52 protein-coding genes (2 of these 52 cut by a window edge) are annotated in these 57,289 nt (G+C 64.9%); 46 read left to right on the top strand and 6 right to left on the bottom strand.

The window, feature by feature from the left end; all coding sequences use genetic code 11:
• The 5 genes from parE to HG262_RS07740 form a co-directional block, all read left to right on the top strand.
• Window positions 1-1,094 carry the 3' portion of a DNA topoisomerase IV subunit B gene (gene parE / locus HG262_RS07760; protein WP_169270461.1) on the top strand. Its footprint begins 868 nt before the window's first position, so only the last 1,094 of its 1,962 coding nucleotides appear in the window; the start codon falls outside the window, past its left edge; its stop codon occupies window positions 1,092-1,094.
• Complete coding sequence (locus HG262_RS07755; protein ID WP_169270460.1) at window positions 1,094-1,690, top strand: YcxB family protein; 597 nt, start codon at window positions 1,094-1,096, stop codon at window positions 1,688-1,690. The genes parE and HG262_RS07755 overlap by 1 nt, the downstream gene beginning before the upstream one ends.
• Window positions 1,691-1,734: 44 nt before the next feature.
• Window positions 1,735-4,065, top strand: a complete 2,331-nt coding sequence (parC, locus tag HG262_RS07750) for a DNA topoisomerase IV subunit A (RefSeq protein ID WP_169270459.1) — start codon at window positions 1,735-1,737, stop codon at window positions 4,063-4,065.
• 143 nt (window positions 4,066-4,208) lie between these two features.
• Entirely contained in the window at window positions 4,209-4,853 is a 645-nt protein-coding gene (locus HG262_RS07745; RefSeq protein WP_169270458.1) for a TetR/AcrR family transcriptional regulator, read from the top strand.
• Window positions 4,850-6,070 (top strand): DUF418 domain-containing protein, encoded by a 1,221-nt coding sequence (locus tag HG262_RS07740; RefSeq protein WP_169270457.1) that lies wholly within the window; start codon window positions 4,850-4,852, stop codon window positions 6,068-6,070. The genes HG262_RS07745 and HG262_RS07740 overlap by 4 nt, the downstream gene beginning before the upstream one ends.
• Here the strand turns inward: HG262_RS07740 and HG262_RS07735 are convergent, their stop codons facing one another.
• The 4 genes from HG262_RS07735 to HG262_RS07720 form a co-directional block, all read right to left on the bottom strand.
• A complete protein-coding gene (locus tag HG262_RS07735; protein WP_169270456.1) occupies window positions 6,071-8,689 on the bottom strand; it encodes a TRAP transporter fused permease subunit in 2,619 nt (872 codons plus the stop codon). It lies immediately after the preceding gene.
• A gap of 85 nt (window positions 8,690-8,774) precedes the next feature.
• A complete protein-coding gene (locus HG262_RS07730; protein ID WP_169270455.1) occupies window positions 8,775-9,779 on the bottom strand; it encodes a TAXI family TRAP transporter solute-binding subunit in 1,005 nt (334 codons plus the stop codon).
• A 154-nt stretch (window positions 9,780-9,933) separates the two neighbouring features.
• Window positions 9,934-11,274 carry an aspartate aminotransferase family protein gene (locus HG262_RS07725; protein WP_169270454.1) on the bottom strand — a complete coding sequence of 447 codons (1,341 nt, stop codon included), beginning with the start codon at window positions 11,272-11,274 and terminating at the stop codon, window positions 9,934-9,936.
• A gap of 42 nt (window positions 11,275-11,316) precedes the next feature.
• A complete protein-coding gene (locus HG262_RS07720) occupies window positions 11,317-12,273 on the bottom strand; it encodes a MurR/RpiR family transcriptional regulator (protein ID WP_348984371.1) in 957 nt (318 codons plus the stop codon).
• A 241-nt stretch (window positions 12,274-12,514) separates the two neighbouring features.
• Between HG262_RS07720 and HG262_RS07715 the strand changes: the two genes are divergently transcribed.
• From HG262_RS07715 to HG262_RS07620, 20 genes are all read left to right on the top strand, one after another.
• Complete coding sequence (locus HG262_RS07715; RefSeq protein WP_169270490.1) at window positions 12,515-13,066, top strand: MarR family transcriptional regulator; 552 nt, start codon at window positions 12,515-12,517, stop codon at window positions 13,064-13,066.
• A complete protein-coding gene (gene ectA / locus HG262_RS07710; RefSeq protein WP_169270452.1) occupies window positions 13,063-13,623 on the top strand; it encodes a diaminobutyrate acetyltransferase in 561 nt (186 codons plus the stop codon). Before HG262_RS07715 ends, ectA begins: the two co-directional genes overlap by 4 nt.
• 125 nt (window positions 13,624-13,748) lie before the next feature.
• Window positions 13,749-15,056 carry a diaminobutyrate--2-oxoglutarate transaminase gene (gene ectB, locus HG262_RS07705; protein ID WP_105559999.1) on the top strand — a complete coding sequence of 436 codons (1,308 nt, stop codon included), beginning with the start codon at window positions 13,749-13,751 and terminating at the stop codon, window positions 15,054-15,056.
• Complete coding sequence (locus HG262_RS07700) at window positions 15,053-15,457, top strand: ectoine synthase (RefSeq protein WP_169270451.1); 405 nt, start codon at window positions 15,053-15,055, stop codon at window positions 15,455-15,457. Before ectB ends, HG262_RS07700 begins: the two co-directional genes overlap by 4 nt.
• Before the next feature lie 19 nt (window positions 15,458-15,476).
• Window positions 15,477-16,403, top strand: a complete 927-nt coding sequence (gene thpD / locus HG262_RS07695) for an ectoine hydroxylase (protein ID WP_169270450.1) — start codon at window positions 15,477-15,479, stop codon at window positions 16,401-16,403.
• Window positions 16,404-16,541: 138 nt separating this feature from the next.
• Window positions 16,542-17,414 (top strand): MOSC N-terminal beta barrel domain-containing protein, encoded by an 873-nt coding sequence (locus tag HG262_RS07690; protein ID WP_169270449.1) that lies wholly within the window; start codon window positions 16,542-16,544, stop codon window positions 17,412-17,414.
• A 178-nt stretch (window positions 17,415-17,592) separates the two neighbouring features.
• Complete coding sequence (panD, locus tag HG262_RS07685; protein WP_050446262.1) at window positions 17,593-17,961, top strand: aspartate 1-decarboxylase; 369 nt, start codon at window positions 17,593-17,595, stop codon at window positions 17,959-17,961.
• Between the two features lie 70 nt (window positions 17,962-18,031).
• Window positions 18,032-19,078 carry a CDP-6-deoxy-delta-3,4-glucoseen reductase gene (locus HG262_RS07680; protein ID WP_169270448.1) on the top strand — a complete coding sequence of 349 codons (1,047 nt, stop codon included), beginning with the start codon at window positions 18,032-18,034 and terminating at the stop codon, window positions 19,076-19,078.
• Between the two features lie 260 nt (window positions 19,079-19,338).
• On the top strand, window positions 19,339-20,595 hold the full coding sequence (locus HG262_RS07675) for a D-amino acid dehydrogenase (protein ID WP_169270447.1): 1,257 nt from the start codon (window positions 19,339-19,341) through the stop codon (window positions 20,593-20,595).
• 4 nt (window positions 20,596-20,599) lie between these two features.
• The gene (locus tag HG262_RS07670) at window positions 20,600-21,940 is read left to right on the top strand and encodes an extracellular solute-binding protein (protein WP_169270446.1); all 1,341 of its coding nucleotides are present in this window, start codon (window positions 20,600-20,602) and stop codon (window positions 21,938-21,940) included.
• A 212-nt stretch (window positions 21,941-22,152) separates the two neighbouring features.
• Complete coding sequence (locus HG262_RS07665) at window positions 22,153-23,022, top strand: TcpQ domain-containing protein (protein WP_169270445.1); 870 nt, start codon at window positions 22,153-22,155, stop codon at window positions 23,020-23,022.
• Window positions 23,019-24,608: a hypothetical protein gene (locus tag HG262_RS07660; RefSeq protein WP_169270444.1), complete on the top strand. Its 1,590-nt coding sequence runs from the start codon at window positions 23,019-23,021 to the stop codon at window positions 24,606-24,608. Before HG262_RS07665 ends, HG262_RS07660 begins: the two co-directional genes overlap by 4 nt.
• Before the next feature lie 9 nt (window positions 24,609-24,617).
• Window positions 24,618-25,937: a type 4b pilus protein PilO2 gene (locus tag HG262_RS07655; protein ID WP_169270443.1), complete on the top strand. Its 1,320-nt coding sequence runs from the start codon at window positions 24,618-24,620 to the stop codon at window positions 25,935-25,937.
• The gene (locus HG262_RS07650; RefSeq protein WP_169270442.1) at window positions 25,924-26,424 is read left to right on the top strand and encodes a hypothetical protein; all 501 of its coding nucleotides are present in this window, start codon (window positions 25,924-25,926) and stop codon (window positions 26,422-26,424) included. Before HG262_RS07655 ends, HG262_RS07650 begins: the two co-directional genes overlap by 14 nt.
• Window positions 26,421-28,142: an ATPase, T2SS/T4P/T4SS family gene (locus tag HG262_RS07645; RefSeq protein ID WP_169270441.1), complete on the top strand. Its 1,722-nt coding sequence runs from the start codon at window positions 26,421-26,423 to the stop codon at window positions 28,140-28,142. Before HG262_RS07650 ends, HG262_RS07645 begins: the two co-directional genes overlap by 4 nt.
• A complete protein-coding gene (locus HG262_RS07640; RefSeq protein WP_169270440.1) occupies window positions 28,139-29,230 on the top strand; it encodes a general secretion pathway protein in 1,092 nt (363 codons plus the stop codon). Before HG262_RS07645 ends, HG262_RS07640 begins: the two co-directional genes overlap by 4 nt.
• A 72-nt stretch (window positions 29,231-29,302) precedes the next feature.
• A complete protein-coding gene (locus tag HG262_RS07635) occupies window positions 29,303-29,920 on the top strand; it encodes a type 4 pilus major pilin (protein WP_169270489.1) in 618 nt (205 codons plus the stop codon).
• Between the two features lie 11 nt (window positions 29,921-29,931).
• Window positions 29,932-30,999: a prepilin gene (locus HG262_RS07630; RefSeq protein ID WP_248293277.1), complete on the top strand. Its 1,068-nt coding sequence runs from the start codon at window positions 29,932-29,934 to the stop codon at window positions 30,997-30,999.
• 79 nt (window positions 31,000-31,078) lie between these two features.
• Window positions 31,079-33,703: an alanine--tRNA ligase gene (gene alaS, locus HG262_RS07625; protein WP_169270439.1), complete on the top strand. Its 2,625-nt coding sequence runs from the start codon at window positions 31,079-31,081 to the stop codon at window positions 33,701-33,703.
• Window positions 33,703-33,972 carry a sulfurtransferase TusA family protein gene (locus HG262_RS07620; RefSeq protein WP_169270438.1) on the top strand — a complete coding sequence of 90 codons (270 nt, stop codon included), beginning with the start codon at window positions 33,703-33,705 and terminating at the stop codon, window positions 33,970-33,972. Before alaS ends, HG262_RS07620 begins: the two co-directional genes overlap by 1 nt.
• 89 nt (window positions 33,973-34,061) lie before the next feature.
• On the opposite strand, the gene HG262_RS07615 is transcribed toward HG262_RS07620, so the two are convergent.
• Window positions 34,062-34,643, bottom strand: a complete 582-nt coding sequence (locus HG262_RS07615) for a hypothetical protein (RefSeq protein ID WP_169270437.1) — start codon at window positions 34,641-34,643, stop codon at window positions 34,062-34,064.
• A gap of 443 nt (window positions 34,644-35,086) precedes the next feature.
• Between HG262_RS07615 and rpsP the strand changes: the two genes are divergently transcribed.
• The 8 genes from rpsP to HG262_RS07575 all read left to right on the top strand — a co-directional run bounded on the left by rpsP (window position 35,087) and on the right by HG262_RS07575 (window position 41,382).
• Entirely contained in the window at window positions 35,087-35,347 is a 261-nt protein-coding gene (rpsP, locus tag HG262_RS07610) for a 30S ribosomal protein S16 (RefSeq protein ID WP_006224007.1), read from the top strand.
• An 82-nt stretch (window positions 35,348-35,429) separates the two neighbouring features.
• Complete coding sequence (gene rimM, locus HG262_RS07605; protein WP_169270436.1) at window positions 35,430-36,047, top strand: ribosome maturation factor RimM; 618 nt, start codon at window positions 35,430-35,432, stop codon at window positions 36,045-36,047.
• Window positions 36,047-36,895, top strand: a complete 849-nt coding sequence (gene trmD, locus HG262_RS07600) for a tRNA (guanosine(37)-N1)-methyltransferase TrmD (protein ID WP_169270435.1) — start codon at window positions 36,047-36,049, stop codon at window positions 36,893-36,895. The genes rimM and trmD overlap by 1 nt, the downstream gene beginning before the upstream one ends.
• Before the next feature lie 107 nt (window positions 36,896-37,002).
• Complete coding sequence (locus HG262_RS07595; RefSeq protein ID WP_248293276.1) at window positions 37,003-37,719, top strand: helix-turn-helix domain-containing protein; 717 nt, start codon at window positions 37,003-37,005, stop codon at window positions 37,717-37,719.
• A 100-nt stretch (window positions 37,720-37,819) separates the two neighbouring features.
• Complete coding sequence (locus tag HG262_RS07590) at window positions 37,820-38,575, top strand: ABC transporter substrate-binding protein (protein WP_169270434.1); 756 nt, start codon at window positions 37,820-37,822, stop codon at window positions 38,573-38,575.
• A 123-nt stretch (window positions 38,576-38,698) separates the two neighbouring features.
• Window positions 38,699-39,352 carry an amino acid ABC transporter permease gene (locus HG262_RS07585; protein WP_169270486.1) on the top strand — a complete coding sequence of 218 codons (654 nt, stop codon included), beginning with the start codon at window positions 38,699-38,701 and terminating at the stop codon, window positions 39,350-39,352.
• Complete coding sequence (locus HG262_RS07580; RefSeq protein ID WP_006224000.1) at window positions 39,349-40,080, top strand: amino acid ABC transporter ATP-binding protein; 732 nt, start codon at window positions 39,349-39,351, stop codon at window positions 40,078-40,080. Before HG262_RS07585 ends, HG262_RS07580 begins: the two co-directional genes overlap by 4 nt.
• A gap of 12 nt (window positions 40,081-40,092) precedes the next feature.
• Window positions 40,093-41,382, top strand: coding sequence for an FAD-binding oxidoreductase (locus HG262_RS07575; protein WP_169270433.1), 1,290 nt, complete (start codon window positions 40,093-40,095; stop codon window positions 41,380-41,382).
• 83 nt (window positions 41,383-41,465) lie between these two features.
• Here the strand turns inward: HG262_RS07575 and HG262_RS07570 are convergent, their stop codons facing one another.
• The gene (locus tag HG262_RS07570; protein ID WP_169270432.1) at window positions 41,466-44,360 is read right to left on the bottom strand and encodes a valine--tRNA ligase; all 2,895 of its coding nucleotides are present in this window, start codon (window positions 44,358-44,360) and stop codon (window positions 41,466-41,468) included.
• Window positions 44,361-44,765: 405 nt separating this feature from the next.
• Here HG262_RS07570 and ndk point away from each other — a divergent pair, with 405 nt between their 5' ends.
• From ndk to hflC, 13 genes are all read left to right on the top strand, one after another.
• On the top strand, window positions 44,766-45,191 hold the full coding sequence (gene ndk / locus HG262_RS07565; protein WP_006223997.1) for a nucleoside-diphosphate kinase: 426 nt from the start codon (window positions 44,766-44,768) through the stop codon (window positions 45,189-45,191).
• A 44-nt stretch (window positions 45,192-45,235) separates the two neighbouring features.
• Window positions 45,236-46,390, top strand: a complete 1,155-nt coding sequence (gene rlmN / locus HG262_RS07560; protein WP_169270431.1) for a 23S rRNA (adenine(2503)-C(2))-methyltransferase RlmN — start codon at window positions 45,236-45,238, stop codon at window positions 46,388-46,390.
• The gene (locus tag HG262_RS07555) at window positions 46,387-46,881 is read left to right on the top strand and encodes a helix-turn-helix domain-containing protein (protein ID WP_169270430.1); all 495 of its coding nucleotides are present in this window, start codon (window positions 46,387-46,389) and stop codon (window positions 46,879-46,881) included. Before rlmN ends, HG262_RS07555 begins: the two co-directional genes overlap by 4 nt.
• Window positions 46,882-46,894: 13 nt before the next feature.
• Complete coding sequence (ispG, locus tag HG262_RS07550; protein WP_169270429.1) at window positions 46,895-48,181, top strand: flavodoxin-dependent (E)-4-hydroxy-3-methylbut-2-enyl-diphosphate synthase; 1,287 nt, start codon at window positions 46,895-46,897, stop codon at window positions 48,179-48,181.
• 55 nt (window positions 48,182-48,236) lie between these two features.
• Window positions 48,237-49,523: a histidine--tRNA ligase gene (gene hisS, locus HG262_RS07545; protein WP_211187002.1), complete on the top strand. Its 1,287-nt coding sequence runs from the start codon at window positions 48,237-48,239 to the stop codon at window positions 49,521-49,523.
• 3 nt (window positions 49,524-49,526) lie between these two features.
• Window positions 49,527-50,165, top strand: a complete 639-nt coding sequence (locus tag HG262_RS07540) for a tetratricopeptide repeat protein (RefSeq protein ID WP_169270427.1) — start codon at window positions 49,527-49,529, stop codon at window positions 50,163-50,165.
• 5 nt (window positions 50,166-50,170) lie between these two features.
• The gene (gene bamB / locus HG262_RS07535) at window positions 50,171-51,328 is read left to right on the top strand and encodes an outer membrane protein assembly factor BamB (protein ID WP_169270426.1); all 1,158 of its coding nucleotides are present in this window, start codon (window positions 50,171-50,173) and stop codon (window positions 51,326-51,328) included.
• Window positions 51,329-51,353: 25 nt separating this feature from the next.
• On the top strand, window positions 51,354-52,706 hold the full coding sequence (gene der, locus HG262_RS07530; RefSeq protein WP_169270425.1) for a ribosome biogenesis GTPase Der: 1,353 nt from the start codon (window positions 51,354-51,356) through the stop codon (window positions 52,704-52,706).
• A gap of 3 nt (window positions 52,707-52,709) precedes the next feature.
• A complete protein-coding gene (gene hisC, locus HG262_RS07525; protein WP_169270424.1) occupies window positions 52,710-53,783 on the top strand; it encodes a histidinol-phosphate transaminase in 1,074 nt (357 codons plus the stop codon).
• Window positions 53,784-53,941: 158 nt separating this feature from the next.
• A complete protein-coding gene (gene hfq, locus HG262_RS07520) occupies window positions 53,942-54,178 on the top strand; it encodes an RNA chaperone Hfq (RefSeq protein WP_006218585.1) in 237 nt (78 codons plus the stop codon).
• A gap of 84 nt (window positions 54,179-54,262) precedes the next feature.
• Window positions 54,263-55,369 (top strand): GTPase HflX, encoded by a 1,107-nt coding sequence (gene hflX, locus HG262_RS07515; RefSeq protein WP_169270423.1) that lies wholly within the window; start codon window positions 54,263-54,265, stop codon window positions 55,367-55,369.
• The gene (gene hflK / locus HG262_RS07510; protein WP_169270422.1) at window positions 55,335-56,639 is read left to right on the top strand and encodes an FtsH protease activity modulator HflK; all 1,305 of its coding nucleotides are present in this window, start codon (window positions 55,335-55,337) and stop codon (window positions 56,637-56,639) included. Before hflX ends, hflK begins: the two co-directional genes overlap by 35 nt.
• Before the next feature lie 18 nt (window positions 56,640-56,657).
• Window positions 56,658-57,289, top strand: the 5' portion of a protein-coding gene (hflC, locus tag HG262_RS07505) for a protease modulator HflC (RefSeq protein WP_169270421.1). The gene runs 271 nt beyond the window's last position; 632 of the gene's 903 nt are visible here — the first part of the coding sequence; it begins with the start codon at window positions 56,658-56,660; its stop codon lies off the right edge, out of view.

Here is a 57,289-nt window from a genome sequence, read left to right as displayed (position 1 = left end):
AATCCGGGCTGCGCGAAGGCCTTTTCGGGGCGGTGAAGGGCTTTGCCGAATTGCACAGCCTGCTGCCCAAGGGCGTGAAGCTGCTGCCCGAAGACGTGTTCGCGCGCGCCAGCTTCGTGCTGTCGGCAAAGGTGCTGGACCCGCAATTCCAGGGCCAGATCAAGGAACGCCTGAACAGCCGCGACGCTGTGCGCCTGGTGGGCGGTTTTTCCAAGAGCGCGCTGGACCTGTGGCTGCACAGCAATGTGGAATACGGCAAGAAGCTGGCCGAGCTGGCGATCCGCCAAGCGCAGGCGCGCCAGCGTTCCGCCCAGAAGGTTGAAAAGCGCAAGAGTTCGGGCGTGGCGGTATTGCCCGGCAAGCTGACCGATTGCGAATCCAGCGACGCGACCCGCACCGAAGTCTTCCTGGTCGAGGGCGACTCCGCGGGCGGTTCCGCCAAGATGGGCCGCGACAAGGAATTCCAGGCCATCCTGCCGCTGCGCGGCAAGGTGCTCAATTCCTGGGAAGTGGATCGCGACCGGCTCTTCGCCAACAATGAAATCCATGACATTTCGGTCGCCATCGGCGTGGATCCGCACGGCCCCGGCGATACGCCGGATCTGTCGGGCCTGCGTTACGGCCGCATCTGCATCCTGTCCGACGCCGACGTCGACGGTTCGCACATCCAGGTGCTGCTGTTGACCTTGTTCTACAAGCACTTCCCCAAGCTGGTCGAAGCCGGGAACGTGTATGTGGCCAAGCCTCCACTGTTCCGTCTGGACGTGCCGGCGCAGGGCAAGCGCCCGGCCCGCAAGATCTATTGCCTGGACGAAGGCGAGCTTGAAGCCGCGCAGGACAAGCTGCGCAAGGAAGGGGTGCGGGAAGGCGCCTGGTCGGTCAGCCGCTTCAAGGGCCTGGGCGAAATGAACCCGGAACAATTGTGGGAAACCACGATGAATCCGGACACGCGCCGCCTGCTGCCCGTGGGCTACGGCGATCAGACCCCCGAAGACACCACCCGCATGTTCGATATGCTGATGGGCAAGGGGGAATCTTCGCAACGCCGCGCCTGGATCGAAGAGAAGGGCAACCTGGCGGAGCTGGATATCTGATGACGTCCACCACGCCCGGGCAAGCCCGGATGACCGTCGACATGACGGCCGACGACTATGCGGAATTTGCGGCCTACGTGTACAAACGGCCTGAATTGCGGCGCCGCCGCTACCGGTCCCATCTGCGTTTCGCGGTCCTGATGATCGTGGCCTTGCTGGCCTACCTGATCTGGCAGACCTGGGACGGCAAGGGGCCGGACTGGGGACGGATATTGCCCGTGTACTTCGAGGGGCTGGCGGTGGGGCTGGGCATCCTGGCGCTGCTGGCGCTGGCGTACGAGTTCGCCCTGCCACCGCTGGTCAGGATGAATACGCGGCGGATGCTGAAAAAGCAGCCCGACGACCTGTTCCTGGGCCGGCATCAACTGGAATTCGGGCCCGAGGGCATCTTGGACACGACCACCAGCGCTTCCGGGCGCATGGAGTGGTCCGATATCCGCCGGGTCGAGGAAACCCCGCAGCATCTTTACGTCATCCTGGGCACCCTGCAGGGCGTGATCATTCCCAAGCGCGGCCAGGACGCCGCGACGTTGGCGGCGGTGCGCGCCCAGTTGCGCGCGCACGTCGCCGATACGCAGTTGGCGCCGTCCGCTTGAGGCGCATTGACGCCGTTTCGATGAATTTGTCTACCTGAACCATCATGACCGACAGCAATCAACCCGGCTTGTTCGACCCCACCCCGCCTGACGGCGATGGCGACGCCAACGCGGCCATCACGCTGGCGCGCTACGCCGAGCAGGCCTATCTGGACTATGCGGTTTCCGTCGTGCGGGGCCGCGCCTTGCCCGACGTGGGCGACGGGCAGAAACCCGTGCAGCGCCGCATCCTGTTCGCCATGCAGGCCATGGGGCTGGCCGCAGGCGCCAAGCCCGTGAAATCGGCACGCGTCGTGGGCGACGTGCTGGGTAAATACCACCCGCACGGCGACCAGGCCGCCTACGACGCCATGGTGCGCATGGCACAGGATTTTTCGCTGCGCTATCCGCTGATCGACGGCCAGGGCAACTTCGGTTCGCGCGACGGCGACAACGCCGCCGCGATGCGATACACCGAAGCCCGCCTGACGCCTATCGCCAAACTGCTGCTGGACGAGCTGGACGAGGGCACGGTGGACTTCGTGCCCAACTATGACGGCAGCCAGCAAGAGCCGCAGATGCTGCCGGCGCGCTTGCCCGTCATGCTGCTGAACGGCGCGTCGGGCATCGCGGTCGGCATGGCCACCGAAATCCCGTCGCACAACCTGCGTGAAGTGGCCCAGGCCTGCGTGGCGCTGATCAAGCACCCGCAATTGCCGGACGAAGAGCTGCACGCCATGATCCCCGGCCCCGACTTCGCCGGCGGTGGTCAGATCATTACGCCCGCCGCCGATATTGCGCAGATCTACCGCGCGGGCCGCGGTTCGCTGAAGGTGCGCGCGCGCTGGCAGTTCGAGGAAATGGCGCGCGGCCAATGGCAACTGGTGATCACTGAACTGCCGCCGGGCACGTCGGGCCAGAAGGTCCTGGAAGAGATCGAGGAAATCACCAACCCCAAGGTCAAGTCGGGCAAGAAGAGCCTGACGCCCGAGCAGACGCAGGCCAAGGCGGTCATGCTGAACCTGCTGGACGCGGTACGCGACGAATCCGGCAAGGACGCCGCCGTGCGCCTCGTCTTCGAACCGAAGACCTCGCGCGTGGATCGCGACGAATTCGTCAACACGCTGCTGGCGCAGACCAGCATGGAAAGCAGTTCGTCGATCAACCTGGTGTGCATCGGCACCGACGGCCGGCCGCGCCAGAAGGGCCTGCGCGACATCCTCGTCGAATGGGTGGCATTCCGCACCAACACGGTCGTGCGCCGCACGCGTTTCCGCCTGGACAAGGTCACCGACCGCATCCACGTGCTGGAAGGCCGCATGCTGGTCTACCTGAACGTGGACGAAGTCATCCAGACGATCCGCGAATCCGACGAGCCCCGCGCCGCGTTGATGGAGCGCTTCAAGCTGTCCGAGCGCCAGGCTGAAGACATCCTGGAAATGCGCTTGCGCCAGTTGGCCCGTCTTGAAGGCTTCAAGATCGAGCAAGAGCTGGCCGACAAGCGCAAGGATCAAGTGTCGCTGCAAGAGCTGCTGGACAATCCGGCGACGCTCAAGCGCCTGCTGATCAAGGAAATCGAGGCAGATGCCAAGCAATACGGCGATGACCGCCGCACCCTGATCGAAACGGCCGAGCGCGCCGTGCTGGAAACCAAGGTGCTGGACGAACCCGTCACGGTCGTCGTGTCGCAAAAGGGCTGGCTGCGCGCCCGGCAGGGCCATGGCCACGACGCCTCGCAATTTGGCTTCAAGCAGGGCGACGACCTGTACGGCGCCTTTGAATGCCGCACCACCGATACGCTGATCGCGATGGGCGACAACGGCCGGGTGTATTCCGTGCCGGTCGGGGGGCTGCCCTCGGCGCGCGGCGACGGCCAGCCGGTCACCACCATGATCGACCTGGAATCGGGCACGCGTATCGTCCATACCATCGCCGCGGCGCCGGATACGCGTTGGCTGCTGGCCACGCGCGGCGGCTACGGCTTTGCGGCCAAGCTGGCAGACATGGTCAGCCGCCAGCGCGCCGGCAAGCAGTTCATCACCCTGGAGGCGGGCGACGAGATGCTGCGCCCGGTGCCGCTGTTCGACGGCGCCACGCAGTTGGCGCTGCTGTCGGCCAAGGGCAAGTTCCTGGTCTTCGGCCTGGACGAGTGCAAATCCTTGTCGGGCGGCGGACGCGGCACGATCCTGATGGGCCTGGACGCCTCGGACAAATTGGAACAGACCGTGCCGATTGGCGCCCACGGCCTGCGTGCCACGGGCATCTACCGCAATAAGGTGACCGAGGACATCCTGGCCGGCGAGGCGCTGACCCCCTATGTGGGCAAACGCGCGCGCAAGGGCCGCCAACTGGATGTGCGCCCCAAGCAGCCGGTGTTGTCGCCCGTGCTGGGGTGAGGGCGCTTCGGAGCCGCAATCGGGTACTGCCCGATTGTGCAGCAGGGCAATAAGGGAAGGCGGGCCGAATGGCCCGCCTTTTTTCTTGACCGGATTCCATGGCCTGCTATTTAATAGATAGATCAATCAGTCTATTAATGGCCATGCGCAAAACCGACCCCATCAAACAGCAGGAACGCCGCCTCCACATCCTGGAGGCCGCGGCGCGCTGCTTTGCCGAAAACGGCTTCCACGCCACGTCCACCGCGCAGATTTGCAAGCAGGCGGCAATGAGCCCCGGCAACCTTTTCCATTACTACGCCAGCAAGGCCGACCTCATCGAGGCGCTGATCGCCTCCGACACCGACGAGATCCGGTCGCGGATGCGGGAGGCGGGCGCGGCGCCGGACGCAGGCCAAGCCCTGCGCGAGTGGGTCGACGGGCAACTGGCGCTGTATCAGGATCCGGCGTTTGTGCGTCTGGGCATGGAAGTGCTGGCCGAGGCGGTGCGCAATCCCCGAGTGCATGCGCTGGTGATGGCGAACGAGGCCGAGCGCAAGGCCGGCTTGCTGACGCTGCTGGAGACGGTCTGGAAAGGGCAGAATGCCCCACGGCCGTTGGCGCAGATGGCGGACGTACTGTTGCTGCTGCTGGACGGCGTCTACAGCCGGTCGGTGGTGGATCCCGCTTTTGGTGTCCAGGCTGCCGCCAGTTTGCTGGACCAGGCCCTGGAACGCAGCCTGCCGCCCGTCGCGACGCCGGCAAGCCCCGCGCCGCGCCGCAGCCAAGCCGCGAAGGGCCGCGCATGAGCGCCGCCCCTCAGTCCCATGCCGCCCCTCAACCCGCCAGCCGTCTGGCCCATGTGGACGCATTGCGCGGCTTTGCGCTCTTTGGCATCCTGATCGTGAATATCGGCGTGTTCTCGTCGCCGTTCTATGGCGCGGGTATCACCGACCCCGCCTATTCCAGTCCGTTGGACCTGGCCGTGCGCTGGGTGATCGCGTGGCTGTTCGAGACCAAGTTCTATCTGCTGTTCTCCTTCTTGTTCGGCTATAGCTTCACCCTGCAGATGTCGGCGGCCGAGCGCAGCCAGGCGGCCTTTGCGCCGCGCTTCCTGCGGCGGCTGGCCGGGCTGGCGATGCTGGGCGCGGCGCACGCAGTGCTGTTCTACCAAGGCGACATCTTGCTGACCTATTCGCTGCTGGGCCTGGGGCTGCTGCTTTGCCGCGGGATGGCGCCCCAGCGCGCGCTGCGCGTCGCGTTGTGGCTGATCGTGGTAGCTGCGTCAGTGTGGGCCATCCTGGGGTTCTTGAGTTTCCTGGACCCCGTGCCCGCTGGCTACCAGGCGCTATACAAGGCGGAAGCGCTGGCCTCCATCGAGGCCTACCGCGGCACCATCGGCACGACGATCGCGCAGCACATCAAGGAATTGACCGAGAGCGTCTGGTTCATGGTCCTGTTCGTGCAGGGGCCGTTCGTTTTTGCAATGTTCCTGGTTGGCTACGCGCTGGGCCGGCGCGAGGCGCTGGCGGATCCTTGGCGACAGCCGCGCGCGCTGGGGCTGCTGTGCGCCTTCGGGCTGCTGCCCGGATTGGCCGGGTCGGCGCTGTACGCCACCTCGGCGCTGCCGTTCGCCGGCGCTGCCTGGGAACTGCCCGGGCTGGCGGCGGACCTGCTGACCGCGCCGTTGCTCAGCATGTCGTACGCCGCCGCCTTCCTGCTGGCCCTGCGGACAAGAGCCCTTGGATTCGTCGGCGCGTGGTTGGCGCCGGCGGGCCGGATGGCGCTGACCAACTATCTGATGCAGTCCGTCGTTTGCGCCTTCCTGTTCACAGGCTGGGGCCTGCGGCTGTTCGCGTCGGTGTCGCCGCTGGCGGCCACTGGCATTGCGGTGGCCATCTTTGCGACACAGTTGCCGTTGTCCGCATGGTGGCTGCGGCGCCATGCCTATGGCCCGGTGGAGTGGTTCCTGCGCGCGCTGACCATCGGGGCGTTGCCGCCCTGGCGGCGGACGCGCGCGCAGTGATCAGGCTGAGCGCGCGCGCAGCCGCCCGACCGCGGCGCCGCCGTCCCGCCTGCCTTGCCACATCCACATGCCGGCCAGCAGCAGTAACGCGGGCAGGTAGACCCAATGGTCCGACCAGCGCTGCGGATTGGGCGCTTTGACTTCCAGCACGTCCCAGCCTTGTTCCCAACCCGAGCGCTGGGCGCGGCTGCCGAACCGCACGCCGCCGATCTGGGTCTGGCCGCCCAGGCTCATCAGCGTCACGCCGGCCTCGGCCAGGCGCTGGCGTCCGGCGCCCGACGCATCGGCGCCCGCCTCCAGCGCGGGCAAGGCGACGGCGACGGTCTTGGTGAGCTCATCGCCTTCCAGATTGATCCCCCGCAGCACCACGATCAGTCGGCCGTTGTCCGGCATGGCGGCGGCGATTGTCTGCATGTCGGCGGCGGGACGGCTTTCGTACTGCGGCGCGAGATGGTCCATGAACCAGTCGGGGCGGAACAGCATGAACGCCGCCAGCAGCAGCACGCCCACTTCAGCCCAGGTGCAGCGCGTACGGAACCACCGCATGGTGGCGGCGGCGAAGATCAGGGACGCCAACGTCGCGCCCGCCACGACCAGCGCCAGCTCCCATCCATAGTTGACGTCGATCAGCAGCAGGGCCGGGTTGAATACGAACATGAACGGCAGGATGGCGGTGCGCGCGGCGTACGTGACCCCCTGGATGCCGGTCTTGATCGGGTCTTCGCCCGATATCGCCGCCGCCGCGAACGTGGCCAGGCCCACGGGCGGCGTGATGTCGGCCATGATGCCGTAATAGAACACGAACATGTGCACGGCGATCAGCGGGATAACCAGGCCGTTCTGCGCGCCCAGTTCCACGACCACCGGCGCCATCAATGTCGCCATCAGGATGTAGTTCGCGGTCGTGGGCATGCCCAGGCCCAGGATCAGGCAGACCAGCGCGGTGAAGATCAGCATCAGCAGCACGTTGCCCATGGACACCAGTTCGACGAAGGCAGTCATGCGCAGGCCCAGGCCGGTCAGCGTGATGGCGCCCACGATCAGGCCAGCCGTGCCGCACGCGATGGCGATGCCGATCATGTTGCGCGCGCCGTCCTGCAGGCCGCCGATGGCGTCGCGCCAGCCCTGGCGCCATGCCGGGGCCGCGTCCTGCTTGCGGAACCAGGCGATCAATGGACGCTGCGTCACCATCTGGAACAGCATCGCCATCGCCGCCCAGAAAGCGGACAGGCCCGCGGACAGTTGTTCAACGCTCAGGCACCACACCAGGATGCCGATCGGAATCAGGAAATACAGCCCGGCGCGTACGGTGGGCCAGGGTAGCGGGCGCACGGGATGATGGACGTCGATGTCCTGCGGCAGGTCGGGATGCGCCGCGGCCACGCGCAACAGCCACAGGTAGAGCGCCGCCAGGATCGCCAGCAGGATCCAGATGGCCGCGGCACCCGCCACCGCCTGCACGCCGGTGCCGATCCAATAGGCCGCGCCCATCACCAGCAGCGTGCCGCTGATCCCCATGCCCCATCCCGCCAGCTTCTGCAGCGGCGTGCGCGGGGGCCCTGCGGCCATCATCGGCTGGATGCCCAGCTTCAGCGCTTCAAGGTGGACGATGTAGAACAGCGCGATATAGGAGATCGCCGCGGGCAGGATCGCGTGGCGGATGATGTCCGTGTAGGGGATGCCGACGTATTCGATCATCAGGAAGGCGGCCGCGCCCATGACGGGGGGCATGATCTGGCCATTGACGGATGACGCGGTCTCGATTGCGCCGGCCCGCACGCCGCCATAGCCGGCCTTCTTCATGAGGGGGATCGTGAAGATGCCGCCTGTGACCACGTTGGCCACCGACGAGGCGGATACCAGGCCGTTGACCGCCGAGGACACCACGGCCACTTTGGCCGGCCCGCCGCGCAGATGGCCCAACAGCGCGAACGAGACCTGCATCATGTAGTTGCCGGCGCCGCACTTGTCCAGCAGCGACCCGAGCAGCACGAAGATGAAAATGTAGGACACCGACACGCCCAGCGCGACACCATAAACGCCTTCGGTGGTCAGCCACATGTGCGACATCAGGCGTTCGAGCGACGCGCCTCGGTGCGCCAGCACGTCAGGCAGCCACGGGCCCGCCAACGCGTAGGCCACGAACACCAGGCCCAGCACGGTCATGGGCAGGCCGAGCGCGCGGCGCGTGACTTCGAGCAGCAGCATCAGGCCGATGACGGCGGTTGCGACATCCATCGGCGTGGGCTGCCCGGGGCGGCCAGCCAATTCGTTATAGAAGACATACAGGTAGCTGCCGCAAAAGCCGGCGGCCAGCGCCAGGATCCAGTCGTACCAGGGCATGCGGTCGCGCGCGGAGCGCTTGCTGGCCGGGTACGCCAGATAGCCCAGGAACATCGCGATGCCCAGATGCAGCGCGCGCGCCTCGGTGTCGTTGAAAATGCCCCAGTTGAACGAGAACGGCAGCGGCGAGGCGTACCAGAGTTGGAAGAAGGACCAGATCAGCGCGCCCGCAGCCAGCGTGGCGCCGGCGACGCCGCCCACGGTGCGGCCGCCGCGGTCGGCGTCGGCGACAAGCTGTTCCAGGTCCGGGGCCGGCGTGTGCGGCTCTTTTGTCATGAAATTCCCCTACGTGTCATGGCGCGCGCCGGCAGGGCGGCGCGCGTTGTGTCCTGGCGAGCGGCAAGCGCGCGCCGGCCGGGCTTTAGAGCAGGCCCTTTTCCTTGAAGTACTTCTCAGCTCCGGGATGCAGCGGCGCCGACAAGCCGTTCTTCACCATGTCCGCCGGCTTCAGGTTGGCGAACGCCGGATGCAGCTTCTTGAAGTCGTCGAAGTTGTCGAACACCGCCTTGACGACGGTGTAGACCGTGGCGTCTGGCACATCCGCGGACGTGACGAACGTGGCCGTGACGCCGTATGTCTTGGTTTCCGCAGGGTTGTTCGGATACAGTCCGGCCGGGATCGTGGCGTGGGCGTAGTAGGGGTACTTCTCGACCAGCTTGTCCACCGCCGGGCCGGTCAACGAGACCAGTTTGGCGCCGCAACTGGTGGTGGGGTCCTGGATGTTGGCCGACGGGTGGCCCACGCCATAGAAGAAGCCGTCGATCTTGCCGTCGCACACGGCGGAACCGTGCTCGTCGGGGCGCAGTTCCGAGGCCAGCGAAAAGTCTTTCATCGTCCAGCCCATCGTGGCCAGTAGTTCCTCCATCGACGCGCGCGTGCCCGAGCCCGGGTTGCCGACATTGAAGCGCTTGCCCTTCAGGTCCTCGAAGCTTTTGATGTTCGCGTCTTTGCGCGTGACGACGGTGAAGGGTTCGGGGTGGATGGAAAACACGGACCGCAATTTGGGATAGGGGCCGGCCTGCTTGAACTGGCCTTCGCCGTTGTAGGCGTTGAAGCCGACGTCGGACTGCACCACGCCCAGGTCCAGCTCGCCGGCCTTGATGGTGTTGGCATTGAACACCGAGCCACCGGTGGATTCGACTGAACAGCGGATGCCGTGCGAGGCGCGGTCTTTGTTGACCAGGCGGCAGATGGCGCCGCCGGCGGCATAGTAGACGCCAGTGACGCCGCCTGTGCCGATGCTGACGAACTTCTGTTGGGCGGCGGCGGGCGCCGACGCCATGGACAGCAATGCCGTGGCCAAGCCGGCCGCGGCGAGCGTCCAGGCGTTGCGATGGCCCAAGGGATGTTTGACGGACGTGGTCATGCAAACTCCTTATGGGGTTTTTCCCCGTGATATGCCGGTCTTTGCCGGCGGTCGGCCGCCCCGCGAGCCTGCGGGACGTCCTGTGCGAATCATCACGTGCCCGCATGGCGGGCGGCGCGCGGCGAATCCCTCCCGCCGCACGTGCAGGCGGGCGCTACGCGCCGGCCGCTGCAATGGCGGCGTCAATGGCGCCGGCCAGTCGTTCGGTCAATTGATCCAGCTCGTCGTCGGTAATGATGAAGGGCGGCGCAAGCAGCACGTGGTCGCCCTGGCGGCCGTCGATGGTGCCGCCCATTGGGTAGACCATCAGGCCGCGGGCCATGGCTTCGCGCTTGATCCGCGCATGCAGCGTCAACGCGGGGTCGAACGTCTGCTTCGTGCCGCGGTCCTGCACCAGCTCGAGGCCCATGAACAGCCCGCGGCCGCGGATGTCGCCCACATGCGGATGTTCGCCCAGGGCGTGTTCCAGCCGCTGGCGCAAGCCCGCGCCCTGTCCGCGCACGCGCGCCAGCAGGTTGTCGCGACGGATAACGTCCTGCACGGCAAGCGACGCGGCGCAAGCGATGGCGTGGCCGAGGTAAGTGTGGCCATGCTGGAAGAAGCCGCTGCCTTGCTGCATGGCGTCTACGATGCGCTGTTGCGCCATTACCGCGCCGATCGGCTGGTAGCCGCCGCCCAGGCCCTTGGCGATCGTGATCAGGTCGGGCACGACGCCTTCCTGCTCCACCGCGTACAGCGTGCCGGTGCGGCCCATGCCGCACATCACTTCGTCGGCGATCAGCAGCACGCCGTGGCGGTCGCAGACTTCGCGGATCCGGCGGAAATAGCCGGGCACCGCGGTCACGGCACCGGACGTGGCGCCGACCACCGGCTCGGCCACGAAAGCCATCACCGTGCCGGCCCCCAGTTTTTCAAAGGCCTGGTCCAGTTCCTGCGCCAGCCGCTCGCCGTACTGCTCGGCGCTTTCGTCCGGGCGCTGGTCGCGATAGGCGTAGCAGGGCGAGACGTGTTCGACGTCGATCAGCAGCGGTGCGAATTGGGCGCGGCGCCAAGCGTTGCCGCCCACCGCCAATGCCCCAAGGGTGTTGCCGTGATAGCTCTGGCGCCGCGCCACGATGTGGCGGCGTTCCGGCTGACCCGTTTCCACGAAATACTGGCGCGCCATCTTGAGCGCCGCCTCGACGGCTTCGGAGCCGCCCGAGACGAAATACGCATGCGAAATGCCCTCGGGCGCATCGGCCACCAGGCGGTTGGCCAACTGCTCGGCGACGTCGGTCGTGAAAAAGCTGGTGTGGGCGTAAGCCAGCGCGTCGATCTGCGCGTGCATGGCGGCCTGGATGTCGGGGTGGTTATGCCCCAGGCAAGAGACCGCCGCGCCGCCCGAGCCGTCCAGATAGGCGCGGCCGGCGCTGTCGTGGATCCACACGCCCTGGCCGCGTACGGCGACAGGCGGCGTCTGGCGTAGGGAACGATGCAGGACATGGGTTCGGCTCATGGTAATTCCGTGATGCGTGAGTTGGAGGGGTAGGCGGAGCGCTCAGCCCGGCCGCCGCGAGGCGGGAGCGGTCCAGTAAACGTTGTCGGCGCGCAGCCGTTCTTCGACTTCCGTCAGGCGGTTCAGGACGTCGGCGCCACCGCGGGCAGTCAGGCGCGCGATCAAGTGTTCCGCCAGGCCCAGCAGGCCCGCTGTGGTGTGGAAGAACGAGCCGGGTCCTTGCCGCGCGGGCCGCGCCTGGACGCCGTCGCGGTCGGGCGGCGCGAACCGCAGCGTATGTCGGGCCTCGACGGCCAGCGGCGACAGCGGGTCGTCGGTCAATGCGATCAACGCGATTCCGCGCTGGGCGACCTGGCGGGCCAGTTGCACCGTGGCTGTGGGGTACGGGGCCTGCGAGATGACGATCAGCGCGTCGCCGGCCCCCAGGTTGTCGGCCTGCTCGGCGGGCGCGCCGCCCAAGCCGTCGATGAGCACGCTGTTGCGGCGCACCAGCTGATACGCATAACGCATCTGGAATGCGATGCCGAAGGCCGAACGGGTGCCCAGGAAGCCGACCTGGCGGGCGTTCAGCAGGGTCTGCACGGCGGCGTCGAATGTGCCCGGCGGATTCAAGGTGCAAACCGAGCTTATGGCTTGGATCTGGTAGCCGGTCAGCACGTCATGGCCGGTCGCGTCGGTCGCACCAGGGGCGCCCGCCGCGGCCTGCAAGGCGGCGGCGCGGTCGCGCAGCCCCGGGTTGCCCGCGCCCGCAAGCGCTTGCTGAAACGGCTGCCGGAAAGCCTCGTAGCTGGCATAGCCAATCGCCCGCGCCAGACGCAGCATGGTGGCGGGCGCCACGCCCAGCGCCTGGGCCTGCCGGCGCATGGACCACAAGCCGACTTCAGCAGGATGCGCCGCGACCCAATGCGCCGCGCGTTGCAGCTCGGGCGGCAGCGACTCCAGTTTTTCCTGGAGGGACTGGGCGACGTGGGTGGGCAGGGTCATGGTTTGTGTTGTCATAAAAAACAAATGGTATATCTTGTCTTGTTAAAAAAACATATGTTTTATATGGGGATTTTCACTAGGTCGAACGATTGACGTCGGTCCCAGGGGAAACGGTGCCAAGTCCGGCAATCCTGCCGTCATCTTCTGCAATTCCGTGTTCATTCATTTACATCATGCAGGGGATTTTTGTTTGACTCGAATAAGTCGGGCGCATATCATTTGTGTAGAAATCAATTTGACCGAACCCTTAATTTCCATGAGCCATCCCGCGCAATCCGATCCAACACAGCAGTACGACCTGCGCATCTTGCGGGCCCTGCGCCGCATCACGCGTTCGATCGCATTGCATTCGCGCCAGTTGTCCGCGGTCAGTCACATCACCGCGCCCCAGCTGATGTGCTTGCGCACGGTGATGGCCAACGGCCCAATGACGGCCACTGCCATCAGTCGCGAGATGCACGTCAGCCCGAGCACGGTGGTCGGCATCCTGGATCGCTTGGAAGACAAAGGGTTCATCCGCCGCGAACGCGGCCGTGAAGACCGTCGCATCGTGTTTGTCACGGCCACCGACGCCGGTCGGGAATTGGCGCAGGGCGCGCCGTCGCCGCTGCAAAAGCACCTGGCTGACGCGCTGAACGCCTTGCCTGAACTCGAGCAAGCCACGATCACGCTATCGCTGGAACGCATCGTGGCGCTGATGGAGCAGGAAGGCCAGGCAGTCGCCGCAGAAGCGCACGGTGACGTGGCGTCGCCCATCCTTGAAGTGCCCACGGGCGGGGCACCCCCAGAATCGGGAATCGTTGCATGAAGACAGTCGAACTGGATACACCAACTCTCTCAAGTGCCGTGGCGCCGGCGGTTCGCGCGCAGACCCATACGATGCGTCTGCCCAATCGCAAAGACGGCGCCACCATCCACCGCCTCATTTCCGAGTGCCCGCCACTCGACCTGAATTCCCTCTATGCGTATTTGCTCCTGTGCGAGCAATTCAGCGACACCTGCGTCATCGCCGAAAGTGCCGGCGGACGTATCGACGGTTTTATCTCCGCTTATGTGATCCCGGCCCGGCCTGACGTGTTGTTCGTCTGGCAGGTCGCGGTGCACGCCCGCGCACGCGGCCACCGGTTGGGCCGCGCCATGCTTCGCGAACTCTTGCAACGCAAGCAGCTCGCGCATGTTCGTCATCTTGAAACCACGGTGGGGCCTGACAACCAGGCATCGCGCCGCAGCTTCACCGGCCTGGCCGGCGAGCTGGGCGCCCACGTATCCGAGCAGCCGTTCTTCGACCGGCAATTGTTCGGAGGCGCGGACCATGACGACGAGATGCTGTTGAGGATAGGCCCGTTCGCATTGCCCGCCCCGTAGGGCGGCGCAACCCTAGCGGACCTATCGAAATACCGGGATGGTTTTGCCGATCCGAATGCGTCTACGCATCCGGAGGGACGCTGGCCGTCTATCGACTTATCAGATGAAAAGGGAGGATTAATCATATGGACTTGAAAATCTTTGACCGGATGGAATCAGAGGTGCGGGGCTACATTCGGTCGTTTCCCGTGATATTCAGCCAGGCCCGCGGCTCGACGCTGATTGATGAAGAAGGCACCGAGTACATCGATTTCTTCAGCGGCGCGGGCACGCTGAACTATGGCCACAACAATCCTGTTCTCAAGGAAAAGCTGCTGGAGTATGTGCAGTCGGATGGCGTCGTCCACGGTCTGGACATGGCTACCAGCGCGAAGAAGCGTTTCCTGGAGACGGTGGATCGCGTGCTGCTCAAGCCGCGCAACTGGCAATACACGCTGCAGTTCACCGGCCCCACCGGCACCAATGCGGTGGAAGCCGCGCTGAAGATCGCGCGCCAGGTCAAGGGCCGCCCCAATGTGATTTCGTTCACCCATGGATTCCATGGCGTCAGCGGCGGTTCGCTGGCCGTGACGGCCAACATGAAGTTCCGCGAGGCCTCGGGCTACGCGTTGGGCAACACGACGTTCATGCCCTATGACGGCTACTTCGGTCCGGACGTGGATACCATGGCGTATCTGGAGCGCATGCTGGAAGATCCCAGCAGCGGCATGGACAAGCCGGCAGCCGTCATCGTGGAAACGGTGCAGGGCGAGGGCGGCGTCAACGTGGCGACGCTGCGCTGGCTGAAAGAGCTGGACAAGCTGTGCAAGCGCCACGACATGCTGCTGATCGTCGACGACATCCAGGTCGGCTGCGGCCGTACGGGCACGTTCTTCAGCTTCGAGGCCGCCGGCATCCGCCCGGACATCATCACGTTGTCGAAGTCGCTGTCCGGTTTCGGGCTGCCGATGTCGCTGGTGCTGATGAAGCCCGAACTGGATATCTGGAAGCCGGGCGCCCACAGCGGCACGTTCCGCGGCAACAACCTGGCGTTCGTCACGGCGACGCAGGCGCTGGAAACCTATTGGGCCAACACGGCGTTCACCACCGAGATCCAGCGCAAAGAGCGTCAGGTCCGAGATTGGTTGGAAAACCTGGTCCACAGCTATCCCAATGCCGGCTTGTCGGTGCGCGGCCGCGGCCTGATCCAGGGCCTGGTGTGCAACGCGACGCCCGCGTTGGCCAACCGCATCGCCCAGAACGCCTTCAAGAAGGGCGTCGTCATCGAAACCTCGGGCGCGCACGATGAAGTGCTGAAGCTGCTGCCCGCGCTGACGATCGAGGAAGAATTGCTTAGCAAGGGCCTGGACGTGATCGAGGCCAGCGTGGCCGAAGCGCTGGCAGAAGAGGGGCAGTCTGCCCGAATCCTGAAATTTGGAGGAAAACGCCAATGATCGTACGCAACGTCAAAGATGTGATCGGCACCGCCGATGAAGTCCGCACCGACACCTGGGTCAGCCGCCGCGTGCTGCTGAAGAAGGACGGAATGGGCTTTTCCTTCCACGAGACCACCATCTTCCCGGGCGGCCGCACCCACATTCACTACAAGAACCATCTTGAAGCGGTGTGGTGCATTGAAGGCGACGGTTCCATCGAGACCATCGCCGACGGCAAGAAGTACGACCTGGGCCCCGGCGTGGTCTACGCACTGAACGAAAACGACGAGCACTGGCTGTGCGGCGGCAAGGAGCCGCTGCGCGTCATCTGCGTCTTCAATCCGCCGCTGACGGGCCAGGAAGTGCATGACAAAGAGGGCGTTTACGCCCTGCCTGAAGCCCAAGCCGAAGCGGCCTGAAACAGACAAGGAGGTTCGCATGATCTCACCTGCACAGGATCCGTACGCGTCACGTACGGATCGAAGTTCCGCCATCATTGCCCGTCAGGACCCCGTGGTCTATGAAGACGGCCAGTACGCCAGCGCCTTGTCCGGCGAGCAAGTTGGACAGTACGAGCGCGACGGTTTCCTCCTGCTGGAAAACCTGTTCTCGGAAGCCGAGATCCGCGCATTGTCGACCGAGGTCGAGCGCATGACGCGCGACCCGTCGATCATCCGGCGCGAAGAGTCCATCACCGAACCCGGCAGCAACGCCGTGCGCTCCATTTTCATGGTGCACGTGCTGAACCCCGTGCTGTCGCGCCTGGTGCGCGACCCCCGGCTGGTCAATGTGGCGCGCCAGATCCTCGGGTCCGAGGTCTATATCCACCAGTCGCGCGCCAACATGAAGCCGGGCTTCAAGGGCAAGGAGTTCTACTGGCACTCCGATTTCGAGACCTGGCATGTGGAAGACGGCATGCCCTCGATGCGCGCGCTCAGCTGCTCGGTGCTTTTGACCGACAACAATGACTGCAACGGCCCCCTGATGCTGGTGCCCGGTTCGCACCGGCAGTTCATCTCGTGCGTCGGCGAGACCCCGAACGAGCACTACAAGCAATCGCTGAAAAAGCAGGAATACGGCGTGCCGGATCCGGTCAGCCTGCAACTGCTGGTCGAGCAGGGCGGCATCCGCTCGATGACGGCCAAGGCCGGTTCGGTGGTGTTTTTCGACTGCAACACGATGCACGGCTCGAACAGCAATATCTCGCCGTGGCCGCGCGCCAACGTGTTCATGGTCTACAACAGCATGGAAAACACCTTGAATCCGCCCAAGTACGGGCTGACGCCGCGTCCCGAGCACATCGCGACCCGCAAGGGATTCAAGGCGGTGACGCCGCTGGATACCTTGAAGCTGGTGGGCGGTTAACCTGCCGCCTGGCGGCGCCTTCAAAACCCGGGCCTGGCCCGGGTTTTTTCATGTCGGCGCGAAGGGGCCATCCCATCGGCGAAAGCGCGGCGCTCTCTGCTATCCTTTCGCGGACTCTTTCGCCGACCATTCGCCGCCATGTCCGCCCGTATCCTCAGCTTGCATATCTATCCCATCAAATCCTGCGCAGGGATCGACCTGGCGGAGTCCCCCATTGACCGGGCCGGCCTGGCGCATGACCGCCGCTGGATGCTGATCGGCGGCGACGGCCAGTTCATGACCCAGCGGCAATGGCCGGCGATGGCGCTGATCCGCACCGCGCTTTCGGCCGGCGCGCTGCGGTTGTCCGCGCCGGGCATGGCGGACCTGGACGTGCCGCTTGACGGGTCCGGTCTGGAACCGGGGGCAGAAACCGTGGCGGTCTGGAGCGACACCATTTCCGCCCGGCGCGAAAGCGCCGCTGTCGGGCAATGGTTTTCGGATTTCCTCAAGACGCCTTGCCGCTTGCTCAAGGTGGATGCCGCCGCGCGGCGCGACGCCAAGCCGGACTGGGTGTCCCGGTGGGCCGACGCGCATCCCGATCTGGCAGAGACGTTCACTGGCGAGCACCATTTCGGTTTCGCCGACGGTTTCCCGCTGCTGATCGCCAACCAGGCATCGCTTGACGACCTGAACGCCCGGTTGCAGGCCAAGGGCGTGGCGCCTGTGCCGATGGACCGTTTCCGGCCCAATATCGTGGTCCAGGGCGAATGGGAAGCCTTCGAGGAAGACCATACCGCCATGATCACCGCGGCCGGCGTCCAGATGGCGTTCGTCAAGCCGTGCACCCGGTGCTCGATTCCAGATATCGATCAGCGCACGGCGCTCCAGCATGACGAGCCCGGCCGCACGCTGGCGGCTTATCGAAATCTGGAGATCGGGGTGGTATTCGGCCAAAATGCCATTCTGGACGCGCCGGCCGGCGCCCGCCTGAAAGTCGGCGACCCGGTCGAGATCGAACTGGATTTCTGAGCCGGCGCGCAGGCGCTGCTTTGTGTCTGCAGCGAAGGCAGCCGCCTGCGCGATGGCGCAACGGACGTCCCGTGGCGGCAAAAATTATAGAATACCGGGTTCCAACGGCAATACCGGATGCCGGGCATCACTTTAGCAACGCTTCGCGGACCGGACCGCGAACCAGGATATTTCCATCATGCAACGCATCATGCTGCGGGCAAAGCTGCACCGCGTCACGGTCACCGAAGCCGACCTTCACTACGAAGGGTCTTGTGGCATCGACGAAGACCTGCTGGACGCTGCCGGCATGCGCGAGTTCGAACGCATCGAACTCTACAACGTCACCAATGGCGAACGTTTCGACACCTACATCATCAAGGCGGCGCGCGGTAGCGGCGCCATCTCGCTGAACGGCGCCGCGGCGCGCCGGGCCCAGGTCGGCGATCTGCTGATCATCTGCACCTACGGCCCGATGTCCGAAGAAGATTCCGCCACGCACAAACCGCAAGTAGTGCTGGTGGACGACGCAAACCGCGTCAAGGAAATACGCAAGTTCCCGGCCTGACGCCGGGCCGGGCGCAGCGCCGTCTCCGGCCAGGCCGGACGACGCTGCGTCGACTCAGAACCGTTTCATCATGAGCTTCCAGGTCACCATTCAACCCAGCAAGCATCAATTCCCGGTCGAGCCCGGCCAGACCGTGCTCGACGGCGCCCTGGCGGCCGGCATCGTGCTGCCCTATAGCTGTCGCAACGGCGCGTGCTCCACCTGCAAGGGCAAAGTGGTGTCCGGGGAGTTCGACGCCGGTCAGTATCCCGCCCAGATCCTGTCACCCGAGGAACTGGCTGACGGCTACACGCTGTTCTGCCAGGCCCGCCCTGGCTCGGACATGGTGGTCGAGTCCACCGAAGTCCGCCTGGCCAGCGACATCCAGATCCGCAAGCTGCCGTCGCGCGTGCAGACGCTTGAGCGCGTGGCGCCCGACGTCACCGTCATCAAGCTGCAGCTACCGGCCTCGGAGCAGTTCCGCTATTACGCGGGGCAGTACATCGAAGTCATCCTGAAGGACGGCCGGCGCCGCAGCTATTCGATGGCTGGCGCGCCGCACACGGGCAGCCCGCTGGAACTGCATATTCGCCACATGCCGGGCGGTCTGTTCACCGACCACGTCTTCGGCGCGGGCGACACGCAGATGAAAGAGCGCGAGATCCTGCGCCTGGAAGGGCCGTTCGGTTCGTTCTTCCTGCGCGAAGACAGCGACAAACCGATCATCCTGCTGGCCAGCGGCACCGGCTTCGCGCCGGTGAAGGCCATTGTGGAACACATGATCCACAAGAACATTAATCGTCCCGTCACGCTGTACTGGGGAGGCCGCCGGCCGCGCGACCTGTACATGGATGCGCTGGCGCAGTCGTGGTCGACCCAACTGCCGGGTTTCACCTATGTCCCGGTCGTCTCCAATGCGCTGCAGGAAGATGGTTGGACGGGCCGCACCGGTTTCGTCCACGAGGCCGTCATGCAGGACATCGCCGACATGTCCGGCCACCAGGTCTACGCCTGCGGCACGCCGCTGATGGTGGATGCCGCCCGGCGCGAGTTCAGCACGCAGAACGGCCTGCCGTCGGAAGAGTTCTACGCGGACGCGTTCACGTCCGAAGCCGACCTGGCGAAAGCCGCGTCGTAACCGGACCAGCACGAAGCAAAGGGGTGGAATTCACAAGCGGAAAAGCTTTGTGACTTCCGCCCCTTTTTACAGATGTGCCGCCCCAAGGTAAAAAGGCCCCCTCGGGGGGCAGCAAGCACGCAAGGCGTGCGCGGCGTGGGGGCTTTCTTTTAGACATAGGCGAAGCCAAATCGGCGGGGTAAACTGCCTTGGCAGCGGCTTGCCAAGGGGGCGGACATCGGGTCCGTGAGCCGATTTGGCACGCAAGGAGCAATGCGGGCATGAAAGTAGCGGTATTGGGTAGCGGCATTATCGGAATCTCCAGCGCCTGGTGGCTGAGCCAGGCCGGCCATGACGTCGTGGTCATTGATCGCTGCACCGGTCCCGCACAGGAAACCAGCCTGGCCAACGGCGCCCAGATCTCGGTGTCCTATGCCGAACCCTGGGCCAATCCGCAGGCGCCGTTCAAGCTGCTTAAATGGATGTTCCAGGACGACGCGCCGCTGCTGTTCCGCCCGCAACTGGATTGGCGGCAATGGATGTGGGGCTTGTCCTTCCTGCGCGAATGCCTGCCCAGCCGCCTGGCGCCGAACATCCGCGCCATGGTCCGCATGGCGGAATACAGCCGCGCCACCCTGCGTGGCATGCGCGCCGAACTGGGCATCGAATACGACCACCTTGAACGCGGCATTCTGAATTTCTACCGCGATCCGCACGAATTCGAAAATTCCCAGCGGGCCGCCGGGCTGATGCGCGATTTTGGCGTCGAGCGTCGGGTGGTCACGGCCGACGAGGTCATCGCCATCGAACCGGCGCTGGCGCCGCACCGGCAGACGATCGTCGGGGGCGACTACACCCCCGAAGACGAAAGCGGTGACGTACACCTGTTCACGGTCGCGCTGGCAGAGCGCTGCGCCCGCGCCGGCGTCGAATTCCGCTACAGCACGCGGGCCACGCGCCTGCTGACGCAGGGCGGCACCGTGCAGGGCGTTGAAGTCATTGAACCCGATGGCCAATACGGCTCGGTTTCGGCCGACGCCTACGTCGTCGCCATGGGCAGTTTCAGCCCCAATATGCTGCGTCCGCTGGGCATTCCCTGCAACGTCTATCCGGCCAAGGGCTATTCCGCGACGTTTCCGGTGCTGAAACCCGATGCCGCGCCCACGGTCAGCCTGACGGACAGCAGCCACAAAATCGTGTTCTCGCGCCTGGGCGACCGGCTGCGCATGGCTGGCACGGCAGAGCTCTCGGGATACTCCCGGGGCCTGAACACCAGCCGTTGCGAGGCCTTGACCCGCCTGGCGCAAGAACTCTTTCCCGATGCGCTCGATTTCGGGCGCGTCAGCTATTGGTCGGGCTTGCGCCCGTCCACTCCCTCGAATGTGCCCATCATCGGCCGCAGCCGTATCCCCAATTTGTATATCAATACGGGACACGGTACGCTCGGCTGGACGATGGGTGTTGGCTCGGGCCGGGCACTGGCCGATCTGCTCAGCGGACGGCGGCCAGAACCGGAATTCCCTTTTCTTGGTCTATGAACCTATGAAGAATCTGCAATTGGCGGGCGTTGCCCGCGCGATGTTCGCCAGCCGGCGCGCATGGGTGTTTGGCGCCGCCATGGCAATGGCGGGCGTGGCGAATGCCGCTCCAGTGGAAATCCAGGTCTGGCACACGCTGTCGGACGCGAACAAGGCCGAATTCGAAAAGCTGGCCAAGCAGTACAACAAAGAGCAGGACCAGGTCAGCGTCAAGCTGCGCGGGTTCGCCTCGCAGGACGCGCTTGAGCAAGAAGCCGTCACCGCCGTCAAGGCGAAGAAGGCGCCCAATCTGGTCCAGCTGACCGACAATCATTCGCCGGAAGTCGTGGCGCAGCACAAGGCCATCCTGCCGATGTACGAGTTGCTGGCCAAGTACCCGATCAAGGACCTGAACTGGTTCGTGCCGGCCACCAGCAGCTTCACGCGCGACGGCAAGGGCCGTCTGCTGGCTTTCCCCTGGATGGCCGAAGTGCCGGTGATGTTCTACAACACCGCCGCCTACAAGAAGGCGGGCCTCGACCCCAACAATCCCGCCCGCACCTGGAACGGCTTGCAGGCCGAACTGCTGAAGCTGCGCGACGTGGCCGATATCGATTGCCCCTACGCCTCCAGCGACCAGGTCACCGTTCACCTGGAGAACCTGGCGCCGATCAACGGCCAGCAGTTCACCAGCAACAACAACGGGCTGGACGCCGTCAGCAAGAAGAGCGCGGCGCCTGCCATGCAGTTCGACACGCTCTACATGCGCCACATCTCGCTGATGGTCAGCTGGAAGCGTTCGCTGTTGTTCATGGCGCATACCGGCGACGCCTCGGCCGACAAGCTGTTCGCCAAGGGCGAGTGCGCTGTGCTGACCGCCAACTCCGGCGCCTTCGGCACGTTCTTGACCACCAAGTCGCTGTCGTTCGGCGTGGCACCGGTGCCGTACTACGATCAAGCCACCAAGACCGCTGGCCAGCCGTTCGTCAGCGGTTCCGCGCTGTGGGCGCTTGAAGGCCGTCCGCAAGCCGAAGAAAAGGCGACGGCGCAATTCCTGGCCTGGCTGTCCAAGCCGGTCGTCGCCGCCGAATGGCACCAGCGCACGGGCTTCCTGCCGCTTACCGAAGCGGCGTTCCGCGCGTCCGACGTGTCGTTCTACAAGAGCATCCCGGGCGCGCAAGCCGTGATCGCTTCGATGAGCGCGCGTCTCGCCAGCAATAGCCGCGGCTTCCGCATGGCGAACTACAACCGCATCGAACCTGTACTGAACCAGCAACTGAACGAGGCCTTCGAAGGCAAGGTGCCGCCCGTATCGGCGCTGAACAACGCCGCCACTCAAGCCCGCAGCATCGCCGCGCAACGTTGACCTGCAAGGCTTGAACCGGCGGCGCTGACGCCGGTTCCGCTCGCACGAATCCGGTCCCTGGACCGGGTTTTTTTTCGTCCATTGATCGTGCCTTCGCAAGGGGCGGATCAAAGCATCCATGCGTACATGCCAGTCTGGCGGCACGCTGACCCGTCGTCCACCATGCCGTTCATGCGTACCGCTTCCGGTGCGCCCTTTGCTTGCGGTGAGGCATGGTTCGAATCTTCTTCGTGGTGGCAAGCCTGTCCGGCCTGGCCGCTTGCACAAGTTGGCCAGCCAAAGGCGGCCCTGGCGCTTCCTGGCAGGCAGTTGAGCCTGTCGCAGGTGGATTCCGGTTTGACTGGCGCCTGTCGGGAGACCCTGCCGTCGCGCCTGTGCAGGTGTTCGATAACGGCAGGGAAGTCTGGCTGCAATTCGCGTCCGGCCAAGCCTTGCCCGCGGTGTTCGGCGTGCGGGGCGACGGTGAGCATGCCTTGCCCTACGTCCGCCGCGACCCGTACGTAGTGGTCAAGGGCGAGTGGGGAGTGCTTCGCTTCCGTGGCGGCCGCTTGGCGGCCAGGGCGGAACGCGCGGAAGACATGGACCGCATCGCGGCCACACCGGCGCAATCCTTGCCGTTGGCGATGTCGGGAGTCGGCGCGCTCGCGGCTGACGGACCTCTGGTGGCTCAGGGGCCGCAGAGAGTGGACGGACCTTTGAGGGTCAGCGGGCTGCCCCCAGTTGACGCCCCGGCCGCCGCCACCACTCCCGGCCTGACCCATTCCCCGTTACCCGTCGCGCCGACACCGGCATATCGAGCCGCTCCGCCGGACGCCACGCTGCGTGCGGTGCTGGCGCGTTGGGCGGACCGTTCGGGTTGGACGTTCCAACCGCAGCATTGGGCAGTGGATGTGGATATTCCGTTGTCCGCGTCCGCGGATTTTCTCGGCGACTTCAAGTCCGCTGTCCGCGAACTGCTCGCCGCGACCGAATTGGCAGAAAAGCCATTGCAGCCGTGCTTCTACGGCAATCAGGTGCTGCGTGTCGTGCCGCTGGCCCAGTCCTGCTCACGCACGGCATCGCCGCAAGGAGCCGGGGCATGACGATCAAACATGTGATGTGCATGGTGGCGTGCGGGGTGCTGAGCGGTTGCACGGCATCGCAGCAAGCGGCGCAGTTGAACCGCGCGGCGAACGAGCGGCGTGGGGAGCTGGCGGATCGACATCAGGCGTTCGCGGCGGGATTATCGGATCGCCAGGCGCGTATCGCGGCACAGGACGTCGCCACGCCATGGGTCGCCGGCAAACCGCAGCCGCTGGCGCGCGCGGTGTCGCTGCCGCCGGCGCTGCGCGAGAACGTGCCGACGACGCTGATGCTGGCCGACGAGGCTGACCTTCCCGTGATGGCCCAGCGCCTGGGCGCCGCTACCGGCATTCCGGTCCGGGTGCGGCCCGACGCCTTGCTACCGTTGGAACAGTTCCTGCCCCGCCTTGCCGTGGATGCCGGGCTGTCGGCGCTGTCTCCGGTCCGTTTCGAAGTACGCGACGGGCCCATGCCGCTAGCCGATCTGCTGGATGCGCTGGCTGCCCGGTTTTCCGTGCATTGGCGTTATGTGCGCGATGCGCTGGAGTTCTACCGCACTGAAACCCGCGTGTTCGACGTGCGGGCCCTTTCACTCGCCAGCGCGGTCGATGTGCGCTTGGGCAGATCGGGCAGCGCAGAAGGCGAAGGCTTTGAAAGCACGTCCAACACCACCCTGTCCGCGAAAGAACACAACGCGTTGGCCGTTCTGCGCGCCACCATCATGCCGTTCCTGACACGATCTGGCCTGGTTGCGGACGCGGTGGATGGCGCATCGTCGCTTGTCGTCACCGACACGCCCGAGGCGCTGGAGCGCGTGGCGCACTACCTGGAGCGCGAGAACAAGGCATTGACGCGCCGCGTGCGGTTGGTCTTCGAGGAAATCACCGTCATCGTCAGGCAATCGGCGTCAGGCGGCATGGACTGGAACGCGCTTTACGCCGCGGCAGGCGCGTCGGCGCGCGTTGCATTACCCGGGGTGGCGCCGCTAGGGGCGGGCTTGCTCGAAGCCGGGGTGAAGCAGGGGCCATTCGACGGCTCGCGCGCGGTCATCTCGGCGCTAAGCACGATGGGCGCGATCGTGAGGCATCGCAAGGTGCCCGTGCTGACCTTGAACCGCCGGCCAGTCACCCATGCGATCCGCACCACGTTTTCGTACATCGACCGGGTGCAAAGCACTGCGGTCCCGGGCACGACGGCAGGCGGGGCCAATGGGTCGCTGCCTGCGGTGTCCATCAGCCAGAAAGAAGAAACCGTGGGTTCGTTCCTGACGCTATTGCCAGACATCCAGGAAGACGGCCAGATACTCTTGTCTGTCGCCTATGACAACGCGGTGGCGCAACCGCTGAAGACCATCACCTTCGGAGAGCGCGGCAATCAGGTACAGGTCCAGCAGATCACGATCGACGGCAACGGCACGGTGCAGCAAATCGAATTGCGGCCGGGCCAGCCCGTCATCCTGTCCGGCTTCGATCGCAGCCAGGATCAGCATGACCGCCAACGCCTGGCGCCTGGCCTCCCGCTGATCGCGGGCGGCCAGGACAGCGCCGCCCAGGAACGTGAAACCACGCTGGTGCTGGTCACGGCGCAGGTCGAAGAAGGGTATTGAGGCCACGCCATGAACCGAGCCCCCCATTTCCTTCTGATCGAATGCGCCGGTGTTGATCGCCAGCTGGCGTTCGGTTTGCGCTGGCTGGTGCTGATCGGCTCCGACGTCTCCGGATTGGCCCGCGCCCGCGGGCGGCGGTTGCGGGCGACCCATGCCGTCGTCGGCGGGTCGCCGGCCACCGTCGCGGGCTATGGCCGGGCGCGTTCAACCTGGCGCCGCGGTCCATCTGCGACGACATCACGGCGGGGGCGCACGCCCCACATCCAGGCTGCCGCGCAACTCTATGCGTTGTTGTACCCGGAGGGCGGTTTGTGCCTGATCCCGCTTCCTGAAGGACGCTACTGGCTGGTCGCGGCTCAGGATGGGTCCGTGCTGTCGCAGGCGGACAGGCTGTTCGACTCGTACAGCGAAGCCTTGCATGCGTGCGCGCGCTTGCGGGAACAGCGCCCCGCCTTGCACGAGCACGATGCCGATTCGGTATGGGAGGCACTGTCGCACGCCGTGGAGCCGGGTGCGCGGCTGGCGGTGCTGCCGTCTCGTTGGACTGCAATGCCGCTCGCCTTGCGCCTGTTCCTGATATGCGTGGGATTGGCAGCCGTCGGGCCGCCGCTATGGCATGGCCTGTCGGCGCGGGTCTTTCCGCGCATGCCGCAAACCCATGATCAGGAGTCCGCGGACCCGGTGGATCCCTACGTGGCGATGCTGGAGGGGACGCCCGCGCATGCGCCCGCCGGTCTCTTCGGCTTGCTGCGCGCGGTGGGAAAACTCCCTGTCCAGGTGCAGGGGTGGGCACTACGCCACGCGCAATGCGATGCCGGGCCGTGGGCCTGGAATTGTTCGGCGCGCTATGCGCGGGCGCATCCGCTCGCGACGAATCAATCGCTGCATGCGCGGCTGCCTGAAGGCTGGCAAGTGTCATTCGCGCCACTGGAAGCGGCCACGCTGTCTTGGCGCGTCGCGGCCGATGCCGTGCCCTTGGCCCGGTTGACGTTGCCGAGCGCGCTGCGCGTGGACACCGAGTTGGTTGCGGCGCTGCAGCGGTTGCAGCCGGCGTTTGCTTCGGTCGCGTTGGATCCGGCCGTGCCCGTGCCGCCGCCTCAGTCGCTGGCGGCGCAACCGCCTGGCGCCGTGGCGGTTGCCCGGCCGGCCATCCGGCGCCGTGCCTTGCGCTTGTCCGGGCCCTTGCGGTCCTTCGCGCTCTTGCCCAGCCTGCTGCCCGCGGTGCGCTGGTCGCGCTTCGTGCTGGACGTGCAACCGCAGCGCCAGCCCAGCCTGGTCGCCAGCACGCTGGTCGCCGAATTGCATGGAGAACTGTATGAGCAGGAATAGGTTTGCACCGGGACGCGCAGCGTTCACCCGGGGTCTTGCGTGTGTTCTGCTCGCGGGCCTCGCACCCGCGGCCGCCCAGCCGACACAGGATTCGCCGCCGGCCGACGAGGCGCAGGCGTGGCCGGAGGTGGAAACGGTGCGCACGCTGTTGCGCGCCGATGCGGCGGCTGCCCTGGCCGATTGCCGGATGCCCGGCATTTGCCAATCCGGTCCGTCGCCTGCCGGGTCGATGGAAACCGTCATCCGGCCGCCGGACGAGATCCGCGTGGCCGCGATATTCGGGGTCGCCCGGCGCCTGAGCGCCGACGTGGTCGTCAATGGCGCCGTGCTGCGCTATCAGACGGGCCGCGCAGCGCCTGTCGCGGGGGCCGTTTCGGCCGCCTCGGCCGGCTATCAATTGCTTGCCATCGAAGGGGCTTGCGTGCGCTTGCGCAGAGATGCCAGGGACCACACCGCCTGCCTGAGCGCGGAGAGGGCAACGCCATGAACGGCCCCTCCACGCCTGCGCCGGCATCGCTGCCTCGCGAATTGCATAGCGCCGACGACATCTTTCGCCTGGCCCCGGCCTTTGTCCGCGCGTTAAGCCGGGAATTCGATCTGGCCTCGCTGGCTGGCCGGCTGTGCCCCGTGCTGCTTGAAAGTGGCGAAGCCGCCATCTTCGCCGTCAAGGAATACCTGCAAGGCGATCCCATCGACGAGGTCGAGCGTCTGGTGCGCGCCGGAGGATACCGGTTGGCGCAGCCGACCCGCTACGCCCTGCCGGCACCCTTGCTGCTGATGGTCTCGCGCGGCCAATTGACGGCGGCGGGCACCGGGTCGCGAAGCGGGGGCAGGCAAGCCGAGCGCGCGTCGGCCCTGGCCGCGCTCTTCCTGGATATCGTGCGATGGGGCGTGTCCCAAGGCGCGAGCGATGTGCACATCAATGTGAACCGGCGCCACGAGGCGTGTGACATCCGGTACACCATCAATGGGGAATATGTCGCGACCGAGCGATTCTCCGGCCTGTCCAATACAACCTTGCTGGAAGTGCTGGCCGTGGCATGGATGGACGTGCGCGGCGGCAATGGCGCTGTGTTCGACCCGGCGCTGGAACAGCAGGGGCGCATCGCGCTGACGGTGGATGGCGCGCCGTTGGTGCTCCGGTGGGCGTCGCTGGCGACCGATGCGGGCCCGTCTGTCTGCCTGCGCATTTTGCGCCTGGATGCCACGGCCGATGGCGACCTGCATGCGTTGGGATATCTGCCTGCCCAGATCGATACCCTGCTGCGCGCCCGCGAACGCGAAGGGGGCGCCATCGTGCTGGCGGGCGTCGTCGGATCGGGAAAGTCCACCACCATTGCGACGTTGATGCGCGGCATCGCCGCCACCCGCAAGGTGATCACGCTGGAGGACCCGGTTGAATACATCATTGCCAACGCCTTGCAGAACACGCTGGGCAGCGCCTTGGCCGAATCCGCGTGGCCGGCGTTCGACGCCAAGCTCAAGACCATCAAGCGTTCGGCCATGAACGATCTGCTGATCGGCGAAATCCGCGATGTCGACACCGGCCGCGCCTTCATGGATCTCGCCGGTTCGGGCGTCAGTTTGTATGCCACCACGCACGCGGGGTCCGCGGCCCTGATTCCGGAACGCCTCGCGTCGGATGCGATCGGCGTGTCGCGTGACTTTCTTGCCACGCCGGGCATTCTGAAACTGCTGGTCTATCAGACGTTGTTGCCCCGCTTATGCGCAGCTTGCGCATTGCCGCTGGACAGCTTGTGGCAGGGGCGCCCGCAGCATCCGGATGCCGCATTGGATTGGCAGGCCTGGGGCCGTTGGCTGCAACGAACGCATCGGCTGGACGCCGAGGCGGCCAGGGTCAGGAACCCGGCGGGATGCGCCGCTTGCCGCAGGCCCCAAGTGCCGGAGCTCAATGGCATCGCGGGACGTAGCGTCGCCGCGGAATTGATCGAACCCAACCGCATGGAAGGGTTCCTGGAACGTGTGCGCCTGCGCGACAACCTGGGCCTGACGCGGTCGGCGGACGCCGGTGAATGCGATGCGACCGGCTGCGGCATGCGGGCGCTGGACTGCGCCCTGCACAAAGTGAATGCCGGGCAAGTCGATCCCAGGGCGCTACTGCGCCGATTCGATTTCGCGGTCTCGCCGCACGCTTGGCACACGGCGCATGCCCGGATGGACGCCGGGCACGGGGGGCGAACATGATCCGCCATTTTCCGCGCCTGGATGCGCTGCGTTTCCGAACCGGACGCGCAGACTACTACGAGTATCTGGCGGATCTGGTCGAGGGGACGCAGGGACGCAAAAGCCTGCGCGACATTTTCGCTGACGACGCACGCCGCTACGGACCGCGCACCGTGCGCGGACGCCTGTCGCATTACTGGGCCGGCGCTTATCCGGAAGCCGGCGGAGACCTTGGCGCCGCGTGGTCCGGCACGCTGCCCTCTGAAGAATGCCTGCTGCTGAGTTGTGTCCAGGAAGAGGGCGGCGACCTTGCCGGGGCGCTGCGCGACCTGGCCCGCGCGGTCCGGTTGGGGGGCGACGCTTGGGTAGCGGTGGTGTCGGCGGCGGCGGCCGGCGTGGCGGCGATGGTTGTGGCCCTCGCTTTGTTGGGCGCCATCCCGTTCTTCAGCGTCCCGCGCCTGCAGCAGGTCTTCCAGATGGTGCCTGCGGAAGACTACGGCAGCCTGACGCGCGGACTGTTCGCGTTGGCTCGGTTGCTGCGGCAATGGCTGTTGCTGTGGCTGGTGCTTGGCGTCGGCATTGCGCTGCTGAGCCTATGGTCGCTGCCAAACGTGGCGGGGGCATTCCGGGCCGGACTCGACCGCTGGCTGCTATGGCGGCTGTACCGCGATTTTCAGGCGATCCGCTTCCTCTGCCTGCTGTCGGTGCTGGTTCGTCAGCACGGCGCGGCCGATACCCGCCTGCGCCACGCCCTGGCGGTCCAGGCGCGGGACGCCAGGCCTTGGATGCATGCGCATCTTCAATCCATGTTGAGCCGTCTGGACGGTGGCGCCAGCGGCCCCGAAATATTCAGTACCGGGCTGCTGGATGAAGAAACGTGGTGGTACATGGCCGACATGACGGACGCGTTGGGGTTGGAAACCGGTCTGGCGCGAGTCCGCCAACGCGTCGAATCGCGGTTGCTGGCACGAGTGCGGCGGCAGGCGGCGGCACTGCGCTGGGCGCTGTTGATCGCGTCGCTGGCGACGGTGCTGGGCGTCACGCTTTGGCACTACGCCGTCATCGACGAACTGCGCCGGGCGCTGACCAACTTTTATGCAAGCCAATAGCGTTGCCGTGTGCTGGCCACACAGGCGGACCCCGGCGCGCATGCGTGTCCTATTTACTCAACGGAGGGTGTGATGCAACAGGTTCTGAAGTTTCAATCCGGCGCCAGGCGCCAGCGTGGATTTTCTTTGATGGAAGTGTCCATCGTGACCGCGATCGTCCTGTTGATCGCGATCGTGGGCATCCCCGCGATCGGGGCATATGTCATCGAAAACAAGGTGCCAAAAGTCGGCGAAGAGCTCCAACGCTTCATCGCCAGCATGAAAATCAATGCCCAGGGCGGAGGCGTCACGCCTTATACGGGGCTGGACACCGGAGCCATGGCCAATGCCCTGCGCGATTCCAGCGTATTGGCCGTCCAGGGCAGCGGGGCGTCGGCGCGCATCGTGCACGGATTGGGAGGCAGCGGCTCCGGCCGCAACGGCATCGTCGAAGTGGTGGCCGCCGCCTTGGGCGGGGCCGGGTTGGGCTCCGCGTTCACGGTCACGCTCACCAATGTCAGCCATGCCGCCTGCCCGGCGCTGGCTTCTGTGCTCCAACGGGTTTCGGAGACGATCTCCATCGGAGGAAATTCAGGCGCCAAGATCGTGAAAGACGCGCTTGCGACGCCCGCGGTGCCGTACCGGGCCGCGCTGGCTCAGGCCCAGTGCAGCCAGGGCGACGTCAATACGTTCACCTTTACCGCGAAATGACGCGCCGCTTCTTGCCGGAACGCGCTGCCCGCGTGTGTCGCCGCCAGGCCGGTTTTTCGCTGGCGGGTATGGCGCTGGCGCTGGCCTTGACTGCCGTGACCGCCATTTGGGCTTCCAACCAGCTTGTCCAACGGATCGAAGATGCGGCGGCGCGCTCGGCGGGGGTGTGGATGGCGCAGATTCGGCAGGCGGCCGCCGGGATGCTGGCGCGGCATTTTGACGCGCTGGCCCAGGGGGCGGCGCCCCTGGACGCCGGGGGCGCACCGCTGTTTGCGGATCCGCAATCCCCTACGGTGGCGGAATTGCGGGCGTTGGCGCACCTGCCGGCCGACTTCCCCGAACGCTCGGCGCTGGGATTCGGCGCGCAAGTCCGGGTGCAGAAAGGAGGGGACTGCCCGGGCGAGCGGTGCAGGATCGATGCCTTGATCTACAGCGCCACGCCGCTGTTGAAACGGGGGACGGGGTCGCCTGACGTAATCGGCATCGCGTCCGTCATCGAAGCCGCGGGCGGCTATGGCGGGGCCGTCTGGCCCGACACGCCAGGGCAGACCCGAGGCGCCGCGTTCCGGTTCGGCAACCCCTTGGCGCCAGGCGCGCCAACCTATGCGCCCGGCACGCTGGCGCTGTGGGCGGGGGCGGGGGCCGAACTGGGGGGCGATACTCCCCCCGTTTTGCCCGACCTGGAACCATTCGTTCGCATCGGCGACGCGCGCGATCCGGCATTGAGCGGGTCGCTGACCGTTGCGGCATCGATGGCCACGGGCGCCTACCTGAGCGTCGGCGGCCGCGCCCAGCCGGGGCATGTATGCGGCCTGGCCAACGGAACGATGGCCAGCACGCAGGCAGGCGACCTGCTGGCATGCCAGTCCGGCGTCTGGCAGCCCGCCAGCGGCGGGTTCGGGGGCGCTTTCAGCAGCAATAACCGGTTCGGATGCCGGCATTATTCCGGGCAGTCGACGGCTAATCCACGTACTGGGGAGTGTTCGTGTCCGGCGGGGTATCAAGCGGTCATCGTATCCGCAGGCGGAAAATGGACGGAAACGGAAGGGTGGACCACCGGCTACGTGTGCGTCCGCTAGAGACTGCCGCCCGTGGGCGCGGCGCTTTTCCGCCAACCCTCTATAATCAAAGATTCGCCTAAATCCTGCGTCATCCACGATGAAATCCTCTGAGATTCGCCGCCAGTTCCTGCAATTCTTCAAGTCGAAGGGGCACACCATTGTTCCTTCGTCGTCGCTCGTCCCCGGCAACGACCCGACCTTGCTCTTCACCAATTCGGGCATGGTCCAGTTCAAGGACGTCTTCACCGGCAAGGAATCGCGGTCGTACTCGCGCGCCACGTCGTCGCAGCGCAGCGTGCGCGCCGGCGGCAAGCACAACGACCTGGAGAACGTGGGCTACACGGCCCGCCACCATACGTTCTTCGAAATGCTGGGCAACTTCAGCTTTGGCGACTACTTCAAGCGCGACGCCATCCAATACGCCTGGGAACTGCTGACGCAGGTCTACAAACTGCCGGCCGAAAAACTCTGGGTCACGGTGTACCAGGAAGACGACGAAGCCTACGACATCTGGGCCAAGGAAGTCGGCGTGCCGACCGAGCGCATCATCCGCATCGGCGACAACAAGGGCGCGCGCTACGCCTCCGACAACTTCTGGCAGATGGCCGACACCGGTCCTTGCGGTCCGTGCTCCGAAATCTTCTTTGACCACGGTCCGGAAATCTGGGGCGGCCCCCCGGGATCGCCCGAGGAAGACGGCGACCGCTACATCGAAATCTGGAACCTGGTGTTCATGCAGTTCGAGCGCGACGCCGCCGGCAACATGCCGCGCCTGCCGCGCCCCTGTGTCGATACCGGCATGGGTCTGGAGCGCATCGCCGCCGTCCTGCAGGGCGTGCACTCCAACTACGAAATCGACCTTTTCCAGAAGCTGATCCACGCCGCTGCTCGCGAAACCGGCATCAAAGACCTGGAAAACAATTCGCTCAAGGTCATCGCGGACCACATCCGCGCCTGCTCGTTCCTGATCGTCGACGGCGTGATCCCCAGCAACGAAGGCCGCGGCTACGTGCTGCGCCGTATCGTGCGCCGCGCGCTGCGCCATGGCTACAAGCTGGGCCAGACCAAGCCGTTCTTCCACCGCCTGGTGCCGGATCTGGTCGCCGAAATGGGCGAAGCCTATCCGGAACTGGCCGCCATGGCCGACCGCGTGGCCCAGGTACTCAAGCAGGAAGAAGAGCGTTTCGGCGAAACGCTGGAACACGGCATGCGCATCCTGGACACGGCCCTGGCCAATGTCGCCAAGGGCGGCGTGCTGGACGGGAATACGCTGTTCACGCTGTACGACACCTACGGCTTCCCCGTGGACCTGACCGCCGACATCTGCCGCGAACGCGAAGTGGAAATCGACATGGCCGGCTTCGAGGTCGCCATGGAACGCCAGCGCGACCAGGCTCGCGCCGCCGGCAAGTTCAAGATGGCCGAAGGCCTCAGCTACGAAGGGGCCGAAACGCGCTTCGAAGGCTATGAAAAGCTGGAGCTGGACAACGTCAAGGTCACCGCCCTGTACGTGGACGGCACCCAGGTGCAGGAAGTGAAAGCCGGCCAAAGCGCCGTGGTCGTGCTGGACGCCACCCCGTTCTACGCGGAGTCGGGCGGCCAGGTCGGCGACACGGGCTTGCTGGAAGCGGACGGCGTGCGCTTTGCCGTCGGCGACACCTTGAAGATCCAGGCCGGCGTGTCCGGCCACCATGGCGTGCTGGAATCCGGTTCGCTGTCGGTGGGCGATACCCTGCTGGCCCGCGTTGACGCGGTCCGCCGCGCCCGCACGATCCGCAACCACTCGGCCACCCACCTGATGCACAAGGCCTTGCGCCAGGTGCTGGGTTCGCACGTGCAGCAGCGCGGCTCGCTGGTGGATCCCGACAAGACCCGCTTCGACTTTGCGCAGGACTCGCCGATGACCGCCGAGCAGATTGCTCGCGTCGAAGCCATCGTCAACGCCGAAGTGTTGGCCAACCAGCCCACCGTGGCCCAGGTCATGGCCTACGACGACGCCGTCAAGGGTGGTGCTATGGCACTGTTCGGCGAAAAGTACGGCGATACCGTGCGGGTGCTGGACATCGGCTTCTCGCGCGAACTCTGCGGCGGCACGCACGTCAGCCGCACGGGCGACATCGGCCTGTTCAAGATCATTTCCGAAGGCGGCGTGGCCGCGGGGGTGCGCCGCATCGAGGCCATCACCGGAGACAACGCGCTGGCTTGGGTGCAGAGCCAGAACGCCCTGCTGACCCAGATCGCTGGCATGCTGCGCAGCACGCCGGCCGACGTGCCGGCGCGCATCGCGCAGGTGCAGGACCAGATCAAGGCGTTGGAAAAGGATCTGGAACAATCCCGCAACAAGCTGGCTGCCAGCGCGGGCAATGACCTGGCCGCCAGCGCCGCAGTGGACGTCAAGGGCATCAAGGTCCTGGCCGCCAGCATCGGCGACGTGGATCCCAAAGCCTTGCGCGGCATGGTCGACAACCTGAAAGACCGCCTGAAACCGGCCGTCGTGCTGCTTGCCACCGGCTCCGCCGACGGCAAGATCAGCGTGGTGGGCGGCGTTACGGCCGATCTGACCGACCGCATCAAGGCCGGCGACCTGGTGGGCTTTGTCGCCAGCCAGGTGGGCGGCAAGGGCGGTGGCCGTCCCGACATGGCCATGGGCGGCGGCACCGACCTTGCGGCCTTGCCCGCGGCGATCGCCGGCGTGCAGAAGTGGGTGGACGAGCGTCTCTGATGGACAGCGTTGAAACCGGCCTCGATTCGGGCGCGCAAGCGCCTGCCTTCGAGCAGGAAGTGGATGCCAGTGGCCTGACGTGTCCCTTGCCCATCCTGCGCGCCAAGAAGGCCTTGGCGCAGATGGCCAGCGGCGACGTGTTGCGCGTCATCACCACGGACCGCAACGCCATTCGCGACTTCCAGGCCTTTGCGCGGCAGACCGGCAACACGCTGGTCCTGCAGCAAGAGGACGACGGCCGCGGCGTGCATTACCTGCGCAGGCGCTGACGCGCGCGGGCCGTTGAGGCCCGTGCCGGCGCTCGAATAAAAAGGCCCGCTTCATCCCGCGGGCCTTTTTGCGTCGACGCGAGATGTGCTTACTTGTGGATGGCTGCCGCGACAGCCTGGGTGATGGTGAAATCCACCAGATCCCCTTCCTTGAGCTGCTGCAGGCGCGCCTGCAGGGCGGGATCCTTCACCTGGATCGTGCGCATGCCGCCTTGCGGGCCCTTCAGCGTGACCAGGTTGGCGCTTTTGTTGATGTGCCAGATCTCGGCGGTGATCGTCGTCTGGCGGCCCATTGCGCCGCCCGGCTTGGCGCCCTTGGCGCTGCGGTTGGCGGCGGTCTCGGTCACCACTTCGGGGGCGCCCGAACCGGCCGGGCGCACATCGACCGCGACGGACTCGTAATAGTCCAGCGTCAGCGTGTCGCCCGGCTTGATCTGTTGGAAATTGCGGACTTCCGGGCCCGCCAGCACGTCCACGGTATTACCGTTGGCGCCTTGCAGCGTGATGGTGCGGGTCGCGGGGTCAACGGCCGTGACTTTGCCCGAAGCGGTGGTCAATGCCGCGCCTACGACACGGGCGGAGGCCGCAAGCGGCATTGCCAGCGTGCCCAGCAGTAGGCCGGTCAGAGCAAGGCGCGCGACGGGGGCGAAGGCGGATTTCTGGTTCTTCATGGTGTGGCACCTCTCCAATAGAGGAAGTGTTGGGAAAAAACACGGAAAAAACGCGGGGAAAACCGGGGGGTAGAGCAAAAGGGGGGGAGTGTCCAGCCCTCAGGACGAGGGTTTGAATGCAGGGGAGGGGCGGCGCCGTAGCGGCGTAGCCGGGGGGAGCAAAGCGTCAGGTCTTGCGCAGGTCGACATAAAACCGATCTCTCCAATCGGGTTATTCTTCACACGCACTCAGGTTCAACCGCACGAAATGAAAGACGCGAAGCGTGCCGTGAGGCTACACTTTCATTTGCGGTGGGCTCCGGCCCATATTTGTAGAATACCCGGATGCGGTGTTTTAGGATACAAATTGCGCCGCCACGACTGATTCAGCACCTGCATTTGCCAGCCGGCTTGTTTAAGTGCTAGAATTTCCCGTTTTTCACAACTAATTCAAGGGATTACCTATGGTGGTGATTCGCCTGGCCCGCGGTGGGTCCAAGAAGCGTCCGTTTTACAACCTGGTGGCCACCGATTCGCGTAACCGTCGCGACGGCCGCTTCATCGAGCGCGTGGGTTTCTACAACCCCGTAGCTAGCGAAGGCACGGAAAACCTGCGCATTGCGCTGGATCGCGTGCAGTACTGGACCGGCACTGGCGCACAACTGTCGCCCGCTGTCGAGCGTCTGGTCAAGGACTACTCGGCCAAGGTTTCCGCCGCAGCTTAATTGCCTGCGTCGTACACAAGCCGTTAGTTCAGCTGTAAAGCTACCATTCTTAGCTGTTTCATCATTACGAAGAGCGCGATACATGTCTGATGCCGCAACCTCTAACGCGGCGCCTACGGATTTGATCGAGCTGGGCCGCATCAGTGCAGCCTACGGTGTGAAAGGCTGGGTTAAGGTGCAGCCCCATTCGGCCAATGCCGAAGTGCTGCTCTCAGCGTCTCAATGGTGGTTGACTCGCCCTGTGCCTGAATTGGCGCGGGGCGCTGTCGCGTCTGCGCCTGTCGCAATCAAGGTTTTGCAAGTCCGTTCGCAGGGCTCCACGGTAGTGGCCCAGCTGGCAGGCATTGCGGATCGCGATCAGGCGGAAGCCTTGCGCGGATATTCCGTGCAAGCGCCGCGCGGGTCTTTTCCTGTGCCCAAGGAAGACGAATACTACTGGGTCGATCTCATCGGTTGTTCGCTGTACACCAGCGCCAACGGTGAACCCGCGCTGATTGGCGTGGTGGACGAAGTCCTTGATAACGGCGCTCACGCCGTCTTGAAGGTCTTGTGCCAGAAGGTGGGGGCCGAAGGGCCCGAGCCTATCCTGAACGCCAAAGGCCGACCCGCCGAAATGCTTGTTCCGTTCGTACGTGCGCACATACACGCCGTCGATCTGGCTGCTCGCCGCATAGACAGCGACTGGCCGGTGGATCTTTGATGCGATTCGACGTCATTACGCTCTTTCCCGAAATGTTCGGGGTGGTGCGCGATCTGGGTGTCACCGGCCGGGCGCATGCCCAGGGCCGGTGGTCCTTGCATGCCTGGAATCCCCGGGATTTCACGCAGGACGTCCATCGCACGGTGGACGACCGCCCGTATGGCGGCGGCCCCGGAATGGTCATGATGGCGGCGCCTTTGGAAGCCGCTGTCAATGCCGCCCAGGGCGCGCGCGCAGCGCTTGGCTTGGGCCGCGCCCCTGTGGCGCTGCTGGCGCCAGTCGGCCAGCGCTACGACCAGGCGGGTGCCGAAAAATTGGCCGCAAGCGATGGGATCATCCTGATTTGCGGCCGCTACGAAGGCGTGGACCAGCGGTTCATCGAACGCTGCGTCACGCATGAGATTTCTCTGGGCGACTTCGTCTTGTCCGGCGGAGAGATCGCTGCGCTGGCGGTGATCGACGCCGCCGTGCGCCTGGTGCCAGGGGTGTTGAACGATGGTGATTCCGCCCTGCAGGATTCGTTCAACGACACCTTGTCCGGCCTGCTGGACAGCCCGCATTACACGCGTCCCGAAGTGTACGAAGGCGAGTCCGTGCCTGCGCCGCTGCTTAGCGGCCATCACGCCAATATCGCCCGCTGGCGGCGCGAGCGTTCGCTTGCGCTGACGGCCGCCCGGCGTCCCGAACTGATCGAATCGGCTCGGGCGAAAGGCTGGCTGAACAAGGCGGACGAACGCTACCTGGCTGAACTGGCCGGCACCTACGATTCGGCCGCCGACGCGCCGAAACGCAGGCGCAAACCGTCGGCCACGTCCGCCCAGCCCCCGAAAGCACCGGACGCGTCCTAAGCAATCCCGTCTTTGATCCGGCCCCGCAAGCGCTAGGGATGTTCCTAGGTTGTGGGCATTTCGGCTGCTCCTTAGTATTGAAAATTACATGCAAATGAAATTTTCATATGACTCGATCTCCTTCTGGCCGATCCATTTCGGGTCGATCCACCGCTGGCCTTTCTGCCTCTGAACGCCGCGCCGCCTTGCCGGCGGCGACAAGCGCGCTGGCGGGCCGGCCGGAATCCGCCGTCGACTTGTGGTTGGGCCAGCAATTGCGCCAGTTGCGCAAGCAGCACGGGCGCTCGCTTGCGGAGGTGGCCCGCGCTTGCGGCATGTCGCTGGGCTTGCTGAGCCAGATCGAGCGCGGCCTGAGTTCCGCGTCGGTAAAGGTCCTGCACGTGCTGGCGCGCGAATTCAACGTGTCCGTGAATTCGCTGCTGCGCAACGCCGAACACACGCAAAGTGAAGACGGCGGCCGTGTCGCCAGGGCCGGCACGCACCGTTATATCGACCTGAGCGAAAAGGGCATCAGCAAAGAGATGTACACGCCGCCCGCCTGCCGCAGCATGGACCTGTGCCGCGCCACCATCGAGCCCGGCGGCTCGACCGGGCAGGAGCTTTTCGTCACGGGCCAGGGCGAGCAGATCGGCGTAGTGCTCAAGGGTTCGCTTGAGCTATGGGTGGGCGACCGCGTCATGCTGCTCAATGAGGGCGACAGTTTTTGCTATGCCAGCAGCACGCCGCGCCGCTGGCGCAATCCGGGGTCGCAGACGACGGAGGTCATCTGGGCCATCTCCAACATCACTCAAGCCGCGGGGGACGACACACAACAGGCGCCCTGAGCGCCAGCTTCCATATAGCGGCGCGACGAATCAGGGGATCGCCGCGCCACCGGGCACGCAGCGCGTCGTTCGGACTTCTTTGCCACGATGAGGATATGTCATGAAATTCAAGACTCTGGTTGTCTCGGTATTCGCAGCATTGTCCATGGCCGCGGGCGCGCAAGCCCAGACGGTGTTGAAAGTGGGGTCCACACCCACCGGCAGTCCTTTCACCTTTCTCGACACCAAGACCAATAGCATCGAAGGCGTGATGGTCGACATCGTGAAGGCCGTCGGCAAAGAAGCGGGGTTCGAGGTGCAGATCGAACCTATGGCGTTTTCGGCGCTGATCGGCTCGCTGACCTCCAAGCGCATCGATATCGTGTCCGCGGCCATGTTCATCACCCCGCAGCGCCAGCAGGTGGTCAGTTTTTCCGACCCCGTATACCGCTACGGCGAAGGGCTGATGGTGCTGAAGACCGACAACAAGGAATACAAATCCTTTGCCGACATGAAGGGCATGACCGTCGGCGTGCAGGTCGGCACTGCATTCGTCGAGCCGATCCAGAAAAGCGGCATGTTCAAGGAAGTGAAGCTCTACGACAATCCGCCCGACATGATGCGCGACGCCAACGCCGGCCGCATCCAGGGCGGTTTCATGGACTTCCCCATCGCGGCCTACATCCTGACCCAGGGCAACTATCCGAACCTGAAGATGGCATCGTCCTATCAGCCGACCATCATGGGCAGTCTGGGCCTGGCCACACGCAAGGAAGATACGGCGTTGCTCGACCGCATCAACAAGGCGCTGGTCAAGCTGAAGGCGAGTGGCGCCATCGACGCCATCCTGAAAAAGTGGGGCCTGTCCGGCGCGTGATGCCGGCCTGACCGCAAAGCCATCAAGTGTTATCGAATCAGCCTTGCCGGCGCGCACCCGCGCGCCGGCGGGCGGGGCGCATCCGGCGTGCCCGTGGGCTGCCTTGTCGGGGTGGGTGAAGTCATGACGGAATTCTTCAAGGACTCGGCGGAGTATCTGCCGATATTGCTGCAAGGCGCGAAGCTGACGATCCTGGTGACGTTGGGTTCGCTGGCGTTGTCGACGGTGCTGGGCCTGGTGTGGGCGCTGATGCGCGTCTCTGGAAACACATTCCTGTCCAAGCTCAGCGGCGGGATCATCAATCTGCTGCGCGGCATCCCGATCATTGTGCTGCTGTTCTACATCTACTTCGTGATGCCCGACATGGGGGTGTCGCTGACGGCCGTGCAGGCCGCCATCATCGGCCTGGGCGTGGCGTATTCCGCGTATCAGGCCGAGAACTTCCGCGCCGGCATCCAGGCCATCGATCGCGGGCAGATCGAGGCCGCGATGGCGATGGGCATGAGCTGGAGCATGACGATGCGGCGCGTGGTGTTGCCGCAAGCCGTGAAGATCGTGCTGCCGCCCTACGGCAACATCATGATCATGATGCTTAAGGATTCCTCGCAAGCGTCCACGATCACGGTGGCCGAACTGGCCTTGCAGGGCAAGCTGATCGCCGTGTCCACCTTCAAGAACGCCACCGTGTTCTCGCTGGTGGCGCTGATGTATCTGGTGATGTGCGTGCCGCTGATCCTGCTGGTTCGGCATCTGGAGAAAAGGAGCGCCACGAAATGATCGAGCTCAAGGGAGTCCGCAAGAGCTTTGGCCCACTGGAGGTGCTCAAGGGCATCGACGCCGAAGTCACCAAGGGCGAGGTCGTGTGCGTGATCGGCCCGTCCGGCTCCGGAAAATCCACCATCTTGCGTTGCATCAATGGGCTGGAGCGCTACAACGCCGGACGCATCACCGTGGATGGCGAGCTGGTCGATGCCGATGCGCCGTCCATCGTGTCTATCCGCACGCAGGTCGCGATGGTGTTCCAGCGCTTCAACCTGTTTCCGCATCGCACCGCGCTGGAGAACGTGATCGAAGGTCCGATCTTCGTGAAGAAGGAGCCGCGCGCGCAGGTGCTGGAGCGGGGCCGCGAACTGCTGGCCAGCGTGGGGCTGGCCGACAAGGCGGATGCGCATCCCAACCAGTTGTCGGGCGGGCAGCAGCAGCGCGTGGCCATTGCGCGCGCCCTGGCAATGCAACCCAAGGCCATCTTGTTCGACGAACCGACCTCTGCGCTGGACCCCGAACTGGTGGGCGACGTGCTGGGCGTGATGCGCAAGCTGGCCGAGGCCGGCATGACCATGGTCGTCGTGACGCATGAAATGAGCTTCGCGCGCGAGGTCGCCGATCGCGTCATGTTCTTCGACGGCGGCGTCATGGTCGAGCAGGGCGCCGCCCGAGAACTCCTGAATCATCCGCAGCACCCCCGCACGCAGGATTTCCTGCGCCGTGTGCTGCATCCCATGTAGGAAGGAATCATCATGCAGCAAGTGCCGTTTCCGCTTTCTCCGTCCTTGTGGGCAGCGACTGCTTCGGCGCCACCGCCGACTCAGCCCCTTGCCGTCTCCGTGCAAGCGGACGTGCTGGTCATCGGCGGCGGCTACGCCGGCCTGAGCACCGCGCTGCATCTGGCCGAACGCGGCGTCAACACCGTGGTGCTGGAAGCGCGCGAGATCGGCTTCGGCGGGTCGGGGCGCAATGGCGGGCAGGTGATCCCTGGGCTGAAGTACGACCCGGACGCGTTGATCTCGATGTTCGGCCAAGAGCGCGGCGAGCGGCTGCTGCGGTTTGCAGGCTCGACCGCGGACGTGGTGTTCAACCTGATCGACCGCCATGCCATGGATGTGCCGCACGTCCGCAAAGGCTGGATCCAGGGCGCCCACAATACCGACGCGCTGCGTATCGCGCACGACCGCGCGGCGCAATGGGCGCGCCATGGGGTGGATGCGCAGCCCCTGGATCGCGCGCAGGTGGGCCGCTTGTTGGGCACGGACCGCTATCTGGGCGGATGGGTGGATAACCGTGCCGGCGCGGTGCAGCCGCTGAGCTATGCGCGTGGGCTTGCGCGCGCTGCGCTGAATGCCGGCGCCACGATTCACACGGATACGCCCGTCACCGGCCTGACGCGCAACGGCGGCAAATGGGTAGCGACGACCGCCGGTGGCGCGGCGGTCACCGCCGACCGGGTGGTGATGTGCACCAACGCCTATGGCGGCGACCTGTTGCCCGGCCTGAAGACGTCCATCATCGATGCCAATACCTTCCAGGTGGCCACGGCGCCGTTGCCTGAGACGGTGCGCGTGGGCATCCTTCCCGAAGGGCACGTCAGCTCCGACACCCGCAACCTGTTGCTGTATTTCCGGCTGGACCATCAGGGCCGGTTGCTGATGGGCGGGCGCGGCCCGTTCCGTGAGCCCAAGGGGCAGGCGGACTGGGCGCATCTGGAGCGGGTGATGCTGAAGCTGTTCCCGCAGGTGGCGGGTACGCCGTTCGAGTACCGTTGGTGCGGGCGCGTTGCCGTTACCCGCGATTACCTTCCGCATCTGCACGAACCGCAACCGGGCCTGCTGGTGGATATCGGCTGCCAGGGCCGCGGGGTGGGGCTGCAGACCAGCATGGGTCGCGCCATGGCCCAGTACGTGGCGACAGGCGACGCCAGCGCGCTGCCTCTGCCCTTGTCGTCCGTCGTGCCGTTCCCGATGTACGGCCTGCGGCGGCTCTACGTCAATGCGGTGGTGACCTGGTATCGCATGACGGACGGCGGCGTCTGACGGTTGCGGCCCATGGTGTCCATGAAATGAAAAACCCCGGAACCGGTCCGGGGTTTCTCGTTTCAGCCAGCTAGGGCAGCTGTTCAGTCGCCCAGCTTGGCGCGCTGTTCACGCACTTTCTGCAGGGTTTCGCCGAACTGCGCCATGCGCGCCTTCTCCTGTTCGACGACCGCCGCAGGGGCGCGTTCGACGAAGCTGGCGTTCGACAGCTTGCCGTTGGCCTTGGCGATCTCGCCTTCCAGGCGCGCAATTTCCTTGTCCAGGCGAATGCGCTCGGCGGCCACGTCAATCTCGACGTGCAGCATCAGGCGGCTGGCGCCTACGACCTGAACCGGCGCGCCGGCATCGGGCAGGGCGTCCAGCACGTCGACCTGGCTCAGCTTGGCCAGCGCAGCCAGATACGGCGCGTTGCGCTTGAGCGTGGGCGCATCGCCTTGGGCGCACAGCGGCACCTTCAGGGCGGGCGACAGGTTCATTTCGCCGCGCAGCGCGCGCACCGCTTCCACCTGGGCCTTGAGTTCGGCCACGTCGGCCTCGGCCGCCACGTCCACGGCAGCCGGATTGGCTTGCGGGTAGGGCTGGACGCTGACGCTGTCGGCCACGCCTTCCTTGCGCTTGCCGGCCACCACCGACACCTTCTGCCACAGTTCTTCCGTGATGAACGGAATGACCGGGTGCGCCAGGCGCAGCACGCATTCCAGCACGCGGATCAGCGTGCGGCGCGTGCCCAGCTGCTGGGCGGGCGTGCCGGTCTGGATCTGCACCTTGGCCAGTTCCAGGTACCAGTCGCAGTACTCGTCCCACACGTAGCGGTACAGCGCATTGGCGATGTTGTCGAAGCGGTAGTCGGCGAATCCGCGCGCCACGTCGGCTTCCAGCGTCTGCATCTGGCTGATGATCCAGCGGTCAACGAACGAGGTCTCGCCTGCGTCCGCGCCCGTCAGGTCGTGGCCTTCGGTATTCATCAGCACGAAGCGCGTGGCGTTCCACAGCTTGTTGCAGAAGTTGCGGTAGCCCTCGCAGCGCTTCAGGTCGAAGTTGATGTTGCGGCCCAGCGTGGCGTAAGCCGCCATCGTGAAGCGCAGCGCGTCGGTGCCGAAGGCGGGGATGCCATCCGGATACTGGCGGCGCGTGGCTTTTTCGATGGCGCCCGCCTGCTTGGGGTTCATCAGGCCATAGGTGCGTTTGGCGACCAGGCCGTCCAGGTCGATGCCGTCGATCAGGTCGACCGGGTCTAGCGTGTTGCCCTTGGACTTGCTCATCTTCTGGCCGTCGGCGTCGCGGATCAGACCGTGCACGTAGACGTGCTTGAACGGGATCTGGCCGGTCAGGTGCGTGGTCAGCATGACCATGCGGGCGACCCAGAAGAAGATGATGTCAAAGCCCGTGACCAGCACGCTGGAGGGCAGGTAGCGTTGCAGGTCCGGTGTGTTTTCCGGCCAGCCCAGCGTCGTGAAGGGCACGAGGCCCGACGAAAACCAGGTGTCCAGCACGTCCGGGTCGCGGGTGAGCTCGCCCGTCACGCCGGCGGCGCGCGCCTGTTCGATGGCGCCGGCTTCGTCGTGGGCAACGAAGACCTGGCCGTCTTCCGAATACCAGGCCGGGATCTGGTGGCCCCACCACAGCTGGCGCGAGATGCACCAGTCCTGGATGTTGTTCAGCCACTGGTTGTAGATGGTCGTCCAGTTGTCCGGATAGAACTTGATGCGGCCGTCGGCTACGACTTCCAGCGCCACTTCGGTGATGCTCTTGCCCGGGTTCAGCGTGCCTTCCGGGGCCGGCTTGCTCATGGCGACAAACCACTGGTCCGTCAGCATGGGCTCTAGCACGACGCCGGTGCGGTCGCCCTTGGGCTGCATCATCTTGTGCGGTTCGATCTTGACCAGATAGCCTTCGGCGTCCAGTTGGGCGACGACCGCCTTGCGCGCTTCGTAGCGCTCCAGGCCCTGGAACTGCTTGGGGCCGTTTTCATTGATGTGCGCATCCAGCGTGAAGATCACGATCAGCGGCAGATCATGGCGCATCGCGCAGGCGTAGTCGTTGAAATCGTGGGCGCCGGTGATCTTGACGCAGCCGGTGCCGAATGCGGGGTCGACGAAATCGTCCGCGATGATGGGGATGTTGCGGTCGCACAGCGGCAGTTCGACTTCCTTGCCGATCAGGTGCTGGTAGCGCGGGTCGTCGGGGTGCACGCACAGGGCGCCGTCGGCCAGCATCGTTTCCGGGCGCGTCGTGGCGATCGTCATGCCGCGCAGCGTGACGGTCTGGCCGTCCTTGTCGACGATGGTCTGAGGTCCGTCGACGAAGGGGTAGAGGATGTGCCACATGTGGCCATCGGTCTCTTCGGACTGGACTTCCAGGTCGGACACGGCGGTCAGCAGCTTCGGGTCCCAGTTGACCAGGCGCTTGCCGCGGTAGATCAGTCCCTGTTTATGCAGGCGCACGAAGGTTTCCACCACGCCGCGCGACATGCGGTCGTCCATGGTGAAATATTCGCGGGGCCAGTCGGCCGACGCGCCCAGGCGGCGCACCTGCTCGGTGATGGCGTTGCCCGACTTTTCCTTCCACTCCCAGACCTTTTCCACGAATTTTTCGCGGCCGAGGTCGTGGCGGGAAACCTTCTGAGCGTCCAGCTGTCTCTCAACAACGATCTGGGTGGCGATTCCGGCGTGGTCGGTGCCGGGGATGAACACGGTGTCGTCGCCCGCCATGCGGCGGTAGCGCACCAGGCCATCCATGATGGTCTGGTTGAAGGCATGGCCCATGTGGAGCGTGCCCGTCACGTTGGGCGGCGGGAACTGGATCACATACGGCTGGCTTTCCGTCCCCGTTTTTACGTGCTGGCCCGCCGTGAAGTAGCCGCGCTTGTCCCACTCGGCATACCAGCGGGATTCCAGTTCGGAGGGTTCGAAGCTCTTGGAGAGTTCCGGGGTGTCGCTCGCGGGATTCGCGGCGTTCGGGGGGGCGGCTTGAGTCATTACAGGGTTCCGGCAAACAGGGCGCCCGGCGTAGGGATACGGGCAGCAAACCGCTCATTTTAAGATGTAATGCGGTCTTCTCAGCGTGTTAGAATACCGGGTTACTGTAAACCTTTTAGAAGTCCCTGAATTCATTAAGGATTCCTTCGGAAATGCGCACGGAAAAGTCCGCGTTTCAGAAATCCGAAGCAGAATTGAGGGCGCGTCTGATCGGTAGGCAGTGTCGAATCCCTGCCTTGGCCATGTGGTTCAGGACGGCCCGGAGCGTTCAGCAGAACTGTTCAAACAATCCGGACCGCCTGTGCGCCAATCGCGCGATGACACTTCAAGGGTGACACCGACAAGTGCAGAGCCACGCCAGGCAATTCATCAGAAACCAGTCAGAAATCAGCTTTCGGAGTTCTTATGTCCATCCAACGCACCCTCTCGATCATCAAGCCCGACGCCGTCGCCAAGAACGTCATCGGCCAGATCGTCGGCCGCTTCGAGCAAGCCGGCCTGAAGGTCATCGCCGCCCGCCTGGCGCAACTGTCGCGCGCCGATGCCGAGCGTTTCTACGCCGTGCACTCGGAACGCCCCTTCTTCAAGGACCTGGTCGATTTCATGATCTCGGGCCCGGTCTTCGTGCAAGTGCTGGAAGGTGAAGACGCCATCCTGAAGAACCGCGACCTGATGGGCGCCACGGACCCGAAGAAGGCTGCTCCCGGCACCATCCGCGCCGATTTCGCCGACAGCATCGACGCCAACGCCGTGCACGGCTCGGACGCTCCGGAAACGGCTGCTGTCGAAATCGCTTTCTTCTTCCCCGAAATCAACATCCACAGCCGTTGATTTCTCCGGAAGCACTGTTTTAGTTTTTTAGCGTTACCCAGGTCATGGAATCCGTCGAACGAATCAATCTGCTGGGGCTGGATGGCTCCGCCCTGTCCGAACTTGTCGGGCAGTGGGGCGGCAAGCCGTTTCGCGCCCGCCAGCTGCAGCGCTGGATGCATCAGCGCGGCGCCGATTCGTTCGACGCCATGACCGACCTGGCCCGCGAGTTCCGCGGCCAGCTTGCGTCGCATTGCCGCATCGAGGCCTTGCCCGTCAATATCGAGCAGCGCTCGACCGACGGCACGCGCAAGTGGCTGTTCGACGTGGGGCAGGGCAATGCCATCGAAACCGTCTTCATCCCCGAAGACGATCGCGGCACCCTTTGCATTTCCAGCCAGGCCGGCTGCGTGGTGAACTGCCGCTTTTGCTCGACCGGGCACCAGGGCTTCAACCGCAACCTGAAAACCAGCGAAATCATCGGCCAGTTGTGGTGGGCCAAGCGCGTGCTGGAAGCCGACATCGGCACCGCCCGCCTGGAAAGCGCCAAAACCACCGAAGATACGCGCGTCATCAGCAACGTGGTGATGATGGGCATGGGCGAGCCCCTGCTCAACTACGACCAGGTCCTGCCGGCGCTGCGCCTGATGCTGGACGACAACGCCTACGGCTTGTCCCGCCGTCGCGTCACGGTGTCCACCTCGGGCGTCGTCCCCATGATGGACCGCCTGTCGCAGGACTGTCCGGTGGCGCTGGCCGTCTCGCTGCATGCGCCCAACGATGCGCTGCGCGACGAGCTGGTGCCGCTGAACAAGAAGTACCCGCTGAAAGAGTTGCTGGCGGCGTGCGAACGCTATCTGGCGTTCGCCCCGCGCGACTTCATCACGTTTGAATACTGCATGCTGGACGGCATCAACGACACCGACCAGCACGCCAAGGAACTGATCCAAATTGCACGCCAGCTGCGCTGCAAGCTCAATCTGATTCCGTTCAACCCCTTCCCCGAGTCGGGCCTGAAGCGCTCCAACTCAGCACGCGTCAAGGTGTTCGCGCAGCGTCTGATGGACGCGGGCATCATCACGACCGTGCGCAAGACCCGGGGCGACGATATCGATGCAGCTTGTGGTCAACTGGCCGGAGAAGTGCGGGACCGCACTCGGATTACCGAGCGCAATGCCGCACAGCGCCAGACCATACCAATTAAACAGGTGCATGCATGACGCAGGATTTCGCTTCTGCAGTTTCTGAAACGCCCGCCAGCGCTGCGGGCAGCGTGGGCTCGGCATTGCGAACGCTGCGCCAGTCCAAAGGCTGGTCGCTCGACGAAGTGTCCAGCCGCATCAAGTTTTCCACGAAGCAGATCGAAGCCCTAGAAAACGAAGCGTGGGCGGACCTGCCCACCGGCGTTTCCCTGCGCGGCCTGGTCCGTAACTACGCGCGCCTGCTGGGCGCGGATTCTCAAGCCATCGTCGATTCGCTGGACCCCAAAGCCCGTGTCACCGGTCCGGTGAAACTGAGCCCGGGCGCCCTGCATTCGGCGCATTCCATCCCCCAGTCCAGCGCCGACGACGACCGTTCGTCCTCGACCTCCTGGGGATGGCTCATCGCCATCGTGCTGGTGCTGGCCGCCGGCGTGGCGTATGCCTTCTGGCAAGGCTGGTTGCCGCAGCAATGGCTGCCGTTCGACTGGCTGCAGAAGCCGACCAAGTAACCCGGTTCCACCGATGCAAGATTCTCCTCTGCCTTGCCAGGATGTGCCGCCTCCCTCCGTGGGGGCCGCGCTGCGCCGCGCCACGCGTTCGGTGGCGGTGAAGTGGGGCGATCGCGTCGTGATGGTGGGCGGCGACGCCCCGGTCGTGGTGCAGTCCATGACCAACACCGACACCGCCGACGCCATCGCCACGGCGATCCAGGTCAAAGAGCTGGCGCTGGCCGGCTCCGAGCTGGTGCGCATCACGGTGAATACGCCCGAAGCGGCTCGCGAAGTGGTCGCCATCCGCGAACAGCTCGACCGCATGGGCGTGAACGTGCCGCTGGTGGGCGATTTCCACTACAACGGCCACAAGCTGCTGACGCAGTTTCCCGAATGCGCGCAGGCGCTGTCCAAGTACCGGATCAACCCCGGCAACATGGGCGGCGGCAAGCGGCGCGACGACAACTTCGCGCAAATGATCGACGTGGCCTGCCGCTACGACAAACCCGTGCGCATCGGCGTGAACTGGGGCAGCCTGGACCACGAGCTGATGGCGCGCAAGATGGACGAAAACAGCCGCCGCGCGCAGCCCTGGGAGGCCCAGGCCGTGATGCGCGATGCGTTGGTCGTGTCGGCCATTTCCAACGCGCAGCGTGCCGAAGAGCTCGGCCTGCGGCGCGACGCCATCATCCTGTCCTGCAAGGTCAGCCATGTGCAGGACTTGATCGCGGTCTACCGCGATTTGTCCGTCCGTTGCGACTACCCCCTGCATCTGGGCCTTACCGAAGCCGGCATGGGCAGCAAAGGCATCGTGGCGTCCACCGCCGCGTTGGCGGTGCTGCTCCAGCAGGGCATCGGTGACACCATCCGCATTTCGCTCACGCCGGAACCCGGTGGCGATCGCAGCCGCGAAGCCATCGTGGCGCAAGAGATCCTGCAGACGATGGGTCTGCGCGCGTTCACGCCGATGGTGGTGGCATGCCCCGGTTGCGGCCGCACCAGCAGCACGTTCTTCCAGGAGCTTGCTGATAGCATCCAGTCCTACCTGCGCCGCCAGATGCCGGTCTGGAAAGCGCAGTATCCGGGCGTCGAAAGCATGAACGTCGCGGTCATGGGCTGTGTGGTCAATGGGCCGGGCGAAAGCCGTCATGCCGATATCGGAATCAGTCTGCCGGGAACGGGCGAAGTGCCTGCGGCGCCGGTATTCGTGGACGGCGAGCGCACGGTTACGCTCAAAGGCGACCATATCGCCGAAGAGTTCCAGGCCATCGTCGAAGACTACGTGGCGCGCCGTTACGGCGCGCTCGCCTCTCATTAAAAGAAAGGGTGTAGCCGTGGGCGCGCCGGCAGGCGCGTGATACGGCATGATCAAGATGACTCAAGCTTTCCAGAAAGTGGCCGCCATACGCGGCATGAATGACGTGTTGCCCGGGACGAGCGCCCGCTGGGAACAGTTCGAGGAAATCGTGCGCGGCTGGCTGCGCGGCTATGGCTACCGCAATGTGCGTACGCCCGTGCTTGAGCATACGCGCTTGTTCACGCGCGGCATCGGCGAAGTGACCGACATCGTCGAAAAAGAGATGTACACGTTCACCGACGCATTGAACGGCGAATCGCTGACGATGCGTCCCGAAATGACTGCCGGCATCGTGCGCGCCTCGATCGAGCACAACATGCTCTATGACCGCCCGCAGCGCGTCTACTCGATCGGCCCCGTGTTCCGCCACGAGCGCCCGCAGCGCGGCCGCTACCGCCAGTTCCATCAGATCGACGTCGAGGCCCTGGGGTTTGCCGGCCCTGACGTGGACGCCGAACTGATCGTCATGCTGGCCCGCTTGTGGAAGCTGCTGGGGCTGAAGGATGTGCGTCTGGAACTGAATTCGCTGGGTCAGCCCGCCGAGCGCGCCGCGCACCGCGCCGCCCTGATCGAGCACCTGGAAAAGCACCGCGACATCCTGGACGAAGACGGCCAGCGCCGCCTGTACACCAACCCGCTGCGCGTGCTGGATACCAAGAATCCGGCCATGCAGGAAATGGCCAACAGCGCGCCGCGCCTGTTCGACTTCCTGGGTGAAGAATCCCGCGCGCACTTCGATGGCGTGTGCCAGCGCCTGACGGACGCCGGCATTGAATACAGCCTGAACCCGCGCCTGGTGCGCGGCCTTGACTACTACAACCTGACGGTGTTCGAGTGGGTCACCGACCGCCTGGGCTCCCAGGGCACGGTCTGCGGCGGCGGTCGCTATGACGGCCTGGTTGAACTGCTGGGTGGCAAGCACGCGCCTGCGGTCGGCTTCGCGATCGGCATGGAGCGCCTGCTGGACCTGTGGGAACAGAGCATGCAGCTGGAAGCGCCGGCCGAGTGCGACGTCTATGTGGTGCACCAGGGTGAAGAGGCCCAGCGTCTGGCTGCCCGGGTCGGCGAAGACCTGCGCGACGCCGGCCTGTCGGTGATCGTGCATGCCGGTTCGGCTGGTTTCAAGTCCCAATTCAAGCGCGCGGATGCCAGCGGCGCCAAGGTTGCGGTTATTCTTGGCGCCGATGAAGTCGCGTCGCAGACCGCCAGCGTCAAATATTTGCGCGCGGACGCCCAGGGCGAGGCCGCTCAGCAGCAGGTCCCGCTGACGGATCTGGCTGCGGTACTGAACAACAAGGGTTAAGGCATGGCATACGATCTCGAAGAACAGGAAAAACTGGACGCAATCAAGGCGTGGTGGGCGCGTTACGGCACGTTGATCGTCACGCTGTTTGCCGTCGTTGCCCTGGCATGGGGCGGCTGGTGGGGCTGGAAGGCGTACGAATCGCACCGCGCCAATCAGGCCATGGGTTACTTCGAAGCCCTGGAAGACGCGGCCCGTCTGGGCGGCGCCGATTCCTCGGTGCGCATCAAGACCGCCGCCGCCACGCTGCGCGAACAATATCCGGCCACCGGCTACGCCGCACGCGGCGCGCTGGTCGCGGCGCAAGCCCTGCAAGCCCAGAAAGACGAGGCTGGCGCCCGCGAGCAGCTGGAATGGCTGGCCGCGCAAGGCAAGAACCCGGCCATGCAATCCGTGGCGCGCCTGCGCCTGGCCGGCCTGTTGCTTGATCAGAAGCAATATGACGCGGCGCTAGCGCAATTGAACAACCCGCCGGCCGCCTTTGCCGCCTTGTTCGCGGACCGCCGTGGCGATATCCTCGCTGCGCAAGGCAAGCGCGACGAAGCGCGTGCGGCATGGCAAAGCGCCATTGATGGCCTGGGCACGTCGAATCCGATGACCCAGGTTGTGCAGTTGAAATTGGATGCCTTGAGCGGAGCGTGACTGTAATGCGTAAATTTGCACCTGGTCGTACGTGGCGTGGCGCCGTTTGCCTGGCAAGCTTGCTTGCGCTGGGCGGATGTGGCTTGTTTTCGCACGATGACGGCCGTTACGATCCCGCGCCGCTGACCGAGTACAAGGCCGGTATGTCCGTGCATCAGGTCTGGTCGACCTCGATCGGCAGCGGATCCGGCCTGGGCTTCGCGCCCACGGTCCTGGGCAGCGCCGTGTACGCCGCCACGCCGGACGGCTCGGTGGGCAAGTTTGACCTGCAAAGCGGCCGTCCCCTCTGGAAGGCCAAGACCGACGGCAAGCTGTCGGCCGGCGCCGGCAGCGATGGCACCACCACCGCGGTGGCCTCGCCCGACGGCGACGTGATCGCCTTCGACGACAACGGCAAGGTGAAGTGGAAGGTCCGCGCCACCAGCGACGTCACGATCCCGCCCGTGGTGGGCTACGGCATCGTGGTCGTGCGCAGTGGCGACTACCGCATCCAGGCGTTCGACGCCAACAGCGGCGAACGTGTCTGGAGCGTGCAGCGCCCCGGTCCGTCGCTGGCCCTGCGCAGCGTGTCGCAGATGGTGCTGGCCGAAGGCCTGGTCATCACCGGCCTGCCGGGCGGCAAGCTGATGGCGATTGCCTCCAACAGCGGTAATGTGCAGTGGGAAGGCACCGTGGCCACGCCCAAGGGCGCAAGCGACCTCGAGCGCCTGACCGACGTCGTCGGTGTCCCGCGCATCGCGGGTAATCTCCTTTGCGCGGTCGCCTATCAAGGGCGTATCGTCTGCTTTGACGTCACGGCGGGTGGCCGCCCGTTGTGGGCCAAGGATTTTTCCAGCGTCAGCGGCTTGACGCTGGACGAGCGTTTCGCCTATTCGGCTGACCAGAACAGCGTCGTCAGCGCGTTTGCGCTGGATAATGGCGGCAATGTCTGGAAGCAGGCAGCGCTGAAGAACCGCCAAGTCACCGCACCGGCTATGCTGGGTGGAGCGCTGGCAGTGGGCGACCTGGAAGGCTACCTGCACTTCCTGTCCCGTAGTGATGGCAGCCTGATGGCGCGGCTGTCCGTGGGTGGAGGCGCCGTCGTTTCGCCGCCGCAAACCACCCCCCAAGGTGTGCTGGTCCAGACGGGAAATGGCAATCTCGTCATGATCGGCGCCAACTAAAACCTATAGAACAAAGCCTTACACCGTGTCTTTCAAGCCTGTCGTTGCCCTGGTCGGTCGCCCCAATGTGGGGAAGTCGACCCTTTTCAACCGCCTGACGCGATCGCGCGCCGCGTTGGTGGCCGATTTTTCCGGCCTGACCCGCGATCGCCATTACGGTGAGGGCAGGGTAGGCGAGATCCCGTTCATCGCTATCGATACCGGCGGTTTCGAACCCGTCGCCAAGGACGGCATCCTGCTGGAGATGGCCCGCCAGACGCGGCAGGCCATCGCCGAAGCGGATGTGGTGGTGTTCCTGGTGGACGCCCGCGCCGGCATCAATGCACACGACCACGAAATCGCGCAGTTGCTGCGCAAGTCCGGCCAGCAACGCGTGCTGTTGGCGGTGAACAAGGCGGAAGGGATGGGTCTGGGCCCGGCCATCTCCGAGTTCCACGAGCTGGGATTGGGCCAGCCCTATCCGATTTCGGCGGCGCACGGCGACGGCATCGTCGATCTGATCGAGCTGGCGCTGAAAGACCTGGCCGAGCCGCCTGCCGAAGAAGAAGTCTTCGAGGAAGGCGATCACGATCACCGCATCAAGCTGGCGATCGTGGGCCGTCCGAACGTCGGCAAATCGACCCTCATCAATACCTTGATGGGCGAAGAACGCGTGATCGCGTTTGACTTGCCCGGCACGACGCGCGACGCCATCGAGATCGATTTCGACCGTGATGGCCGCCGTTACACGCTGATCGACACCGCCGGCCTGCGCAAGCGCGGCAAGGTATTCGAGGCCGTTGAAAAATTCTCCGTCATCAAGACGCTGCAGGCCATCGAGGCCAGCAACGTCGTGCTGCTGATGCTGGACGCGCACACCGAGATTTCCGAGCAGGATGCCCACATCGCGGGCTTCGTGCTGGAAACCGGCCGCGCCGTCGTGGTGGCCATCAACAAGTGGGATGGCCTGGACGGCGAGGAAAAAGAACGCATCGAGCGCGAATTCCAGCGCAAGCTGCGCTTCCTGTCGTTCGCGCGCATGCACACCATTTCAGCGTTGCGCGGGCAGGGCATCAAGCCGCTCTTGAAGTCCATCAATTCGGCGCACGCCGCCGCGTTCGCCAAGCTGTCCACGCCCAAGCTGACACGTGAACTGCAGGCCGCCATCGAGCAGCAGCAGCCTCCGCGCAAGGGCATTTTCCGTCCCAAGATGCGCTATGCGCACCAGGGCGGGCAGAACCCGCCGCTGGTCGTCATTCACGGCAATGCGCTGGACGCCATCCCGGATTCGTATCGCCGCTACCTGGAAACGCGTTTCCGCAATGCGTTCGATCTGGCCGGCACGCCCTTGCGCATCGAATTCAAGTCTTCGCACAACCCCTACGCGCAGGAAAGCTGATCCATGAGCCGTTTCTGGAGTCCCGTGGTCGGGACGCTCAGTCCGTATGTCCCGGGCGAGCAGCCCAAGCTTCAGAATCTGATCAAGCTGAACACCAACGAGCATCCTTACGGGCCGTCGCCCAAGGTGCTCGACGCCATTCGCGCAGCCTGCGACGATACGCTCAAGCTGTACCCTGACCCCTCGTCCGATCGCCTTCGCCAGACGATCGCGTCGACGATGGGCGTGCAGCCGGGCCAGGTTTTCGTGGGCAACGGCTCCGACGAGGTGCTGGCGCATGTTTTCCTGGCGCTGCTCAAGCACGAGCGCCCGCTGCGTTTCCCGGACATCACCTACAGTTTCTACCCGGTCTACTGCGGCCTGTACGGCATCGAATACGAAACCGTGCCGCTGACGGCAGACTTCCGCATCAATGTGGAAGACTACCTGCCCCGGGCTGGCGCTCAGGCCGGGGCCATCATTTTCCCGAATCCCAATGCGCCCACGGGCCGCGCACTCAGCTTGGCCGAAGTCGAGCGCATCGTCGCGGGCAACCCCGACGCCGTCGTCGTGGTCGATGAAGCCTATGTAGATTTCGGTGGCGAATCAGCCGTGGGCCTGGTTGCGCGCTACGACAACCTGCTCGTCGTGCAGACGCTGTCCAAGTCGCGTTCGCTGGCGGGATTGCGCGTCGGCTTCGCCGTGGGTAGCGCCGAGCTCATTGATGGGCTCGACCGCGTAAAGAACAGTTTCAACTCCTACCCCATCGATCGTCTGGCATTGGCCGGCGCAGTGGCGGCATTGGAAGATACAGAGTACTTTGAGAAGACTCGCCAAGCCGTGATCGAAACCCGGTCGCGGATGACGGCGGGCCTGGCGTCGCTGGGGTTTGAAGTGTTGCCGTCGGCCGCGAATTTCGTGTTCGCGCGGCACCCCTCCAAAGACGCTTCGGGCCTTGCCGCCGCTTTGCGCGAGCGCAGCATCATCGTGCGTCATTTCCGTCATGCGCGCATCGATCAGTTTCTTCGCATTACCGTGGGCACGGACGAGCAGGTAGACCTGCTTCTGAAGGGGCTCGCGGAGGTCCTGCAAGCGTGATGGTCATGGGCTTTTCAGCTTGAAAACTCTGGTGTCACTTTTGCTTCCCGGCCAAGTAGCACGGGCCGGGAAAACCCTGTAGAGTACGTATTTCGGTGTGCTCCACCAGTACAAAAAAGCACATCATCACTCAATAACAAACAAATGGAGCCTGGCCAATGAGCAATAAAGGGCAAACTCTGCAAGATCCGTTCCTGAACACGCTGCGCAAGGATCATGTGCCCGTGTCGATTTACTTGGTGAACGGTATCAAGCTTCAAGGGCAAATCGAATCGTTTGATCAATACGTGGTGCTGCTGCGCAATACGGTCACGCAAATGGTCTACAAGCATGCCATTTCTACCGTTGTTCCCGCCCGCGCCGTGAATTTCCAGGTGGAAGTCCCTGCTGAGTAATCTCGCTCCAGCTGTACCTTTTTTTGCCCGCCAGACGGATGACGTCGGCGGGCATTTTCGCTTTGGCTCCAATATGGTGCATGTATGCGCGCTCTGATTATCAGCGTGGATCTGGGTGATCCGGACTTCACGGCCCATGCCGAGGAATTTGCCATGCTGGCCAAGGGCGCAGGCGCGGAAGTCGTCGGCACCCTGACCGCCCGGCGCGACCGGCCCGACGCCAAGTTCTTCATCGGCTCCGGCAAGGCAGACGAGGGCGTCGCGATGGCGCAGGCCTTGTTGGCCGACATCGTCCTATTCGACCAACCCTTGTCTCCCGCCCAGCAACGCAACCTGGAGCGCGCCTTCAACTTGCGCGTGGTGGACCGTGTCGCTCTCATCCTGGACATCTTCGCGCTGCGCGCGAAGAGCCATGAGGGCAAGCTGCAGGTCGAGCTGGCGCAGTTGCAGCATCTGTCCACGCGCCTGACGCGCATGTGGAGCCACTTGGAGCGCCAGCGCGGCGGCATCGGGATGCGCGGCCCCGGCGAATCCCAGCTTGAAATGGACCGCCGCATGATCGGCGCCAAGGTCAAGACGTTGCGCGAGCGGCTGGACCGCGTCGAGCGCCAGCGCGTGACGCAGCGCCGCGCGCGAGCCCGCGGGGGGGCGCTGTCGGTGTCGCTTGTGGGTTACACCAATGCCGGCAAGTCCACATTGTTCAACGCATTGACGCGCGCGGACACCTACGCTGCCGACCAGCTATTCGCGACGCTGGATACGACCACGCGGCGCATCTGGATCGAGGGGGCCGGGAACGTTGTGGTATCGGACACGGTCGGATTCATCCGCGACCTGCCTCATGACCTGATCGCCGCGTTCCGGGCGACGCTGGAAGAGACGGTGCACGCGGACCTGTTGCTGCACGTGGTCGATGCGGCGAGTCCGCAGCGCGACGAACAGATTTTCGAAGTGAACAAGGTCCTCGCTGAAATCGGCGCCTCCGCCGTTCCCACCATTCTGGTATACAACAAGATTGACCGGGCTGGTTTGGAACCCCGGGTGGAGCGCGATGCACATGGTACGATTGCGCGAGTATTTGTAAGCGCCACCGAGCGCGCCGGTCTGGATGCGTTGCGCGGGGCAATTGCGGAGACCGGACAGATTGTGGGAAACAATGCCGCGAATTATCAAACTCTTCAATCTGAATGACCCCGGTTGGGGTCGTGGAAACAACAATGGCTCCGAGCCGCCGCCGAAGCGGCCTCAAGGCAACGGAGACGGCCCTCCCGACCTGGACGAGGTCTGGCGCGATTTCAATAATCGCATCGGATCCCTATTCGGGCGCAAGGGCGGTGGCGGTGGCAACAACCGTCCCGGCAACCGTGGCGGCATGACGCCGCCTTCGCCGCGTGGTGCGCGCATCGGCCTGGGCGTCATCGCCCTGGTCGCTGTGGGCATCTGGGCGGCCAGCGGCTTCTACATCGTGCAAGAAGGCCAGGTCGCGGTTGTGACCCAGTTCGGCAAATACAAAAGCACGTCGCAGGCCGGTTTCCAATGGCGCCTGCCGTACCCCATTCAAAGCCAGGAAATCGTCAACGTGTCGCAGCTGCGTACGTTTGAAGTCGGTTTCCGCGGCGGTTCGCGCAACAAGGTGCTGCCTGAAGCGCTGATGCTCACGACGGACGAGAACATCGTCGATATGCAGTTCGTCGTCCAGTATCGCCTGCGGGCCGACGGCGCGCCGGACTACCTCTTCATGACGCGCGACCCGGACGAATCCGTCCGCCAGGCCTCTGAAACGGCTATGCGCGAAGTCGTGGGCAAGCAGTCGATGGACTTCGTGCTGTACGAAGGTCGCACGATGGTCGCCACGCAAGTCCAGGCGCTGATGCAGCAGATCCTGGACCGCTACCAGAGCGGCGTCCAGGTCAGCACGGTCGCCATCCAGAACGTGCAGCCGCCCGAGCAGGTGCAAGCCGCGTTCGATGACGCCGTCAAGGCCGGTCAAGACCGCGAGCGCCAAATCAACGAAGGCCAGGCTTACGCCAATCAAGTTGTGCCGCTGGCCAGTGGCCAGGCTTCGCGCATGACTGAGCAGGCCGAAGGCTACAAGGCCAAGGTCGTGGGCGACGCACAGGGTAATACGTCACGCTTCACCAGCATCCTGGGTGAATACGAAAAAGCGCCGCAGGTCATGCGCCAGCGCATGTACCTGGAAAGCATGCAGGACATCTTCACGCGCGCCAGCAAGGTCATGGTCGACACCAAGAGCAACAACAACATGTTGTACCTGCCCTTGGACAAGATCATGCATCTGGCCGCTCAAGATGGCGGCAAGTCCAGTGTCGGCAACCCGGGTTCGCCTGCGTTGATCAGCCCGCCGGTTCAGCCGCCGTTGCGTAGCGGCGCGGTCCCGGTGCCTCAGTCTTCCGGCAGCAGCAATAGCAACACGCTGCCTCGCGACCGTACGTCGCGCTAACCCGGAGGAGTCCTGATCATGCAACGTTTTATGCCCATCCTGGTCGGCCTGCTCATCCTGCTGGCCGCCCTGTCTTCCTGCGTCTTCGTCGTGCGCGAGCGCGACTACGCCCTGGTGTTCTCGCTGGGTGAAGTGCGCAAGACCATTAGTGAACCCGGCCTGTACTTCAAGGCCCCGCCGCCGTTCCAGAACGTCGTGACGCTGGACAAGCGCATTCTGACCATCGAAACCAACGAAGCCGAGCGCATCCAGACTTCCGAAAAGAAGAACCTGCTGATCGATTCGTACGTCAAGTGGCGTATTGCGGATCCCCGCCAATACTACGTCTCGACGGGCGGCAACGAGCGCGTGGCGCAAGAGCGCCTGCAAGCGCTGATCCGCGACGCACTGAACGCATCGGTCAACGTGCGCACGGTGCGCGACGTGGTCTCGACCGAACGCGACAAGATCATGGCCGAGATCCTGACCAACGTGGCCAAGCGCGCCGAGCCCCTGGGCGTGCAGATCGTCGACGTGCGCCTGCGCCGCATCGAGTTCGCTCCGGAAATCTCGGAATCGGTGTATCGCCGCATGGAAGCGGAGCGTACGCGCGTCGCCAACGAGCTGCGTTCCATCGGCGCCGCCGAAGGTGAAAAGATCCGCGCCGAAGC

The sequence above is a fragment of the Achromobacter sp. Bel genome, assembly GCF_012928505.1.
Taxonomy (GTDB): Bacteria; Pseudomonadota; Gammaproteobacteria; order Burkholderiales; family Burkholderiaceae_B; genus Achromobacter.
This window is presented reverse-complemented; position numbering and strand designations above follow the sequence as displayed.

Excerpts from the sequence above, each read along its gene's own strand:
- HG262_RS07755 (WP_169270460.1), top strand. The coding sequence starts at position 1,094 with ATGACGTCCACCACGCCCGGGCAAGCCCGGATGACCGTCGACATGACG.
- HG262_RS07540 (WP_169270427.1), top strand. The coding sequence starts at position 49,527 with ATGGCATACGATCTCGAAGAACAGGAAAAACTGGACGCAATCAAGGCG.
- rlmN (WP_169270431.1), top strand. The coding sequence starts at position 45,236 with ATGGAATCCGTCGAACGAATCAATCTGCTGGGGCTGGATGGCTCCGCC.
- alaS (WP_169270439.1), top strand. The coding sequence starts at position 31,079 with ATGAAATCCTCTGAGATTCGCCGCCAGTTCCTGCAATTCTTCAAGTCG.
- HG262_RS07575 (WP_169270433.1), top strand. The coding sequence starts at position 40,093 with ATGCAGCAAGTGCCGTTTCCGCTTTCTCCGTCCTTGTGGGCAGCGACT.
- rimM (WP_169270436.1), top strand. The coding sequence starts at position 35,430 with ATGTCTGATGCCGCAACCTCTAACGCGGCGCCTACGGATTTGATCGAG.
- HG262_RS07570 (WP_169270432.1), bottom strand. The coding sequence starts at position 44,360 with ATGACTCAAGCCGCCCCCCCGAACGCCGCGAATCCCGCGAGCGACACC.
- HG262_RS07555 (WP_169270430.1), top strand. The coding sequence starts at position 46,387 with ATGACGCAGGATTTCGCTTCTGCAGTTTCTGAAACGCCCGCCAGCGCT.
- hfq (WP_006218585.1), top strand. The coding sequence starts at position 53,942 with ATGAGCAATAAAGGGCAAACTCTGCAAGATCCGTTCCTGAACACGCTG.
- parC (WP_169270459.1), top strand. The coding sequence starts at position 1,735 with ATGACCGACAGCAATCAACCCGGCTTGTTCGACCCCACCCCGCCTGAC.
- ectA (WP_169270452.1), top strand. The coding sequence starts at position 13,063 with ATGAAGACAGTCGAACTGGATACACCAACTCTCTCAAGTGCCGTGGCG.
- ectB (WP_105559999.1), top strand. The coding sequence starts at position 13,749 with ATGGACTTGAAAATCTTTGACCGGATGGAATCAGAGGTGCGGGGCTAC.
- HG262_RS07665 (WP_169270445.1), top strand. The coding sequence starts at position 22,153 with ATGGTTCGAATCTTCTTCGTGGTGGCAAGCCTGTCCGGCCTGGCCGCT.
- HG262_RS07620 (WP_169270438.1), top strand. The coding sequence starts at position 33,703 with ATGGACAGCGTTGAAACCGGCCTCGATTCGGGCGCGCAAGCGCCTGCC.
- HG262_RS07615 (WP_169270437.1), bottom strand. The coding sequence starts at position 34,643 with ATGAAGAACCAGAAATCCGCCTTCGCCCCCGTCGCGCGCCTTGCTCTG.
- HG262_RS07675 (WP_169270447.1), top strand. The coding sequence starts at position 19,339 with ATGAAAGTAGCGGTATTGGGTAGCGGCATTATCGGAATCTCCAGCGCC.
- HG262_RS07670 (WP_169270446.1), top strand. The coding sequence starts at position 20,600 with ATGAAGAATCTGCAATTGGCGGGCGTTGCCCGCGCGATGTTCGCCAGC.
- HG262_RS07745 (WP_169270458.1), top strand. The coding sequence starts at position 4,209 with ATGCGCAAAACCGACCCCATCAAACAGCAGGAACGCCGCCTCCACATC.
- HG262_RS07655 (WP_169270443.1), top strand. The coding sequence starts at position 24,618 with ATGAACCGAGCCCCCCATTTCCTTCTGATCGAATGCGCCGGTGTTGAT.
- HG262_RS07700 (WP_169270451.1), top strand. The coding sequence starts at position 15,053 with ATGATCGTACGCAACGTCAAAGATGTGATCGGCACCGCCGATGAAGTC.
- HG262_RS07590 (WP_169270434.1), top strand. The coding sequence starts at position 37,820 with ATGAAATTCAAGACTCTGGTTGTCTCGGTATTCGCAGCATTGTCCATG.
- bamB (WP_169270426.1), top strand. The coding sequence starts at position 50,171 with ATGCGTAAATTTGCACCTGGTCGTACGTGGCGTGGCGCCGTTTGCCTG.
- HG262_RS07580 (WP_006224000.1), top strand. The coding sequence starts at position 39,349 with ATGATCGAGCTCAAGGGAGTCCGCAAGAGCTTTGGCCCACTGGAGGTG.
- HG262_RS07715 (WP_169270490.1), top strand. The coding sequence starts at position 12,515 with ATGAGCCATCCCGCGCAATCCGATCCAACACAGCAGTACGACCTGCGC.
- HG262_RS07640 (WP_169270440.1), top strand. The coding sequence starts at position 28,139 with ATGATCCGCCATTTTCCGCGCCTGGATGCGCTGCGTTTCCGAACCGGA.
- ndk (WP_006223997.1), top strand. The coding sequence starts at position 44,766 with ATGTCCATCCAACGCACCCTCTCGATCATCAAGCCCGACGCCGTCGCC.
- HG262_RS07650 (WP_169270442.1), top strand. The coding sequence starts at position 25,924 with ATGAGCAGGAATAGGTTTGCACCGGGACGCGCAGCGTTCACCCGGGGT.
- HG262_RS07680 (WP_169270448.1), top strand. The coding sequence starts at position 18,032 with ATGAGCTTCCAGGTCACCATTCAACCCAGCAAGCATCAATTCCCGGTC.
- HG262_RS07660 (WP_169270444.1), top strand. The coding sequence starts at position 23,019 with ATGACGATCAAACATGTGATGTGCATGGTGGCGTGCGGGGTGCTGAGC.
- HG262_RS07635 (WP_169270489.1), top strand. The coding sequence starts at position 29,303 with ATGCAACAGGTTCTGAAGTTTCAATCCGGCGCCAGGCGCCAGCGTGGA.
- thpD (WP_169270450.1), top strand. The coding sequence starts at position 15,477 with ATGATCTCACCTGCACAGGATCCGTACGCGTCACGTACGGATCGAAGT.
- HG262_RS07730 (WP_169270455.1), bottom strand. The coding sequence starts at position 9,779 with ATGACCACGTCCGTCAAACATCCCTTGGGCCATCGCAACGCCTGGACG.
- HG262_RS07595 (WP_248293276.1), top strand. The coding sequence starts at position 37,003 with ATGACTCGATCTCCTTCTGGCCGATCCATTTCGGGTCGATCCACCGCT.
- HG262_RS07725 (WP_169270454.1), bottom strand. The coding sequence starts at position 11,274 with ATGAGCCGAACCCATGTCCTGCATCGTTCCCTACGCCAGACGCCGCCT.
- HG262_RS07585 (WP_169270486.1), top strand. The coding sequence starts at position 38,699 with ATGACGGAATTCTTCAAGGACTCGGCGGAGTATCTGCCGATATTGCTG.
- hflK (WP_169270422.1), top strand. The coding sequence starts at position 55,335 with ATGCCGCGAATTATCAAACTCTTCAATCTGAATGACCCCGGTTGGGGT.
- rpsP (WP_006224007.1), top strand. The coding sequence starts at position 35,087 with ATGGTGGTGATTCGCCTGGCCCGCGGTGGGTCCAAGAAGCGTCCGTTT.
- HG262_RS07735 (WP_169270456.1), bottom strand. The coding sequence starts at position 8,689 with ATGACAAAAGAGCCGCACACGCCGGCCCCGGACCTGGAACAGCTTGTC.
- HG262_RS07645 (WP_169270441.1), top strand. The coding sequence starts at position 26,421 with ATGAACGGCCCCTCCACGCCTGCGCCGGCATCGCTGCCTCGCGAATTG.
- HG262_RS07740 (WP_169270457.1), top strand. The coding sequence starts at position 4,850 with ATGAGCGCCGCCCCTCAGTCCCATGCCGCCCCTCAACCCGCCAGCCGT.
- trmD (WP_169270435.1), top strand. The coding sequence starts at position 36,047 with ATGCGATTCGACGTCATTACGCTCTTTCCCGAAATGTTCGGGGTGGTG.
- hisS (WP_211187002.1), top strand. The coding sequence starts at position 48,237 with ATGACTCAAGCTTTCCAGAAAGTGGCCGCCATACGCGGCATGAATGAC.
- HG262_RS07720 (WP_348984371.1), bottom strand. The coding sequence starts at position 12,273 with ATGACAACACAAACCATGACCCTGCCCACCCACGTCGCCCAGTCCCTC.
- hisC (WP_169270424.1), top strand. The coding sequence starts at position 52,710 with ATGAGCCGTTTCTGGAGTCCCGTGGTCGGGACGCTCAGTCCGTATGTC.
- hflX (WP_169270423.1), top strand. The coding sequence starts at position 54,263 with ATGCGCGCTCTGATTATCAGCGTGGATCTGGGTGATCCGGACTTCACG.
- ispG (WP_169270429.1), top strand. The coding sequence starts at position 46,895 with ATGCAAGATTCTCCTCTGCCTTGCCAGGATGTGCCGCCTCCCTCCGTG.
- HG262_RS07690 (WP_169270449.1), top strand. The coding sequence starts at position 16,542 with ATGTCCGCCCGTATCCTCAGCTTGCATATCTATCCCATCAAATCCTGC.
- panD (WP_050446262.1), top strand. The coding sequence starts at position 17,593 with ATGCAACGCATCATGCTGCGGGCAAAGCTGCACCGCGTCACGGTCACC.